We start from the raw sequence: 56906 nt of genomic DNA, 5'->3' as shown, positions 1-56906 counted from the left end.
CAATAACACGGACACGTAGGATTCCGCCAGGATGGTGGAGTGAAAAGGATGTCAGGGAAACAGTCTGCAAAGCCCCGCTTCGGCGGGGTTTTCTTTTGCCCGCGTTTTTTATCTGCGCTGCTTCAACCCAGCCCTTCCAGCGTCACCGGGCCTGTCATCCGTCCTTCCGGACCGCTCATCTCTTCTTCCAGCAAGGTTCGCAGCAATTCCAGGGTTGCCTGCTGACGCTGCACATCACGACATACCAGCCCCACTTTCAACGGCACCCTCGGTTCGCTCAGCGGTTTCCATAACAGGTCCGTATGGCTGTGGGTCTGCCGCGAGCGCCCCGGCAGGACCGTCGCCAGGCGGGTGTTGGGCAAGCTGTCGAGAATCCCCGCCATATTGTTCAGCTCCGCCTGTACCTGCGGCCGGCGTCCGAGGTTGGCCAGTTGCGCCTGCCAGATCTGGCGTATCTGGAACTCCTCGCCCAACAACAGCATGGGCAGCTCCGCGGCCTGGCTCATGGAGACCTTCTTGAATTCGCGCAGGGGATGTTCGGCAGGAATCACCAGGGTCAACTCGTCTTCGTAGAGCTGTACGCCATGCAACCCTGGCTGGCGCGGCGGCAGATAACTGATGCCGATATCCAATGAGCCATTGAGCAGGCGCCGTTCGATTTCCAGGCCGGTCAGTTCGTAGATCTGCACCACCAGATGTGGCTGGGCCTTGCGCACCCGCTCAAGCATTTGCGGCACCAGGCTGCTGTGCACGGTTTGCAGTACGCCGATCGCCAGCGTGCGCAGGGCCTGGCCCTTGAAGTTGCCCAGGGCTTCACGAGCCCGTTGCATGCCGTCGAGCAAGGGCAGGGCATGGTTGTACAGGGTATGGGCCGCCAGGGTCGGCAACAGGCGCTTGCTGCTGCGCTCGAACAGGCTGACATCGAGGTTCTGTTCCAGCTGACGGATCTGTTGCGAGAGGGCGGGTTGGGAGATCGACAGGCGCTCGGCGGCTCGTCCCACGTGACCTTCTTCATACACCGCGACGAAATAACGCAGTTGTTTAAAATCCATAAGTTCTGCTTATCGAAAAAGCTGGAAAATCGAAATGGCCCGATAGGCCGCAGAAGCCTAGTCTAACCCCTATTCACAGGGCTTACAGGGCCAGAAGGCGAGATGAATACCGTTTACGTGGATGGTGTTTACATAGGCAAGGCAAAAAACCTCGGACAGGGTTTGATCAGTGATACGGACAAACGTCCGGTTGCAAGCCGACTCTGGTTATGGCCGCAGGGCCTGGGCAGCGACGAACACGGCGACCCGCGCTTTCATACCGGCCCGGAGCGGGCGCTGCACCATTACCCCGCCGAACACTACAGCTACTGGCGCAAGCGTTATCCACAGATCGACTGGTGTGCCCCGGCCTTTGGCGAAAACCTGTCTACCCACGGCCTGACCGAGGAACAGGTCTGCCTCGGCGATATGTTCCGCTGGGGCGGCGCGCTGCTGCAGGTCAGCCAGCCGCGTTCGCCCTGTTATCGCCTGAGCCACCGCTGGGGCATCCCCGACCTGCCGCAACAGGCGCAAAGCAATGGTCGCTGCGGCTGGTTCTACCGGGTGCTCAAACCCGGTTTCGTCAGTGCCGATCAGCCCTTCGAGCTGATCCAGCGCAGTTACCCGGGGTTGACCGTGGCCTGGGCCCTGCGTTGTTTTTATCGAGAACCTCTGGAGCATGCGGGCTTGAAGAAACTGGTGGACTGTCCGGCACTGGCGTCGCGTTGGCGCGACATCGCGATCAAGCGCATGCGCACCGGCCTGATCGAGGATTGGTCCGCGCGCCTGCTGGGCCTGCCGCTGGAGGGGTTGAGCGCATGAACCTGTTCAGCCTGCGCCGCCCTCAGCCGAGCCTTGATGATCTGGCGGTCGAGCCCTGCCTGTCGCCGATGAGCCACAACCTTTCCAGTGAGTGCCTGATGCCCAGCGTCCAGCGACCCCACCCAGTGTTTGTACGTGGCCAGGGCTCATGGCTGTGGGACAGCGATGACCGCGCCTACCTCGACTTCGTCCAGGGCAACGCCGCCAACAGCCTTGGCCATAGTCCCTCGGCGCTGGTCAAGGCACTGACGGCCCAAGCCCAGTCACTGATCAACCCCGGCTCGGGCTTTTACAACCGCGGCATGCTCAACCTCAGCGAGCGCTTGTGCCGCAGCACCGGCAGCGACCAGGCCTATCTGCTGAGCAGTGGCAGCGAAGCCTGCGAAGCGGCGATCAAGCTGGCCCGCAAATGGGGCCAGCTGCACCGCGGTGGGGCCGCGAAGATCATCACTGCCAGCGGCAGCTGTCATGGTCGCAGCTTCGCGGCAATGTCGGCGTCGGCAAGCACCCATATCGCCAATCGCTTCGAGCCACAGCTGTCGGGTTTCAGTCATGTTCCCTTCAATGACCTGCCAGCCTTGCATGCCGCGGTGGATGCGCAGACCGTGGCGATCATGCTCGAGCCGATCCAGGGCGAGGCCGGGGTGATTCCGGCGACCGAGCATTACCTCAAGGGGGTCGAACGCCTGTGCCGCGAGCTGGGCATCCTGCTGATCCTGGATGAAGTGCAAACCGGCATCGGCCGCTGCGGCACCTTGCTGGCCGAACAAGTCTATGGCGTGCGCGCCGACATCGTGGCCCTGGGCAAAGGCCTCGGTGGTGGCGTGCCCTTGGCGGCCTTGCTGGCGCGTGGCAAGGCCTGTTGCTTCGAGGTGGGTGAGCTGAACGGCACCCATCACGGTAATGCGCTGATGACCGCCGCGGGCCTGACGGTGCTCGATAGCGTACTGGACAACAGCTTTCTCGAGCATGTGCGGGACAACGGTCAGTACTTGCGCGAAGGGCTGGCCCGCCTGGCGAATCGTTATGCCCAGGGAGAACTGCGTGGGCAGGGATTGTTCTGGGGGCTGAGCCTGGCCGACGACTCGGCCGAGGCCGTGGTCAAGGCGGCCCGTTACGAAGGTCTGTTGCTGGCCGCAACCCAACCGGACTGCCTGCGCTTTACCCCGGCGTTGACGGTGAGCAAGGCCAACATCGACGAAATGCTGCTGCGCCTGGCGCGGGCCTTTTCGCGAGTACGCACCGCGCAGCTGCAATGCCGCAAGGGGCTGGTGGTTTGAGGCCTGGCTTGGTCCCGCCACACCCGATCTTGCACTGACAGAAATTCCCGAACCGTCTCGCGGTATAACGCATCGCCCCGTGTCCGATCTTTCGCACGGGGCGTTTTTTTGTCTCGGGCTTTTGCAAAACCGCCATCAGGCCTTGAAGGCCATCATCCAGGCAAGGTTCCTTAGGCTCATCCACCAGGACGGTGGGGCTGCTGGGGCGCAAGACCACCGGGCAGCTTGGGTTGAATACATATACCACTGGGTGGTATGTTTTTGGGAAGGGAAGCCATGACACTCAGGTTGTTCAAAACCAAAGGTTTTGCTGTTGCGGCTAAAAAAGCCTTGATCCATGACGACCAGTTGCTGGCCGCATTCAGTGAGTTATACAAAGGCCAGGCTGATGACTTGGGTGGCGGGGTCTGGAAAAAACGCCTGAACGCCAACCGCCATCGTTCGATCGTCCTGGCCAGGGGCCGGCGTTACTGGGTGTTCCAGTTCCTGTTCGCCAAGCAGGACCAGAGCAATATCAGCCACCAGGAACTGCAGGCATTCCGCGCGCTGGCCAAGGCCTACGAAGGGCTGGATGGCTGGCAGGTCCAACAGCTACTCGAGATGAAAGCGTTTGTGGAGATCAGACATGAGCAAGCCATTCAAGACTGAAGCCCTTGAATCGATACACGAGTCGGCCAGTGCCCTGCACGCCATCGGTGCCATTGGCAAAACCACCATGCGCCAGTTCGATGAGGCGTGTATCGCGCCAGTACCGGCGAATATTCCCGCGGAGCAGATCAAGCTGCTGCGCGAGCGTAGTAACGTCAGCCAGCCGGTCTTTGCCCGCTACCTGAACACCAGCGCGTCCACGGTGAAGCAGTGGGAATCTGGCGAGAAGCACCCGAGCGGCATGGCGTTGAAACTGCTGAGCATCGTGCAGAAGCACGGCCTTGAAATACTGGCGTGAGCCGGCACTGAAACACCGCCCGGCCTGGGGATAAAAACTGGCCCTTGGCCAGAATCGATTGAACCCTGCCGAACGCCATGGGTCGATTAGCGGTGAGGCTCGTACGAGTCGATTACTATCTGGAGCTGCCCCATGGACTTTATCCGCATCATCATCGCCATTCTGTTGCCGCCATTGGGCGTGTTCCTGCAAGTGGGGTTCGGCGGCGCGTTCTGGCTGAATATCCTGCTGACCCTGTGCGGCTACATCCCGGGCATCGTGCATGCGGTGTACATCATCGCCAAGCGCTGAGCCTGGCGCCCGCTCCGCAGAGGAGCGGGCTGGTTCCCCTTGGACGGCGATTATTCCGGTGCGTCCGTCTGTTCCATTACCTGCCGATAAAACAGCCATTCCTGTTCCAGGGCGTGAGCCTGATTGGCGGCCTTGCGAAAACCGTGGCGCTCGTCCGGGTAATAGTGCGCTTCGGCCGCAATGCCGTTGTCTTGTAACGCCTTGAGCATGTCCCGGGTCTGCTGGGGCACTACCACGGCATCGAGTTCACCCTGGAAGAAAACCACCGGCACGCGGATATTGCCGGCATGCAACAGCGGGGTGCGGGCCTTATAGCGTTCGGCATCCTGTTCGGGGTCGCCGATCAGCCAGTCCAGGTAGTCGCCTTCGAACTTGTGGGTATCTCGCGCCAGGGCCACGGGGTCACTGACGCCATACAGGCTGGCGCCGGCACGGAACACATCGGCGAAGGCCAGGGCGCAAAGGGTGGTGTAGCCGCCGGCGCTGCCACCGCGGATGAACGCCCGGCCGCCATCGATCAGGCCTTGTCGGGCCAGATACGCGACCACCGCACAGGCGTCCTCCACATCCACTTCGCCCCAGCTCAGGTGCAGGGCTTGCCGGTACTCGCGACCATAGCCGGTGCTGCCGCGATAGTTCAGGTCGGCCACGGCGAACCCCCGTTGCGCCCAGTACTGGATACGCGGGTCGAGTATCGGATAACAGGCCGACGTGGGGCCGCCGTGGATGAACACCACCAGCGGCGGCCGGTCGTCATCGCTCATGGCCGGGTAGAAAAAGCCGTGGGCCTCGCCCTGGCCGCTGGGGTAACGCAGGGTTTGCGGACGGCTGATCTGCTCGGGCAGCAAGGGCGCCACGCCGCCAGCCAGGACCTTGACCTGCTGCGATTGGCGGTCAATGGCGATCACCGCGGACGGACTCACAGGTGACGCCGTGATGCAGTAGATAAACCGTTCATCCAGCGCCAGGTTGCGGAAGCGGCTGTAGTCGCCGCTGAAGTCCTGTTGTTCACCCTCGGCCAGGCGCAGCCCCAAACGGCCAAAACCGGCTTGCGTCCAGGTACCCAGCCAGCTGTCGCCGCCCAGCGGCAGCCAGGTGCAGCAGCCCAATTGCCAGGGCGCCGGGGCGTGATCGGCGGCGGCGCAGGGCAGCGCCTGCAGGCCGTTAGGGGTTTCACCCCAGGGTTGCCAGAAGCTGGCGCGGTCGGTCAGGCAATACAGGCGGCCGCTGTCATCGAAGCGCGGCTGTTGCAGTGACTCTTCCGCGCGATCACCAGCCAGGCACCGAGGGTCATCCCAGCGGCCGTTGGCCAGGCGCTCGGCGACCATCAGGCGGGTCGAGGTCCAGGGCTGATGCGGTCGATCCCATTCGATCCATGCCAGGCGCTGGCCGTCCGGGCTCAAGGTGGGAGCCGCGTAGAAGTCCGCCCCTTCGGCCAGCAGCTGGCGTTTTCCGCTACCGGAGTCGATGGTCACCAGGCAATGCCGGTTGTTGTGCTCTTCCACTGCCAGCACCTGGCCGGCGGCGAACTGCAGGTCGCCATAACGGCACTCGCCGCAGGTCAGGGCTACCGGCGCTTCGCCTTGCAGGGATTGTCGGTAGAGCTGCTGGTCCGCCTCGTTGACGAACACCAGCCCGTCATCGCTCAGGCAAAAGGCGCCACCGCCGTATTCATAGACCCGGCTGCGCACGCTGAAGCCTTGTGGCGTCAGGCAGCGGGCCTGGTTGTCGCGCCAGTGCCAGATCCGGCAGGCGGCGTCTTCGGGACGGTATTCGTTCCAGAACAGGCCGTTGGCGCCGAGCCGCAGCTCGGCGAAATCGATGCCGGCGGCGACGGCTTGGGCGGCGCTGAAGGATTCAGCCTTTGGCGATGAGGCGTGAGTTTCGTTCATTACGGAAGGCCAGTTGTTCGATGGTCTGAGTGGCGTGCTCGGCTTCTTCGCGGGCCTTGAGGATCACGCCGTGATGGGGCGACTTGCTGCACACCGGGTCGGCATTGCTGGCATCGCCCGTGAGCATGAAGGCCTGGCAGCGGCAGCCACCGAAGTCCTTTTCCTTTTCATCGCAGGAGCGGCAGGGCTCGGGCATCCAGTCATAACCACGGAAGCGGTTGAAGCCGAAGGAGTCATACCAGATGTGCTGCATGCTGTGGTCGCACACATTGGGGAATTGCACGGGCAGTTGCCGGGCGCCGTGGCAGGGCAGGGCGGTGCCGTCCGGCGTGACCGTGAGGAAGATGCTGCCCCAGCCGTTCATACAGGCTTTCGGGCGTTCCTCGTAGTAGTCCGGGGTGACGAAAATCAGTTTGCACGGATGCCCTTCGGCTTCCAGCCTGGCGCGGTATTCGTTGGTGATGCGTTCGGCGCGCACCAGTTGTTCCTTGGTCGGCAGCAGGCCGACGCGGTTGAGCTGGGCCCAGCCGTAGAACTGGCAGGTGGCGAGCTCGACGAAGTCGGCTTCCAGGGCGATGCACAGTTCGATGATGCGGTCGATTCGATCGATGTTGTGCCGATGGGTGACGAAGTTCAGCACCATCGGGTAGCCGTGGGCTTTCACCGCCCGGGCCATTTCCAGCTTCTGGGCGAAGGCTTTTTTCGAGCCGGCCAGGAGGTTGTTCACCTGCTCGTCGCTGGCCTGGAAACTGATCTGGATATGGTCGAGCCCGGCCTTCTTGAAGTCGCTGATCTTCTGCTCGGTCAGGCCGATGCCGGAGGTGATCAGGTTGGTGTAGAAACCCAGCTTGCGCGCCTCGCCGATCAGCTCGGCAAGGTCTTGGCGCACCAGCGGTTCGCCACCGGAAAAGCCCAGCTGCGCGGCGCCCATCTCCCGGGCTTCGCGAAATACCTTGAGCCACTGCTCGGTGCTCAGCTCCTTGCCCTGCTCGGCGAAATCCAGCGGGTTGGAGCAGTACGGGCATTGCAGCGGGCAGCGGTAGGTCAGCTCGGCCAGCAGCCACAGCGGCAGGCCGACTTCCGGCTTGGGCGGTATCGGCGCTGGCGAATCAGCCAAGTTCGATCCAGTGCTGTGCACGGGCGACCTCCATGAATTGCTCGATGTCGTCACCGAGTTCGGGCACGTCGGGGAACTGGACTTGCAGCGTCTGGATGATCGCCGCGACATCCCGTTCGCCGTCGATCAACCCGCCGATCAGCGCGGCGCTCTCGTTGAGCTTGATCATGCCTTCAGGGTAGAGCAGTACATGGCCCTTCTGCGCCGGTTCGTACTGGAAGCGGTAGCCGGGACGCCAGGTCGGGGTCTTGCTGCGATCGAAGCTCATAGGGTGATTCCTTTATGCCAGACCCGTTCTGTGGTGACGCTGTGATACGGCGGACGATTGAGTTCATAGGCCATGCTCATGGCGTCGAGCATGCTCCAAAGGATGTCCAGTTTGAACTGGAGAATTTCCAGCATGCGCTCCTGGCCGGCGCGGGTAGTGTAGTGCTGCAGAGTGATTGCCAGCCCGTGCTCGACATCGCGCCGCGCCTGGCCCAGGCGGGTGCGGAAGTATTCATAGCCGGCCGGGTCGATCCACGGGTAATGCTGGGGCCAGCTGTCGAGACGCGACTGGTGGATCTGCGGTGCGAACAGCTCGGTCAGCGAGCTGCTGGCGGCCTCCTGCCAGCTGGCGCGGCGGGCAAAGTTGACGTAGGCATCGACGGCGAAACGCACGCCCGGCAGCACCAGCTCTTGCGAGCGCAGCTGGTCCGGGTCGAGACCGACCGCTTGCCCCAGGCGCAACCAGGCCTCGATGCCACCGTCTTCGCCGGGGGCGCCGTCGTGGTCCAGCAGGCGCTGAATCCACTCGCGACGAATTTCCCGATCCGGGCAGTTGGCGAGAATCGCCGCGTCCTTGAGCGGGATGTTCACCTGGTAGTAGAAGCGGTTGGCGACCCAGCCCTGGATCTGCTCGCGGGTCGCCCGGCCCTGGTACATCGCCACATGATATGGGTGGTGGATGTGGTAATAGGCGCCCTTGGCCCGCAGGGCTTGCTCGAATTCGGCGGGGGACATTGCTGTGTCAGTCATTGCGGTTCTCCGGGGAACAACCGTGGATAGTGTTGCCTCATCGGGCCTCATCGCGGGCAAGCCTCGCTCCTACAGGTAGCGCTGTCCGTAGGGGCGAGGCTTGCCCGCGATAGCTCCTGTGGTTACAGCTCGATACTCATGCCGTCGTAAGCCACTTCAACGTTACGCCGCGCCAGCTCCGCGCGTTCGGCGGAATCCTCGTCGAGGATCGGGTTGGTGTTGTTGATGTGGATAAGAATCTTGCGCTGCTCTGGCAACTGTTCCAGCACTTCCAGCATGCCGCCGGGGCCGTTCTGCGCCAGGTGGCCCATTTCCCGCCCGGTCCGGGTGCCGACGCCGCGACGCTGCATCTCGTCGTCTTCCCACAGGGTGCCATCCACCAGCAGGCAGTCGCTGCCGCTCATGATTTCCAGCAGCGCCGCGTCGACCTTGCCCAGTCCAGGGGCGTAGAACAGCTTGCCGCCGGTGCGCAGGTCTTCGACGATCAGGCCGATGTTATCGCCCGGGTGCGGATCGAAGCGATGGGGCGAATAGGGCGGCGCGGCGCTGCGCAGCGGCAGCGGGCTGAAGCGCAGGTTCGGGCAGGCCGGGATGGTGAAGCTCCGGTCGAGTTCGATGCGGTTCCAGTCCAGCCCACCGTTCCAGTGGGTGAGCATGGTGAACAGCGGGAAACCGCTGCTGAGGTCTTCATGGACCATGTCGGTGCACCAGACCTGATGCGGGCAGCCTTCGCGCAGGCTGAGCAGGCCGGTGGTGTGGTCGATCTGGCTGTCCATCAGGATGATTGCGCTGATCCCGGTGTCGCGCAGGGCGCGGCCCGGTTGCATCGGGGCGAAGCCCTGGAGCTGGGCGCGGATGTCCGGCGAGGCGTTGCACAGGACCCAGTTCACGCCGTCATCGGAAATGGCGATCGACGATTGGGTGCGAGCCTTTGCCCGCAGGCTGCCGTCGCGAAAGCCCGCGCAGTTCGCGCAGTTGCAGTTCCACTGCGGAAAACCGCCACCGGCGGCGGAACCTAGAATCTGGACAAACATGGCCGCTCCATCAGGTTAAGGCTGAAAATAAAAACGCCCCGGCGAGCCGAGGCGTTGCACTGCGCGAGCAATCAACGGCTGGCGAAGTACATGGTGACTTCAAAGCCGATACGCAGGTCGGTGTAAGTTGGTTTGGACCAGGACATAGAGGTGCTCCTTCAGGTGGGTGGGACGGTTGAGATCTATACATATAGTCCACCTCCAACCGGAGATGTTCAGATGCTTAGGGGGCTATCTTACTAAATTCCCCCCGGGGAATGACTGCAATTGTTGAAGAAAGCTCGTTGCAGCCAGGGTAACGATCATTTTCCCGCTTGCCAGGGTTCGCCCGGGCAGGCACCGCTGGCCAGGCAGCGCCAGCCGCCTTGCGCCTGCTGCAACTGTTCGGCCGCGAGCAACAGCTGTGACCGGGGCGCCGCCATGATTTCCTGTTGCAATTGCTCCAGGTAATCCGACGGATGGCCGGCCAGTCGGCCCTGCCAGAGCAGCTCGGCCAGTTGTGCCACGGGCAATGCACGGGCATCGAACTGGGCGGCCAGGTTAGCTTTCAAGTCGTCCAGGGAGGCGTCATCCAGTGCCGCGATCAACTCGGGCAACTGCGCCAGAAACGCCCGGATATGCTCGAGGATCTCGCTCAGTGGGGCACTGGGCGACTGCACGCCGAACAGCAGGCCGGTCTGGCCATTGATCTGTCGCACACCGCTGAACACCGCATAGCCCAGTTGCAACTCGACCCGCAGGCGCTGATAGAACGGCATCTGGCCAAGCTGCCCCAGCAGCCGCCAGCTGGCTTCCTGCTGAAGGGTGGTGTCCGCTGCCGGGCAAAACAGCAGCAGGGCCTGCTCGCCGGAGCCGGTTGCGAGCTCATGCCAGTGCTGCTGCGCGGCTATCGAGGGTGGCGCAGAAAGCTGGCTGTCGGCGGTGCCTGGGGCTTTGCTCAATGCTGCGCCGATTGCGCTTTGGGCATGGGCCAGGCCGATGGCCAGGCCATCCCAGTGGGCGCCTTCCCACAGCGTTTGCCAGCCTTGTTCATCCAGTGGATGCGGTTCCTCGCAGGCGGGTATGTCCAGGCAGCGCTCGGGCAGTTCCTGGAGCAATTGGCGGATCGGCAACAGCGGCGTGGGAGTCGCCGGGGGCATCTGCCAGAATGCCGCGCCGGGTTCGCTCAGTTCCAGCAGAGCCTGCTGGAGCATGGCCGGAATCGGTTCGGGAAGACCCTTCAGCGTCAGCAAACACTGGTTACCCGAGACACCGAGGGACAGCTCGACGCCCGCCTGAAGTCCGTCGTCCCGCAGGTTGCGCAGGTGGTTTTGCAAGCGGCTGCGCAGTTCCTGCGGCAACACGCTTTGCAGACGCCAGCGCAAGTACAGGGCCGCCTCGCCAGCGTCGTCGGCGATGGCTTGGCTGAAGGTCACCGCCGAGGATTCGCGACGCTGCTGCAAGCGGTCCTGGGCGAAGGTGCGCAAGCCGCGGTGGGCGCTGGTTTGCCCGCGAATCAGGCCGGCCCGGGCGGTTGGCGCCGAGCTGCGCAGGAACGGATTGGGCGCAGGCAGTTGCCAGCCGATGCCGCTGGCTGCCGACGGGGCTTGAAGTTGCGACAGCAGGGCCTTGAGGGCCGTGGCGCCGCGGTCGGACAGCTGCGGTTCCAACTGCTCGTTATTCAGTCTTGCCAACGCCAGTGCGCTGGCGACCTGGCGTTGGCGCTGTTGCAGCAGGGCGTATTCATCACGCAATGCCGGCCAATCGTCCTGGCTGCTGAAAAACGCCAGCCAATCGAAGAACAACTCACTCACTTGCTTCGGCTGTTGGGCGCCTTGCTCGGTCAAGTCGAACTGGATATGCAGCAGCGCCTGGCCGGCAAACTGATACAGCGGCGCGGCCTTCAACCCTTCGACCAGCTTGCGCTCCTTGAGCATGGCCAGCAGCCCGCCGGATTTGCCGCAGGCCAGCCAGGTGCAGAGAAAATCCAGCGCTTCACGGGCGGCCGTGGGCAGTTGCTCGCAGGCGAACAGCAGGTTCAGGTGGCGCCCGTCGAGCTGCTGATAATGCTGCTGTGCAGATGTCAGCAAGGGCACCGGGGCTGCTTGCAGTTGCGCTTTACCGACGGCGAGGACGGCGCCAAAACCCTGGGCCAGGGCTTTCAGTTCTTCCAGGGATTGGGGGCCGGCCAGGCTCAGGGACATTTGTCCGCTGTGGTAGTGAGCCTGATAGAAGGCCTGCAACGCCTGTTGAAACGCCGGGCGCGGCACGTTGAGGCTGTAGCGATTGCCGGCGTGGAACGCCCGCAGGGGATGCTCCGCGGACAGGCCGTCGAGCAAGGCCAATTGCCGTTGCGCCGCGGCATCCCGCGACCAGGCGATGAACTCCGCGTGCAGCACCTCGCGCTCGCGCAACTGGTCTTCCTGGCTCATGCGCGGGTGGGTGAGCATGTCGGCCAGGCGCTCCAGCCCGCCGACGAAATCCGCGGGGGGCAGTTCGAAGAAGAAGTCGGTGTGGCGTTCGCCGGTGCTGGCGTTCACCTGGCCGCCGTGGCGTTGCACATAGGCCATCAGGCCCTGTTGCGCGGGAAAACGCTCGGTGCCGAGAAACAGCAGGTGTTCGAGAAAGTGCGCCAGCCCGGGCCAGGCCAGCGGTACGTCGTGACTGCCGGCCGAGACCCGCAGGGTCGCCGCGCAGCGTTTCAATCGAGGGACGTGGTGCAGTGAAACCCGCAGGCCGTTGGCCAGGGTTTCCCGATGAGGCAGAGGGTGGTTCAGCGCGGGCATGAGCACTTCCAGAACAGTGAAGCGCCCATGCTAGCGGATAACCCCGGATCAGCGCTTGTTCAGGTCGTCGTAAAGCTCCGGGCGACGGTCATGGAAGTAGCGGTTGGCGGCGCGGGAATCGAGCATCAACTGACGGTCCAGCGTGCCGGTTATCAGGGCTTCGTCCAGCCCGGCGAGGGCAATCCGCTGGCCGTCTGGGGCGGCGATGCTGCTCTGGCCACAGTAGTGGATCTCGTCTTCGTGGCCGCAGTAGTTGGCGTAGGCCACATAACATTGGTTTTCGAAGGCGCGCGAACGCACGGTGACATCGGCGATGAAGTCGTAAGGCAGCATGTTGGCGGTGGGCACCAGAATCAGCTCGGCCCCGGCCAGCGCCAGGCGCCTGGCGTTCTCCGGGAACTCGATGTCGTAGCAGATCAGGAAACCGAGCTTCCAGCCGTTGAGTTCCACCAGGGGGAAATCGTCTGGACCTGCGCTGAACATCGAGCGGTCGAGATCGCCGAACAGGTGGGTCTTGCGGTAATTGCACAGGCGTTGGCCGTTGCGGTCGATCAGTTGCACGGCGTTGTAGATCTGGCCATCGTCGGCGCGCTCCGGGTAGCCATACAGAATCGCGATGCCCGCCGACTGGGCGACATTGGCGATGTATTGCGCCGACGGACCATCCTGGGCCTCGGCCAGGGCGCCCACCGCCTCGACACCGATGTTGTAGCCGCTCAAGAACATCTCCGGCAGCACCAGCAGGTCGGCGCCGGAAGCTTCCATGGCGACTTTCTGCAGGCGTTGCAGGTTGCCGGCGACATCCAGCGGTTGTGGGGCACATTGATAAAGCGCTACACGCATGGCGATGACTCCTCTGTGCGCTGGACTGTCACTGTAGCCGTTGCCGCGGGCTGCTCAAAGACCACGAGCGTTGCGCTCGATCGCAGCCTGCGGCAGCGGCTACAGGTTCAGTCGGCCAGGGCGATGGGGCCGATTTCGTGGAACACGTCGCCCGGTCCCGGGTTCTCGGCGTGGGTCTGCCCGCCGAAGTGCTTCATGATGCCCCAGACCGCGTTGAGCGAGGTCTGTACCGCGCCCTCGACCCAGGCCGGAGTCCAGGACACATCGTCGCCGGCAATGAAGATCCCGCGCTGCTCGGCGGGCAGGTCGTCCTGCATGAAGTGCGCGTACATGCGCTGGTTATAGCGGTAGTGGCCGGGCAGCGCGCCCTTGAACGCGCCGAGGAAGTGCGGATCGGCCTCCCAGGACACAGTGATCGGATCGCCGATGATGCGCCCGGCGATATCGACTTTCGGGTAGATCTTCTTCAGGGCGTCGAGGGCCAGCTTGACCCGTTTTTCCACCGGGTGCGGCAGCATCTTCAGGGCGTCGCTCATCCACGAATAGGACAGGCAGATGACCCCCGGCTTGTCGTCGCCGTTATCGAACAGGTAGGTGCCGCGAGTCAGGCGATCGGTGAGGGTCATGCTCATCAGGTCGCGACCGGTTTCCGGATCCTTGTCCTTCCAGAACGGCCGGTCGACCATGACGAAGGTCTTCGACGATTGCATGTAGCGGGTGCGGTCCAGGGCCATCCACATCTTCTGCGAGAACAGCGATTCTTCGCATTCGATCTGGGTGGTCAGCAGCCAGCTCTGGCAGGTGGTCAGCACTGCTGCGTATTCGCGGGTATCGCCCCAGTTGTCGGTGACGCTGAAGCGGCCATCGGCGGCCCGGGCGATACGTTTCACCCCGGGACGCGGCGCGCCATGGTGCAGCGAGCTGAGGCTGGTGCCTTGCGGCCAGTGGGCGCAGCGCTCCGGCACATGGCGCCAGATGCCCAGCGGCACCTGCTCGACACCGCCGACCACCAGGTGCTGGTGATCGTCGCAGTTGGTCATCACCACACGGAAGATTTCCAGCATCGAATTGGGGAAGTCCGAATCCCAGCCGCCGGTGCCGAAACCGACCTGGCCGAACACTTCGCGGTGATGGAACGACAGCTTGGCGAAGGCCTTCGAGGTGGCGACGAAGTCATAGAAGGTGCGGTCGTCCCACAGCGGCACCAGGGTGTTCCACAGTTCCTTGAGGCGCGGCACATCGCGGTCGCGAATGGCCTGCTGGATTTCGCCGAAGCGCGAACCGTCTTCCAGGGCATCGGCCCAGGCGTCGGCCACTTCCTGGAACAGCGCCGGCAGGTCGGCGAGCTTCTGCGCGTAGTGAGTCTGGCCTTCGAGGTCGATCACCGTGCTGCCGGAAGCCGGGGTCAGCGGGTTGGGAAAGGGCTTGGTCTCCAGACCCAGCTTGTCGACGTAGTGATAGAAGGCCGTGGAGGACACCGGAAAGCGCATGCCACCCAGTTCGGCAATGATCCCTTCGGCGCCTTCGAATGCCTGGGAGCGCAGCCGGCCGCCCATTTTCGAGGCTTCGTACACCACGGGCTTGAGGCCCAGCTTCATCAGCTCGTAGGCCGCCACCAGCCCGGCGATACCGGCACCGACAATCGCCACTTCGGCGCCATGGTTGGCTTCGGGAATGCTGCCCAGGCCGGCGGGGTGCTCGATCCAGTCGTCGAAGGCGAACGGGAAGTCCGGGCCGAAAATGGTGATGGGTTTCTTACCGTCTGCAGGATGGCGATTGTTCTTGTTCATGGCTGACCTTGCTGGCGACTCGAGCAGAGCGCTGAGTATAGGAAAAGATGGCAGCCATTCTAGGGAGCGTTGCGCACGTTAATAAGACGCAAAGTGTCGTCGTTTTGGATGATCTTATTTCAATCTGACGATATTTTTTAACTAACTGACGAAAGATTCTCTGTAGCCGCTGCCGAAGGCTGCAATCGAGCGCGAAGCGCTCGCAAAACAGTGGGTTACCGTGCCTGGAAAAACCTTCAGACGGGCTGCCCACGGTCGATCTTGCTGCTGAGAATGATCGAGGTGGTGGTCTTTTCCACACCGTCGACGCTGCCGATCTGGTCGAGCAACTGGTCCAGCTGTTCCGGCGAATCGGTGCGCAGCCAGGCGACATAGTCGAATTCCCCACTGACCGCGCAGAGCTGCTGGACCTGGGTCATGGCGCTCAGGCGCCGCAGGACCTCCTTGCCGGAGCGCGGCTGCACCTTGATCCCGACGTAGGCCTGCAAGCCGCCATCGATGACCCGCTGACCCAGGCGCACGCCATAACCGGTAATCACCCGCGCCTTTTCCAGCCGCGCCAGGCGCGAGGTCACGGTGGTACGGGCGATCCCCAGTTGCCTGGCGAGCATGGCCACGCTTTCGCGGGCATTGATCTGCAGGGCCGCGATCAGTTGGCGGTCGATTTCGTCGAGGACGGGAGGGCGGCTGTCAGACAAGGTGAACTCCGGCGCGGGCAACGGTGGCCGAGCATGTTACAGGCTCGCTCCAGGCGATGCTTGCGGCATGGCGTCAGTTGTATTGGCTGCCGGCCCTGTTGTGACGGCCAGGCTCAACAGCGCGGATGACATTTTTTGCCACGAATTGCCTGCGACAAGTTGTCATAAGTAACTGGTTAGTACATTCTTGCGCCACGTAAAGAATGGGAGAAATTTCCGACATGAATAATTCTGGGGCTGCCACCGGCAGCAAATGGCTGCTGGGGGCGCTGGGTTTGCTGATCGCATTGATCGGCCTGGGGCTGGCCGGCGGGGGCGGGTACCTGGTCAGTCTGGGCGGCAGCTGGTTCTTCCTGCTGATGGGCCTGGCGATGATCGTTTCCGGGCTGCTGATCGCCCGGCGTAACCCGCGTGGTGCCTGGCTGTATGGGGTGGCGCTGGTGCTGACGGCGATCTGGGCGGTCTGGGATGCCGGGCTGGAGTACTGGCCGCTGGTTTCGCGGGTGCTGACCTTCGCCGTTATCGGCCTGGTGGTGGCGCTGATCTACCCGACCCTGGTGCGGGCTTCGGGCGCGACCGCCGGGCGTGGCGCTTATGGCCTGGCCGGCGTGCTGGGCATTGGTGTCGTGGCGACCCTGGCCTACATGTTTGTGCCGACCCACGTGGTCAAGGCCAGCAGCGAGCCGGCGATCAAGCCTGTGGCTCCAGGTACCGAGCAGAAAGACTGGGCCCATTGGGGCAACACCACCGCCGGCAATCGTTTTGCCGCGCTGGACCAGATCAACAAGGGCAACATCGACCAGTTGCAGGTGGCCTGGACTTTCCGCACTGGCGACATTCCGCAAAGCACCGGCGCGGGCGCCGAAGACCAGAACACACCGCTGCAGATCGGTGACACGGTCTATACCTGCACCGCCTACGGCAAGGTGTTCGCCCTGGACGCCGACACCGGCGCCGAACGCTGGAAGTTCGATCCGCAAGGCTCGGCGCCTAACTGGCAGCGGTGCCGCGGCCTGGGTTACTTCGATGCTTCCGCCGAGCCTGGCGCCGAGGCAGCGGCCGCTCCGGCCGCCTGCACCAAGCGTTTGTTCCTGCCGACCGGCGATGCGCGCCTGATCGCGATCAACGCGCAAACCGGCAAGCCGTGCGAAGACTTCGGCGACAAAGGCACGGTCGACCTGAAAACCGACATGGGCGAAGTGAAGCCTGGCTACTACCAGCAGACCTCGACCCCGCTGGTGGCCGGCAATGTGGTCATAGTCGGCGGCCGGGTGGCGGACAACTATTCCATCGGCGAGCCGCCGGGCGTGGTCCGCGCCTTCGACGTGCGCAGCGGCGAACTGGTCTGGGCCTGGGATCCGGGCAACCCGAACACCACCAAGCGTCCACCGGCGGGCGAGACCTACACCCGCGGTACGCCGAACGTCTGGTCGGCCATGTCCTATGACGCCAAGCTCGGCCTGGTCTACCTGCCGACCGGCAACGCCACGCCAGACTTCTTCGCTGGCCAGCGCACGGAGTTCGACGACAAGTGGAGTTCGTCCATCGTCGCCCTGGATGTGAAGACCGGTCAGGTACGCTGGCACTTCCAGACCACTCACCACGACCTGTGGGACTTCGACCTGCCGGCGCAGCCGCTGCTGTACGACGTGCCGGACGACAAGGGCGGGGTGCAGCCGGCGCTGGCGCAGGTCACCAAGCAGGGTGAGATCTTCCTGCTCAACCGCGAAACCGGCGTGCCTATCGCCCGGGTGGAAGAGCGTCCGGTGCCACAGGGCAATATGCCGGGCGAACGCTACTCGCCAACCCAGCCGTTCTCGGTGGAGATGCCGTCGATCGGCAACCAGACCCTGACCGAGTCGGACATGTGGGGCGCCACGCCATTTGACCAGTTGATGTGCCGTATCCAGTTCAAGGGCATGCGCCATGAAGGTGTCTACACCCCGCCGGGCCTGGATCATGCCTTGCAGTTCCCGGGCTCCCTGGGCGGCATGAACTGGGGCAGCGTGTCGGTGGACCCGAACAGCAACTATATGTTCGTCAACGACATGCGCCTGGGCCTGGCCAACTACATGATCCCGCGGGCGCAGATCGCGGCCGGGGCCAGCGGTATCGAAATGGGCGTAGTACCCCAGGACGGCACGCCGTTTGGGGCGATGCGCCAGCGTTACCTCTCGCCTGCCGGTATTCCGTGCCAGAAGCCACCGTTCGGCACCCTGTCGGCCATCGACCTGAAAACCAGGAAGCTGGTGTGGCAGGTGCCGGTCGGTACCGTGCAGGACACCGGTCCCCTGGGTATTCGCATGCACATGCCAATCCCGATCGGCATGCCGACCCTGGGGGCGTCCCTGGCAACCCAGTCCGGCCTGTTGTTCTTCGCTGGCACCCAGGATTTCTACCTGCGCGCCTTCGATACCGGCAACGGCAACGAAATCTGGAAAGCCCGCCTGCCGGTGGGCAGCCAGTCGGGGCCGATGACCTACGTTTCGCCCAAGACCGGCCGGCAGTACATCCTGCTGACCGCAGGCGGCGCGCGTCAGTCGCCGGACCGTGGGGACTATGTGATCGCTTATGCATTGCCCGAATAACGGCTGATCCTGACCTTACAGAAAAACCGCGCAAGGCGCGGTTTTTTTGTGGGCGAACACAATCCGTCCGAGCATGGAGTGCTCAGCGATTAACCAGCTTGTCGAGTTCGTCGAGACTGATTTTGGGAATGATCGAAGTAGGGATGCTCGACGTGGGGGACAGGTTGTAGACCGAAAAATCCTTGCCCATGACCTTGTCCGACATCAGCTTCAAGGATGGCAGGATCCGCGATTGCAGGTGCTGGTCCAAGCCGCAGGGTGACTTGAAGGTATCTGGCGTTTCATAAAAACGCCCCTGGGCAGGATTCAGGTCGACGCCCACCAGGATCGCCGTATTGAAGCCGGCGTGATAGGCGAGTTGCAGCGCCAGATAAGCCACCGTGCGGGCGTCGAAGAAACCCAGTTCAAGGTTCTTGCTGAAACCGATGGTCCGGCTCCTGTTGCCCCAGAGCAGGGGAGGGCGAACCAGGTCGCGGTTGCTCCTGAGCAATCGCTGCGTCCAGGTCTGTCGTGGCGCCTTCTTCAGCAGAAACAGCTCGCCGCGAGGCTGGATTGGAATCGTGCGGGCATGTTCTTCCCAGAGCGCCACACGCTGACTGACAGCCATTGCCTGGGTGAAGAGCTCGGGTTGCTGGAGGGAGAAGCTGGTGTCGGTGCAGGCATAAAAAAAGGGCTGTATGCCGGTGCCGCGGAACATCGAGATGGCCCCGTTCATGGTGATCATCGGGATGTTCGAGAAGGCTTCGATAGGGAAGTCCTTTGCCGAACTACCGGATGCAATGATGAAAACAGGGCCTTGCTGAATATTTCGGCAACGTGCAAAACCCGTTGCCCGGCCAGGCGAAGGCGCCGTAGATACTACTTCCATGTGTTGTGTCCGAATCATCAGGCCACTCTGATTATTATGGGGTGGCTTAAGTGGTGCATCACGCCGGGGAAAGGACAGGCTCTCCCCCATTGATAGAAGTGCAGTCTAGGACCAAACAAAGGCCATGCACGACTTCCGAACGGTTATGACCGTCGCGGTTTTTAATAGTTGTGCGGTAGGGCTGATTTCTTGGAAAAAACGATCGGGCGTTTTGCCGGCCTGGCGGCCGAATGGAGGGATTTGCAGCGCGTTGAATACGCGAAAGCCGCGCAATGCGCGGCTTTCAAAGATGGTGGGCCCACACGGACTCGAACCGTGGACCAAAGGATTATGAGTCCTCTGCTCTAACCGACTGAGCTATAGGCCCTCAGTAGGCCGCGGATTATAGCGACGGTTTCTCGGCTGTGCTATCCGAAAAATCCGAAACGGGAAGGCGTAGAAAGGTCGCAGCGAATTCGTCGGCGCTCAGCGGCAGGCTGATGACGTAGCCCTGGATCTGTTCGCAGCCTTCGTTCCCGAGGAATACCTGCTGGTCATGGGTTTCCACGCCTTCGGCGATCACGGTGAATTGCATGCTGCGGCCCAGGGCGATGATGGCCCGCACGATCGCCACATCGTGGGGGTCGTCGGGCAGGCCGCGGACGAAGGATTGATCGATTTTCAGGAAATCCAGCGGCAGGCGCTTGAGGTAGCTCAGGGACGAGTAGCCGGTACCGAAATCGTCGATGGCCAGCTGGACGCCCAGGCGCTTGAGCTGGTGCAGGACCGCCAGGGCTTCCTCGGCCTGGCTCATGATGAAGTTCTCGGTGATTTCCAGTTGCAGGAAGCCGGGTTTGAGGCGGTTGTCTTTCAGCAGTTGTTCAATCCGCCCCAGCAGGTTCGGCTGGCGCAACTGGGCGCCGGCGAGGTTGACCGAGAGCGGGCCGAAGCTGTCGTAGCACTCGTTCCACTTGCGCAGCTGTTGGCAGGCGTGTTCCAGCACCCAGTCGCCGATCTGCAGGATCATGCCGTTCTCTTCGGCCAGGGGGATGAAGTGTTCGGGCGGGACATCGCCGAAGGTCGGGTGATGCCAGCGAATCAGGGCTTCGGCGCCCACCAGCTCCTGGTCGCCCAGCCTGATCTTGGGTTGGTAGTAGAGATACAGCTCGTTGCGTTCGATGGCCCGCCGCAATTCATGTTCCAGGGCCACGCGCTCGCTGGCCTGGGCGGTCAGGTCGCGGGTATAGCTTTCGACCCGGTTGCGGCCCTTGGCCTTGGAGCGGTACATGGCGGCGTCGGCATTCTTGACCAGGGTGGCCACGTCGCAACCGTCCTTGGGGTAGAGGCTGGTACCGATGCTGGCACTGATGAAAAACTCGTGCTCGCCGGCCTGGAACGGCGCGGTGAAGCAGTTCAGCAGCTTGTTGGCGATGTGGTCGGCATCGCTGGGCTGCTGCAGCCCAGGTAGCAGGATGATGAACTCGTCGCCACCCAGGCGGGCCACGGTGTCGATATCCCGCAGTTGTTCTTTCAGGCGCACGGCAATGCCCCTGAGCAGCAGGTCGCCGACCGGGTGACCGAGGCTGTCGTTGATGTGCTTGAAGCGATCCAGGTCGAGAAACAGCACGGCGCCCTGGCCACCATTCTCCTGCTGGTTGTTGAGGGCAGTCAGCAGGCGGCTTTCGAACAGGGTACGGTTCGGCAGGCCGGTCAGCGGATCATGGTGCGCCTGGTAATCGAGCTTGGCCTGGGCGTGCTTGAGGCTGGAGATATCGGCGAATACCGCGACGAAATGGGTGATGAACCGGTCTTTGTTACGCACCGCGCTGATGGTCAGCCAGCTGGGGTACAGCTCGCCATTTTTGCGCCGATTGCAGATTTCCCCTTGCCAATGACCTTCGGCGGTCAGTTGGTGCCACATGGCGGCGTAAAAGGCGCTGTCATGCAGGCCGGAAGCCAGCAGGCGCGGAGTGTGGCCCAGGGCCTCGGTTTCGCTGTAGCCGGTGATTTCGGTGAATGCCCGATTGACCGCGCTGATGTGCTGCTGGGTATCGGTGATCAGTACGCCTTCAGCGGTGCTCTCGAACACGGTGGCGGCCTGTTGCAGCTTCTCCTGCATCAGGTGGCGCTCGGTGATGTCGCGGGCGATGGTCAGCATGCAGTCTTCGTCGCCGATCGGCAGCGGCCGGCTCGAGAGCTCGCAGAGGCGGATCTGACCGTCATTGCGGCGAATATGGCAGCTGAAATCGCGCACGAAGCCATCCCGCTGCATCAGGTCGAGCATCTGCCGGCGCTCGTTGAGGTTGACCCAGATGCCCAGCTCCAGCGTGGAACGGTCGACGGACATGGCGCTATTGAAGCCGGTGATACGACTGAAACCTTCGTTGACCTCTATCAGCAAGCCGTCGCGCTGGCGGCTTAGCAGCAGGCCGTCCGGCGAGGCGTGAAAAGCCTTGGCGAACTTCTCTTCTGAGGTTTGCAGCTGCTGTTGGGTTTCCTTCAACTGGCTGATGTCGCGAACCACCACGACCAGGGCGGGCGTAGTGTCGAGGTCGAAGGGTTCGGCGGAGATCAGCCCGGTGAACAGCTGGCCGTTGCTGCGCCGAAAGGGCATTTCCAGGTTACGGATACTGCCGGCCTGCAAGCGTTGCAGCAGCCCCGGGCCGACGCCCTGAATACCCCAGATATTCAGCTCGGTGGCCGTCTGGCCCACGACTTGCGAGGCACTCAGGCCGATCTGTTCTTCGAACGCCTCGTTGACCTCCAGCAGGCAGCCATCCGACAGGCGGGCAATGACCAGGATGTCCGGGCACTGTTGGAAGACCGAGGCGAATTTCTGTTCCGAGAGCTGCAGGGCCTCTTCGGTGCGTTTTGTCTCGCTGATGTCGATCATCAGGCCGCGCATGATCGGTTCATGCCCATGCTCGATCAGGCTGACGATGTCGCGAACCCACAGGCAGCGGCCATCGGCGGTGATCACTCGGTAATCCAGGCTGTGATCGCGCCCGGCCAGGACTTCGTGATCGCAGAAGTGCTGGGCGCGCGTCAGGTCGGCGGGGTGGATGATGTTTCTCCAGAACCCGGGAATCAGCCAGTGCGAAAGGGGATAGCCCAGCAATTGTTCGGCATGGGGCGACACGTAGCTGTAGGTGAAGTCGCTGATGCGCGCTTCCCAGGCGATTGCCGACAGGCTTTCGACCAGGCCGCGGTAATGGTATTCGCTGCTGCGCAGCTCCTGTTCCAGGGCCACGCGCCTTGCGATCTCGGAGCTCAGCCGGCGATTGATGCGGATCACTGCCGCCAGAATGGCAAACAGCAGGAGCAGCCCTGGCAGGCCATAAAACAGCAGGTCCGACCAGAACGAACGGTGGTCGAGCACATTGCCCACCCAGCGCTGCTGGATCTCGTTGACCTCCGCCGGGCTTATGTCAGCCAGCACCTTGTCGAGAATGCCTACCAGTATCTTGCTGTCGCGGGGGACGCCCATGGCCAGCTGATAGCGGTAGGGCGTCTCGCCGCTGACATAGAGCCCGTCGAGCTTCAACTGCCGCAGGCTCCAGACACTGGAAGCCAGGTCGCCGACCACGGCATCGACCTGATTGAGGGCCAGCGCCTGCAAGGCCGAACTCACATTGGGCAGGGCGACCAGGTTCAGGTCGGGATGGTGGGTGCGCAGCAGTTCATGGGGGGCGTAATTCTCCACGACGGCGATCTTCAGGCCGTACAGGTCCTGGAGCTTGCGAGGTTGCGCGCCGCCTTTATGGGCCAGGATCACGATGGGGAAATCGAGGTACGGGCGGGTGAAAGCCAGATAGTTTTGCCGTTCCGGGGTCGACATGATGCCCGGCAGCAGGTCCAGCTTGCCCTTTTTCGCGGCTTCGAGCACTTCGCTCCAGCTGGCGGGTTCTATCGGCTTGAGCGTGATCGCCAGGCGATCCTGGATCAGATGGATATAGTCCGCCGCAAGGCCCTGGTAGCGCCCTTCCTCATCGCGATATTCGAAGGGCGGCCACGAAGCGTCGACGCCCAGGCGCAATTCCGGATGGGCGGAAAGCCAGCCACGTTCTTCATCGGTGAGCGTCAGTGCGCCAGCCGTTGCGGTCCAGGCGAGCAGCGACAGCACCAGCACGGTCGGCAGTCTGGGCATAACGGTCTCGTTATGACACGGGGAATGTTTCGAGTGTAGACGGGCAATCCGGAGGGAGTGAGGCGCGGGGAGTTTTAAACTGCACAAAACAAGACCCCCAGCAGGGCTGGGGGTCTTGGTATTACTCGTCGAGGAAGGAGCGCAGGTGCTCGCTTCTCGTCGGGTGGCGCAGCTTGCGTAGCGCCTTGGCTTCGATCTGGCGAATCCGCTCACGGGTAACGTCGAACTGCTTACCGACTTCCTCGAGGGTGTGGTCGGTATTCATGTCGATGCCGAAGCGCATGCGCAGTACCTTGGCTTCACGGGCAGTGAGGCCGGAGAGTACTTCGCGAGTCGCTTCCTTGAGGCTCTCAACGGTGGCGACATCGATTGGCGACTGCATGGTCGAGTCTTCGATGAAGTCACCCAGATGGGAGTCTTCGTCATCACCGATCGGGGTTTCCATGGAGATCGGCTCTTTAGCGATCTTCAATACCTTGCGGATCTTGTCCTCAGGCATTTCCATGCGTTCGCCCAGCTCTTCCGGGGTCGGTTCGCGACCCATTTCCTGCAGCATCTGCCGGGAAATACGGTTGAGCTTGTTGATCGTCTCGATCATGTGCACCGGAATACGGATGGTGCGGGCCTGGTCGGCGATCGAGCGAGTGATCGCCTGACGGATCCACCAGGTGGCATAAGTCGAGAACTTGTAGCCGCGACGGTATTCGAACTTGTCTACCGCTTTCATCAAGCCGATGTTGCCTTCCTGGATCAGGTCGAGGAACTGCAGGCCACGGTTGGTGTACTTCTTGGCGATGGAGATCACCAGACGCAAGTTGGCTTCGACCATCTCTTTCTTCGCGCGACGGGCCTTGGCCTCGCCGATCGACATGCGACGGTTGATGTCCTTGATCTCGGCGATCGTCAGGCCGGTCTCGGTCTCGAGCGCGGTCAGCTTCTGCTGGCAACGGATGATGTCCGGTTGCAGGCGACCGATGGCTTCGGCGTACTTGGCCTTGCCTTTGGCCAGTGCGTCGGACCAGCTTTCGTCCACTTCATTGCCAGGGAACTGGCGCAGGAAGTCGGCGCGTGGCATGCGAGCATCACGAACACAGAGTTGCATGATCGCGCGCTCTTGCTGACGCAGGCGATCCAGGGCGCTACGAACGCGTTCAACCAGGCCTTCGAATTGCTTCGGAACCAGTTTGATCGGCATGAACAGTTCAGCCAGGGCCAGCATTTCAGCCAGGGCTTGCTTGTGTTCACGACCGTGCTTTTTCAGCGCCTTGCGGGTGATTTCCATCTGGTCGGCAACGGCGCCAAAGCGCTGGGCTGCGATGACCGGATCCGGACCGCTTTCGGCTTCTTCTTCGTCGTCACTGGCTTCGGTGTCATCGTCGTCGGTGTCGTCGTCCGCTTTCGCGGCCTTGGCATCGACAGGCGGTGGTACTTCGGCGGCAGGCGGCGCGATGCCGTCGTCCGGGTCGATGTAACCGCTCAGGACGTCGGACAGGCGACCACCTTCGGTGGTGACGCGAGTGTATTCGGAGAGGATGTGCTCAACCGTGCCAGGGAAGTGCGCGATCGCGCCCATCACTTCACGGATGCCCTCTTCGATACGCTTGGCGATTTCGATTTCGCCTTCACGTGTGAGCAGCTCTACCGTACCCATTTCGCGCATGTACATACGCACTGGGTCGGTAGTGCGACCAATGTCGGTTTCCACAGCCGCCAACGCTGCGGCGGCTTCTTCAGCTGCTGCTTCGTCGGTATCGGCTTCGGCCAACAAAAGGGCATCCGCATCCGGAGCACTCTCGAATACGTTGATCCCCATGTCGTTGATCATGCGGATGATGTCTTCCACCTGTTCCGGATCTGAAATATCCTCCGGCAGGTGGTCGTTGACCTCCGCGTAAGTCAGGTAACCCTGCTCACGACCACGGCTGATCAACTCTTTGAGGCGAGACTGCTGTTGCGCTTTTCCGGACATAACACCCTATCCACTGAAGGTCTTGGCGGGCAAAAAACAAGCCGAGGATTATACCCGAGCTATGACCTCACGCGCCAGTTGAGGTCGGGTTTGATGCGGGAACATTGCGTTTTAAAAGCTCAAGTAGCTGAATTTTTTCTTCGCCACTCAATTCGCTTTGACGCGATTTCCTGAGAAGTTGTTCCAAAGCACGCTCACTTTGGCGAGCGGACAAGCTTTTAATGGTGTCGAAAAACTGTTGTTCAAGGTTATCGCCCTCAATCAACCATTCCTTTTCTGCCAACGCCTTGATCAGGCGGCCCTGCTCCGTGCCGTGCCAACGCGCCATCAGTTGATGAATAGAGCGTAGCTTAGGATTTTTCTGCACGGCTTCGATCAGGGCGACCAGCAACTGGGTATTGGTGTTGTCGTCGGCGGCGAAATGCCCGGCGTCTTCAACTTTCTCGGCCAGTTGCGGGTGATGCAGCAATGTTCGAAGGGCTGACAGTGTAGGAGGTTCGACGGCGGCCGGAACGCGCGGGGCACGTGGTTGATCACGATCGCCATTACGCTTGCCCTTTTTGTCCCAAGGCTTGTTCTCCCACTTCTTGCCGCCGGCACCGCTTTTCTTCGGCGTCCACTCCTGCTGCGGCACATAGGCCTCTTGCGGCTCGTGGTAGTCGGCATAGTCCGGCATGGCGTCGTAATCGATGCCGGCGTCGTACGCCGGCGGCGCTTCTTGTGGGGCGCTGTGCACCAACTGGTTGACGGTCTCGTTGTTGAGCCCGGTAATTTCACTGAGGCGCTGGCGCATCAGGGTCCGCAGGTTGGCTCCTGGGACCTTGTCGATCAACGGTGCAGCCAGAGTGGCCAGGTGGGCCTTGCCCTCGAGCGAACGTGGATCGGCTTCGTCCGTCAGTTGCTGGAAGAAGTAATCGGCCAGCGGTTGAGCGTGTTGATTGATGCGTGCGCGAAAGGCGTCGGTGCCTTCGGAGCGGACCAGGGTATCCGGATCTTCCCCTTCGGGAAGAAACAGAAAACGCGCCCGGCGACCGTCCTGCAGGCTGGACAGGGTTGCCTCCAGCGCGCGCCAGGCGGCCTTGCGCCCGGCCTGGTCGCCGTCGAAACAGAACAGGACGCTGGGCACGATGCGGAACAGGCGCTTGAGGTGTTCTTCGCTGGTGGCGGTACCCAGGGTCGCAACGGCGTTACGCAGGCCTTGTTGGGCGAGGGCAATCACGTCCATGTAGCCTTCGACGACGATGATTTCGTCGAGGTTGCGGTTGTTCTTGCGGGCTTCAAACAGGCCGTAAAGCTCCTGTCCCTTGTGAAAAACCGGCGTTTCCGGCGAGTTCAGGTACTTCGGTTTGTCGTCGCCCAGTACCCGGCCACCAAAGGCGATGATCCGGCCGCGGCTGTCGCGGATCGGAAACATCACCCGGTCGCGAAAGCGATCGTAGCGTTTGCCGGTTTCGGCATTTTCGATCAGCAGGCCGGCGTCGATCATGGCTTTCTGCTGCAGGGTGTCGCTGCTCAGGTGCTTGAACAGGTTGTCCCAGCCGGGCGGTGCAAAGCCGAGGCCGAAGTCGCGGGCGATTTCGCCGGTCAGGCCGCGCCCCTTGAGGTAGTCGACCGCGGCCTTGCGGGCCGGATGGCTTTTCAGGGCTTGGCGATAGTAATCGGCGGCGGCGGTCAGCAGCGGATAGAGCGGCGAGTCGGTTGGCTGCCGGGGCTTGTGCGGGCGGCCGCTTTCCTCGCGCGGGATCTCCATGCCGGCGGCTTTGGCCAGTTCCTCGACTGCCTGGGGGAAGTCCAGGTTGTCGTGGTCCATGATGAAGCCGAGGGCGTTGCCGCCCGCGCCACAGCCGAAGCAGTAGTAGAACTGCTTGTCAGGGCTGACGCTGAAGGAGGGGGTCTTTTCCTTGTGGAACGGGCAGCAGGCGGTGTAGTTCTTGCCGGCCTTTTTCATCTGCAGGCGCGAGCTGACAACATCGACGATGTCGGTGCGGTTCAGAAGGTCGTCAATAAAGCTCTGGGGAATCAGCCCGGCCATGGCGTTCTCGTCATCACTGCGCGAAAGAATTGGACCAATGCGAAGGCTTCGAAAGTGGGCTGCTCGAGACGCAACGGCTGCGCGTTCGACCATCTGTCGTCGGCTTGATCGCTATCGGGAAGTGTATCTGCCAAAAGTCCACTGACGTTAGTTTCAATCAGTCTTCGACTATTTGAAGATATTGCTCTGAGTCCGACAGGTCTCGGATGGCTCATAAGCGGGCGCTGGAGAAGGGCGCCTTGGGCTGAGTCTGTTGAGGAATCAGAATAAAAATGTGCTCGTCAGTAGCCTTGGAAGGCTCGTCAGAAGAGACGTGCACCGCTGGCAGGAAGCCAGGTCTGACGTGGTGAAGCGGATTGTCTCGGTCGCATGCGCGGCGTTGACGGTGAAGCATCAAGCGTTGTCCGCAAATGCCATTAGCCCGGCTGAGGGCCGGGCTTGGCAGAAGCTTGCAGCGAACGTCTGTGTATTAGTACAGACGTACGGCGCGGCGCTGTTCGCGCTGAACTTTCTTGGCGTGACGCTTAACAGCAGCAGCTGCTTTGCGCTTACGCTCGGAAGTCGGCTTCTCGTAAAATTCGCGGCTACGAACTTCAGCCAGAACACCGGCTTTTTCGCAGGAGCGCTTGAAACGACGCAGAGCTACGTCGAAGGGTTCGTTCTCTTTAACTTTGACGGCTGGCATCCAGAGCTACCTTCATTCATTACCGGGGTCAACGTTCTCGTCGCAAAAATCGCGGCTGAGGTCGTCGGTTTTTAAGGGTTGCGGATGTTAACCCCTCATCGCTCGGAATGCAAAGCCTCTGATCGAAAACCGCTGGTCGGCTGAGGGAGTGGCGACTATTATGCGCGCCTTCGAATTTAGCCTCTACAAGGCGCAAACCCATGCTAGTACTGGGATTAGAAACTTCCTGCGACGAAACCGGCGTCGCGCTTTACGACAGCGAGCGGGGCCTGCTGGCCGATGCGCTGTTCAGTCAGATCGACCTGCATCGGGCCTATGGTGGCGTGGTGCCGGAGCTGGCCTCTCGCGACCATGTCAAGCGCATGCTGCCGCTGATTCGCCAAGTTCTGGCCGAGGCGGACTGTGTGCCGACCGAAATCGACGCCATTGCCTATACCGCTGGCCCGGGCCTGGTCGGAGCCCTTCTGGTGGGCGCTTCCTGTGCCCAGGCGCTGGCCTTCGCCTGGGGTATCCCGGCGCTGGGTGTGCACCATATGGAAGGCCACCTGCTGGCCCCGATGCTGGAAGAACAACCGCCGGAATTTCCGTTCGTCGCTTTGTTGGTTTCCGGTGGACATACGCAGCTGGTGCGGGTCGATGGCATCGGCCAATACGAGCTGATGGGCGAAACCCTGGATGATGCTGCCGGTGAAGCCTTCGACAAGACGGCGAAGATGATCGGCCTGAATTATCCGGGCGGTCCGGAAATCGCTCGCCTGGCCGCACAAGGCGTGGCCGGGCGCTTTGTTTTCCCGCGGCCGATGACCGATCGTCCAGGGCTGGATTTCAGTTTCAGTGGCTTGAAAACCTTTGCCCTGAATACCTGGCAGCAATGTGTCAGCGCTGGGGACGACGGCGAACAAACCCGTTGCGACATCTCGCTCGCCTTCCAGCAGGCGGTGGTGGAAACTCTGACCATCAAATGCAAGCGAGCCTTGAAGCAGGCCGGACTCAAGCGTCTGGTAATTGCTGGTGGCGTGAGCGCCAACAAGGCGCTGCGCGCGTCGCTGGAAAAAATGCTCGGCGAGATGAAGGGGAATGTGTTTTACGCCCGTCCTGAGTTCTGCACCGATAACGGCGCGATGATCGCGTTTGCCGGTTGCCAGCGTTTGCAGGCCGGTCAGCAGGAGAGCCTGGCGATCAGTGTGCAGGCGCGTTGGCCAATGGAGCAGTTGTCGCCGTTGTGAGTCGGTAATTTCCCGACCTGAGCCCGGTTCATCTTCAGGATTCAGAAATGCCGTTCGCGCCCGGCAAACAGGTCGCGTAGATTGCCACGGTGGCGCCAGACGATGAGCAGTGTGAGGACGCTCATCGGCAGTAGCGCCGCCGGCGCCTGCCAGGCCAGCAATGGCAGGGTCAGGGGCGTGGCGATCAAGGCCGCCAGCGAGCTGGTGCGGGTCAGGTAGAAGGTCAGGAGCCAGGCGGCAATGGCCAGGAGCGCCGCTGGCGGATAAAGCCCCAGCAGCATCCCGGCGGCGGTGGCGACACCCTTGCCGCCGCGAAAGCGAAAGTACACGGGGAACAGATGGCCCAGTACGGCGTAGAGCCCGATCCAGGCCTGTTGTTGGAGCGAAAGGCCTGCGAGACTGGCGATCAGCACAGGCAACAGCCCTTTGAGCAGATCGCCGAGCAAGGTCAGTACCGCAAGTTTCTTGCCGGCCAGGCGCAACATGTTGGTGGCGCCGGCATTGCCCGAGCCACTCATTCGCGGATCGGGTTTACCGGTCAGGCGGCTGAGCAAGATGGCGAAGGACAGCGAGCCGAGCAGGTAGGCGAAGATCGCCAGTAACCAAAACATGCTAACTATTCCGGGCGAGGACGCCCTGATTCTAACGGCGCATTGCGCCCTTGTCGTGCTGCGGAGAAGAGTGCTTGGACAGAGTGTTTATCGAGGGTCTGGAAGTCGACACGGTGATCGGTGCCTACGACTGGGAGCGAGGCATCCGACAGTGCCTGCGCCTTGACCTGAGCTTCGCCTGGGACAACCGCCCGGCCGCGGCTGGTGACGACCTGACCCTGGCGCTCGACTACGCCAGCGTGTCTTCGCGGATCCAGGCGTTTGCCGAGCAAGCACAATTCCAGTTGGTGGAAACCTTTGCCGAGCGTCTGGCTGAAGTCCTGATGAGTGAGTTTCATATTCCCTGGTTGCACCTCAAGCTGACCAAACCCGGTGCTGTTGCGGCCGCCAAAGGTGTGGGCGTGGAGATCGAGCGCGGATGTCGCTAACTCAGGTATTTCTTGGGCTCGGCAGCAATATCGAGCGCGAAACCCATCTGCTGGCCGGGCTCGATGCCCTGGCGGGCTTCCTGCAGGACATGCGCTGCTCGGCAGTGTTCGAAAGCCAGCCGGTCGGGATCAAGAGCGGGCCTTTCTTCAATCTGGTGGTTTCGGCCTTTACCGATCTGCCGCTGATGGAACTGGACCGCCGGTTGAAGTTCATCGAAGCGGATAACGGTCGTTATGCCCCGGACCGCAAGGGCCTGCCGCTGGATATCGATGTGCTGCTGTTCGGCGATCTGGTGGGCAATTTCGACGGCTTGATCCTGCCGCGCGCCGAGATTCTGAAGAATGCCTTTGTGCTCTGGCCCTTGTCGCTGATGGCACCGGAAAGGGTTCATCCGCTGGCCGGACAGGACTTCGCCACCCTCTGGCGCGAAGCCCAAATCGACCAGGTGCTGGCGCCCGTGGCCTTTGAGTGGCGGGGCAGGCAGCTGACGCCACCGGAGCTGGGATAGCTTTGGCTGATTGCTATCGGCTTGCGAGCAAGCTAGCTCGTGATGTTTCTTACTGCGGGTGCTGTTCCTTGTAGGCCTTCAGCGCCTTCAGTCGCTCCCGTTTCAGCGCCTCTCCCAACTCCGGCCCCTTGAATCCCTGCTCCAGCAGCGGCTGTACCGCTACCGTTCGTGCTGCGGTGGCCGCGCCGCGCAAATAGTCCGCCTGGGGATAGGCGCGCTCTTCCAGTCCGAGACGACCGCGAGCATCCATTTCACAGGCGGCGATAAACTCCTCGAACCGCTGCGGCCGACGGTACACGTCAAAGCTTTGCAGCAGCTGCGCCAATGTCGAAGGTTTCAGTTCGAGGGCGCGATGGCCATGGGTGTGGTACTGACCCACCAGCAGCGCCAGTTCCTGGCAGTCGCGTGGCGCCTTGAAGCGTTCGTTGACGCACTTGATCAGCTTCAGGCCCTTGTGCTCGTGTGCGATGTGCTGTGGCCATTCACTTTGCGGTGTCAGGCCCTTGCCCAGGTCGTGCAACAGGCACGCCCAGCGCACGCTCAATGGCTGCTTGTGCTGTGCCGCCTGCTCGAGAACGCTTAGGGTGTGCACGCCGCTGTCGATCTCCGGGTGATGGGCGGCGGGTTGCGGAACGCCAAACAGCGCCTCCACTTCGGGCAGCAGGACCTTGAGCGCTCCACAGTCGCGCAGCACCCGGATGAACACTTGGGGGTGATCTTCCATCAGTGCGCGGGAAATTTCCTTCCAACTGCGCTCCGGCGTCAGGGCTTCCAGTTCGCCTGATTCGCTGAGCTGGCGCATCAATTCGAGGGTGTCAGGCGCCACCCGGAAACCGAGCCCAGCGTAGCGAGCAGCAAAGCGGGCAACGCGCAGGACACGCAGCGGATCTTCGGCGAATGCGGGGGAAACGTGGCGAAGCAGGCGGTTCTCCAGGTCCTGCTGGCCGTGATATGGATCCGTCAGCACGCCATGGTCGTCTTCCGCCATGGCGTTGATTGTCAGGTCGCGGCGGATCAGGTCTTCTTCGAGGGTGACCTCGGGGCTGGCGTGAAAGGTGAAGCCGCCATAACCACGACCGCTTTTGCGTTCGGTGCGGGCCAGGGCATATTCCTCGCCGCTCTTGGGGTGAAGAAAGACCGGAAAGTCCGAGCCTACCGGCCGAAAGCCGTTGGCGAGCATTTCTTCGGCCGTGGCACCGACTACCACCCAGTCGATGTCGGTTACCGGTTTGCCCAGCAGGCGATCGCGTACCGCACCGCCGACCTTGTAAATCTGCATAAAAAACCTCCGTTAGCCCGACAGAATAACCCTTGCGCCGAGCTTTCGGAGGTTTGTCATGCGCTCAGAGGTGGATGACAGCCAGGTCCAGGCGACCATAGTCCCCTTCGTTGTGATCGCTTCTTGGTGGTACGTGATGGGTTTTCATCACCTGGTCGCCCTGCAGGGTTTCCAGATGGATGTCGAACCCCCATAGCCGGTGCAGGTGCTTGAGGACTTCGTCGGTGGAGTCACCCAATGGTTTGCGGTCATGCTGTTGGTGGCGCAGGGTCAGCGAGCGGTCGCCCCGTCTATCGATGCTCCAGATCTGCACGTTGGGCTCGCGGTTACCCAGGTTGTACTGGGCCGCAAGGGTTTCGCGGATGACTCGATAGCCGCTTTCGTCATGAATGGCCGGTACCAGCAAGTCGTCTTTCTGGTCGTCGTCCAGGATGCTGAACAGCTTGAGATCGCGGATCACCTTGGGCGACAGGTACTGCAGGATGAAACTCTCGTCCTTGAAGCTGCTCATGGCGAACTTGATGCTGGAAAGCCAGTCGGTCCCGGCCAGTTCCGGGAACCAGCGACGGTCTTCCTCGGTCGGCTCTTCGCAGATGCGCCGGATATCGCGGTACATGGCGAAACCCAGGGTGTAGGGGTTGATGCCGTTGTAGTAAGGGCTGTCGAAGCCAGGCTGGAAGACCACGCTGGTGTGGGAGGCGAGGAATTCCATCATGAAGCCGTCGGTCACCAGGCCTTCGTCATACAGGTCGTTCATCAGGGTGTAGTGCCAGAATGTTGCCCAGCCTTCGTTCATCACCTGGGTCTGGCGTTGCGGGTAGAAATACTGGGCGATCTTGCGCACGATCCGCACGATTTCCCGCTGCCACGGTTCCAGCAGCGGCGCGTGTTTCTCGATGAAGTACAGGATGTTTTCCTGCGGCTCGGCGGGGAAGCGCGCGTTGTCCTTGTCGCTGAACTTGTCCGTGCCTTTGGGAATGGTGCGCCACAGGTCGTTGATCTGTTTCTGCAGGTGTTCTTCCCGGTCCTTTTGCCGGCGTCGTTCTTCTTCCGCGGAAATCGGATAAGGACGTTTGTAGCGGTCCACCCCGTAGTTCATCAGGGCATGGCAGGAGTCCAGCAGGTCCTCCACGGCATCGATGCCGTGGCGCTCTTCGCACTGCATGATGTACTGCTTGGCGAATACCAGGTAATCGATGATCGAACTGGCATCCGTCCAGGTGCGGAACAGATAGTTGCCCTTGAAGAAGCTGTTATGGCCATAGCAGGCATGGGCCACCACCAGTGCCTGCATGCAGATGGTGTTTTCTTCCATCAGGTAGGCAATGCACGGGTCCGAGTTGATCACGATCTCGTAGGCCAGCCCCATCTGGCCACGGCTGTAGGACTTTTCGGTGCTAAGGAAGTGCTTGCCATAGGACCAATGGTGATAACCCAGGGGCATACCGACAGAGGCGTAGGCGTCCATCATCTGTTCGGCGGTGATCACTTCGATCTGGTTGGGATAGGTATCCAGGGCGTAACGCGCCGCGATACGGCTGATTTCGCGGTCGTAGGCCTGGATCAGCTCGAACGTCCATTCCGAACCGGTGGAAATAGGCTGGCGTTTCTGCTCTCTGGCGGTCATGTCACTAACCTGCGCTGGAAGAGTTCACGGAAGACCGGATAGATATCTCCGGCCGAGACCAGTTGCTGCTGGGCGAAAGTATCGGAAAAGGCTTCGGCGATGCGCTCGTATTCGAACCACAGGGCCTGATGTTCGCGCGGGGTAATCTCCACGTAAGTGTAGTACTGCACGAAGGGCATGATCTGGTTGATCAGGATGTCGCGGCAGATCGGCGAGTCGTCGTTCCAGTTGTCGCCGTCGGAAGCCTGGGCGGCGTAGATGTTCCACTCGTTGCTCGGATAACGCTCGGCCATGATCTCCTGCATCAGTTTCAAGGCGCTGGAGACGATGGTGCCGCCGGTTTCCCGGGAGTAGAAGAACTCCTCCTCATCCACTTCACGCGCACTGGTGTGGTGGCGGATGAACACTACGTCGATCTTGTCGTAGTTACGCTTGAGAAACAGGTACAGGAGGATGAAGAAGCGCTTGGCGATATCCTTGGTGGCCTGGGTCATGGAGCCGGAAACGTCCATCAGGCAAAACATCACGGCCTTGGAACTGGGGTTGGGCTGTTTGACCAGCAGGTTGTACTTGAGGTCGAAGGTGTCGAGGAATGGCACCCGATGAATACGGGCGCTGAGACGCTCGATTTCCGCTTCCATTTCCTGAATATCGCCGAAGTTATCCGGTTCTTCACGTTTCAGGCGTTCAAGTTCCTCTTTGACTTCGCGCAGTTTTGCCCGGCTGCTGCCGGACAGGGCGATGCGCCGGGCATGGGCTGAGCGCAGGGTCCGAATGATGTTGATGCGCGAGGGATTGCCTTCGTTGCTGATCCCGGCCCGGACGGTCTTGAAGGTGTCGGTCCCGCTCAGGTTGCGTTTGACCAGGTTCGGCAACTCCAGGTCTTCGAACATGAACTCGAGGAATTCTTCCTGGGTAATCTGGAAAACGAACTCGTCCATGCCTTCGCCGGAATTGCCAGCCTTGCCCCGGCCACCTCCGCCACCACCGCCTTGAGGGCGTGCGATGTGCTCGCCAGCCGTGAACTCCTTGTTTCCCGGGTGCACCACGGTCTGTTTGCCGCCGCGCCCATGATGGAGCACCGGTTCATCGATATCCCGGCCTGGAATGCTGATTTGTTCGCCATGCTCCATGTCAGTGATGGAACGGCGGCTGACCGCCTCTTCGACGGCCTTCTTGATGTGGTCACGATAACGCCGCAGAAACCGCTGACGGTTTACCGTGCTCTTGTTCTTGCCATTGAGACGTCGGTCGATCACATAACTCATGACTGCTCCTTAGAAGCGGTCTTGAAGCTCGCAAGCGGGCCCGGGCGGGGGGAGGGGGCGGTAAGGTGTCTTGCCGCCGGTCCTCTGCCCGAGCCTCGCTGCGAACGTTCAAACGCGCTTCCTGAAGCCTGTGTAGCAGAAATCGCTAAGACAGGCTCCTGGCTAACGACAACCGGTGCAACCGGCGGGTTACTGCGATTTTCTGACCCGCAGATACCACTCGGACAGCAGTCGTACCTGTTTGTCGGTGTAGCCGCGCTCGACCATTCGGGTAACAAAGTCGTTGTGTTTCTGTTGATCCTCTTTGCTGGCCTTGGCATTGAAGCTGATGACCGGGAGCAGGTCCTCGGTGTTGGAGAACATTTTCTTCTCGATGACCACCCGCAGTTTTTCGTAGCTGAGCCAGGTCGGGTTCTTGCCGTTGTTGTTGGCTCGGGCCCGCAATACGAAATTGACTATTTCGTTGCGGAAGTCCTTCGGATTGCTGATGCCGGCCGGTTTCTCGATTTTCTCCAGCTCTTCGTTGAGCGCGACCCGATTGAGGATCTCGCCGGTTTCCGGATCGCGGTATTCCTGGTCCTGAATCCAGAAGTCCGCATACAGCACATAGCGGTCGAAGATGTTCTGGCCGTATTCGCTGTAGGACTCCAGGTACGCCGTCTGGATTTCCTTGCCAATGAACTCGATGTACCGCGGAGCCAGGTATTCCTTCAGGAAGCGCAGGTAGCGTTCGCGGGTTTCCGCCTGGAATTGCTCCTGTTCGATCTGTTGTTCGAGCACATAAAGCAGGTGCACCGGGTTCGCCGCGATCTCGTGGGGATCGAAGTTGAAGACTTTCGACAGGATCTTGAAGGCGAAGCGGGTCGACAGACCGTTCATGCCTTCATCCACGCCGGCGGCGTCGCGGTATTCCTGGATCGACTTGGCTTTCGGATCGGTGTCCTTGAGGTTCTCGCCGTCGTAGACGCGCATTTTCGAGTAGATGTTCGAGTTCTCCGGCTCCTTGAGGCGCGAGAGAACGGTGAACTGAGCGAGCATTTTCAGGGTGTCGGGAGCGCAATGCGCCTTGGACAGGGAGCTGTTGAACAGCAGCTTGTCGTAGATTTTGACTTCGTCGCTGACCCGCAGGCAGTACGGGACTTTGACGATATAGATCCGGTCGATGAAGGCTTCGTTGTTCTTGTTGTTACGGAAGGTGTGCCATTCCGATTCGTTGGAGTGAGCCAGCAGGATGCCGGTGAAGGGGATCGCGCCCAGACCCTCGGTACTGTTGTAGTTGCCTTCCTGGGTGGCCGTCAGCAATGGGTGCAGCACCTTGATCGGTGCCTTGAACATTTCGACGAACTCCATCAGGCCCTGGTTGGCCCGGCACAGTGCGCCCGAATAGCTATAGGCATCGGCGTCGTTCTGCGGGAACTCTTCCAGCTTGCGAATATCGACCTTGCCCACCAGTGCGGAAATGTCCTGGTTGTTCTCGTCTCCAGGTTCAGTTTTGGCGACGGCGATCTGATTGAGGATCGAAGGATAGAGCTTGACCACCCGGAACTGGCTGATGTCGCCACCGAACTCGGACAGGCGCTTGGTGGCCCAGGGCGACATGATGGTGTTCAGGTAGCGCCGTGGGATACCGAAGTCTTCTTCGAGGATCGCGCCATCTTCCGTGGCGTTGAACAACCCAAGAGGCGACTCGAATACCGGAGAGCCCTTGATGGCGTAGAAGGGCACCTTCTCGATCAGTTGTTTGAGTTTCTCGGCCAGGGATGATTTGCCGCCACCGACGGGGCCGAGGAGGTAGAGGATCTGTTTCTTCTCTTCCAGGCCCTGAGCGGCATGGCGGAAGTAGGAGACGATCTGGTCGATGCATTCTTCCATTCCATGGAAGTCTTCAAAGGCCGGATAGCGACGGATCACTTTGTTGGAGAAGATCCGTGACAGTCTCGAATTGGTCGACGTGTCCAGCAGCTCCGGTTCGCCGATAGCCAGAAGCAGGCGTTCAGCGGCCGATGCGTAGGCGCTACGGTCCTTTTTGCAGAGCTCCAGGTACTCCTGTAGCGAGAACTCTTCCTGGCGTGTGGATTCGAAGCGTTGTTGGAAGTGGCTAAAAATACTCATGACGTCACCTCGCTCGATACGTGGAGCCGACGCCGGATCAGTCAGTCAAGTGCTGGCATGCAGCCGGGAATCCGGCTGATGTTTACCCCCCAGAACACTTTCAAAGCTATCGACCTTGAAAGCTAGTACCGATGACCCGCACGCCGGTGTACCGGCTCTCCCCTGATTGGATGGCCTGAGGCTAAGGATAGTTCGGAATCGGGGAGATAAAGGTGGAATACGTAATTTGTTCAAGTGACCGTTCGTCGGTCGCGGCGCCAGCCCGCGAATGACGCGGGCTGGAGCACAGAAAAAATTATTCGGCGTTGCCTTGGGCAATTTCCGCAGGGTAGGTAGTCCGCCACAGTTCGAAACCACCGTCCAGGCTGTAGACGTCGAAGAAGCCCTGGCTGATCAGGTAGGCCGCCGCGCTTTGGCTGGAGTTGCCGTGATAGCAGACGACCACCAGTGGGGCGTCGAGATCGGCGTTGCGGATGAAGTCGGAGATGGAGTGGTTATCCAGGTGCAGGGAGCCGCTGATGTGGTTCAGGGCAAAGGTCTGCGGGTCGCGGATATCGACCACCACGGCGCCTTGCTCGCGCAGTGCCTGGGCCTGTTCTGGGGGGATGCGTTTGAATTCGCTCATGGCGGGCTCCTGGGCCTGGTGGCAAGCGCCGTCTAGCGCTTGGCGGTGATTGGTGTGGGTTCAGGGGAGGGTTGATTGGCCTGGGGCTTGATGTGACCGTAGGCGTCGCACTCACACTTGAGGCGTTGGCCGGTGTCGACGTTCAGCAAGGTCAGGGCGCCGCCCCAGACGCAGCCAGTGTCCAGGGCGACGACGCCGGGCTGGTTGCAGTTGCCTTCGAGGGCGGCCCAGTGACCGAAGATGATTTTCACGTCCCGGGTCTTGCGTTCCTTGTGCTCGAACCATGGGGCGTACCCCGGTGGGGCGGTGTCTGGCCCTTCCTTACCCTTGAGGTCGAGCTTGCCATCGCTGGTGCAGAAACGCATGCGAGTGAAATAGTTGGTGATCACCCGCAGACGGGTCACGCCTTTGAGTTCGCTGTCCCATTTTGTCGGGTCGTTGCCGTACATACCGTCCAGATAGGGCTCGAAGCGGTTGTCGTCCCGCAGTGCTTCTTCGACTTCGGTGGCGCACTTGAGGGCTTTTTTCAGCGACCACTGTGGCGGTATCCCCGCGTGCACCAGGGCGACGTTGCGCTGTTCGTCATAGTGCATCAGTTTTTGCTGGCGCAGCCACTGGAGCAACTCCTCGCAATCCGGCGCGTTGAGGATCTCGCGCAGGGTGTCGGCTTTCTTCAGGCGCTCGATATTGCGCCAGACGGCCAGCAGGTGCAGGTCGTGATTGCCCAGCACGCACACTAGGGAGTCGCGCATGGCATAAAGAAAGCGCAGGGTTTCCAGCGACTGCGGGCCGCGGTTGACCAGGTCGCCGACCAGCCACAGGCGATCCTTGGTCGGGTCGAAAGCGACCTTTTCAAGCAGGCGCTGCAAAGGTCCCAGGCAGCCTTGCAGGTCACCGACGGCGTAAGTCGTCATCAGTGCAGGGCTCCGGGCACGGCCAGACGGAAGGGGGCGATGATGGCGTCGAAGTGTTTGCCGTCTTCGGCGAGCATCTGATAGCTGCCCTGCATATTGCCGACCCGTGTGGTCATGACCGTGCCGCTGCTGTAGGTGTGGCTTTTGCCCACGGCGATCAGCGGCTGCTGGCCGACGACGCCGGCACCGCGAACTTCCTCGACGTGCCCGTCGCCATCGGTGATCACCCAGTGCCGGGAGAGCAGTTTGGCGGGCAGCAGACCATTGTTCTGTACGGTGATGGTGTAGGCGAAGGCAAAGCGGTTCTGCTCGGGTTGTGACTGTTCTGCGAGAAAGCGGGTGACGACGCTGACGTCGATCTGATAACGGGGATCGGACATGCAAGGGGCCTTAAAACGAAGCGGGACGCGGGACAAAGCTGATGGAGGTCAGTCTAGGCCAAGTATCGGGTAGTAAACCAGACATGGAGCCTGGCGTCTTACCCGATAACGCTGGTGGCGTGTCAGCTGGCGCTGGCGGTGTCCGCGGCTTGTTCGCTGAGCTTGTCGGCCAGGCGAACGAAGGCTGCCAGGTCCAGTTGCTCCGGACGCAGGCTGCCATCGACACCGGCGGCTTCGATCTCGGCGCTGGAAAGCAGGGCTTTGAGGGTATTGCGCAGGGTCTTGCGACGTTGGTTAAAGGCTTCGCGGACGATGCGCTCCAACAGGCGATGATCCTTGGCCGGATGCGGCAGCACGGCGTGTGGCACCAGGCGGACGATTGCCGAGTCGACTTTCGGTGGCGGATTGAATGCGCCAGGGCCAACGTTGAACAGATGCTCCACGCGGCAGTGGTACTGGACCATGATCGACAGACGGCCCCAGTCACCACCGCCCGGGCCTGCGGCGAGGCGCTCGACCACTTCTTTCTGCAACATGAAGTGCATGTCGCGGATCAGGCTGGCGTTTTGCAGCAGGTGAAAGATCAGCGGGGTGGAGATGTTGTAGGGCAGGTTGCCAACCACCCGCAGGCTGCCGGGCGCGGCATTCAGGCTGTTGAAGTCGAACTTCAGGGCATCGCCCTGGTGCAGGCTGAAATTGTCCCGGCCAGCAAACTGCTGGTTGAGGATCGGCACCAGGTCCTTGTCCAGCTCGACCACATCCAGCTGGGCGCCGCTGTTGAGCAGGCCCTCGGTCAGGGCGCCCTGGCCCGGGCCGATTTCCAGCATGCGGTCGCCGGATTTGGCATTGATGGAGCGCAGGATGCGGTCGATCACGCCGGCGTCATGCAGGAAGTTCTGGCCGAAGCGCTTGCGCGCCCGGTGTTGGTATTGCTCGGTCATAAACGGGTCTCGGCCATCTGGTAGGCGGTTTCCAGGGCGACTTTCAGGCTGCCGGTATCGATCTTGCCGCTGCCGGCCAGATCCAGGGCGGTGCCGTGGTCGACCGAGGTGCGGATGATCGGCAAGCCCAGCGTCACGTTGACCGCGGCGCCGAAGCCTTTGTACTTCAGCACGGGCAGCCCCTGGTCATGGTACATCGCCAGCACTGCGTCGCAGTGCTCCAGATATTTGGGGGTAAACAGAGTGTCGGCGGGCAGGGGGCCGCGCAGGTCCATGCCTTCGTTGCGCAGACGCTCCAGGGTGGGTTCGATGATATCGATTTCTTCATGGCCCAGATGTCCGCCTTCGCCGGCATGCGGGTTGAGCCCGCAGACCAGGATGCGTGGCTGGGCGATGCCGAATTTGTTGCGCAGGTCCGCATGCAGAATGCGCGTAACCCGCTCCAGGCGCTCCGGGGTAATGGCGTCGGCGACGTCCCGCAGGGGCAGGTGAGTGGTCACCAGTGCCACGCGCAGGCCATGGGTGGCCAGCATCATCACCACTTGTTCGGTGTGCGTCAGGTCGGCGAGAAACTCGGTATGGCCGGAAAAGGCGATGCCGGATTCGTTGATCACACCCTTGTGCACCGGGGCGGTAATCATTCCGTCGAAATGCCCGTCCAGGCAGCCTTGGCCGGCCCGGGTCAGGGTTTCCAGAACGAACGCGGCGTTGGCCTTGTCCAGCTGACCAGTAACGACCTTGGCCGACAGCGGGGTATCCCAGACATAGAGGCTACCAGCGGCGGCCGGCTGGCTTGGCCAATTGTCGGGGCCGACCGCAATCAGGCTGACGGCCACACCCAACTGCGCGGCCCGCTCGATAAGCAGGTCGCGGCTGGTGATGGCAATCAGGGGATGTGGCTGTTGTTGCGAGGCGAGCAGCAGGCACAGGTCGGGACCTATGCCGGCTGGCTCGCCGGGGGTGAGCGCGAAACGCTTGGGTTTCACTGTGCCGCCTGGTCAGCGCCAGGAAGTTTGATCTCGACGTAGGCTTCGTCGCGAATCTGGCGCAGCCAGGTTTGCAGCTCTTCGTCGTATTTACGGTTGCGCAGCACGGTCATCGCTTGCTGTTCGCGGGCCTGGCTGGTGCTGTCAGTGGCGCGGCGGCCAAGGACTTCCAGTACGTGCCAGCCATATGGGCTCTGGAACGGCTTGGACAGCTGGCCTTGCGGGGTCTTGGCCATCACCTCGCGGAACTCGGGAACCAGGGCGTTCGGGTCGATCCAGCTGAGGTCGCCACCGTTGAGGGCGGAACCCGGATCTTCCGAGTAGCTTTTCGCCAGTTCGGCAAAGTCTTCGCCGGCTTCGATGCGCTCGTAGAGCTTCTGGGCCAGGCGTTTGGTTTCTTCTTCGCTGCGAATTTCACTTGGCTTGATCAGGATATGACGGACATGCACTTCGTCACGCATCTGATTGCCGCCGCCGCGTTTTTCCAACAGCTTCAGGATGATGAAGCCGCCTGGAGTGCGAGCTGGCTGGGTGATATCGCCCACTGCCATGGCACTCAGTTCGCGGTCGAACGGAGGGGGCAGTTGAGCGGCTTTACGCCAGCCCATGTCACCACCTTCCAGGGCGTTGTCGCTGCCTGAGCGGGCGATGGCCAGCTGAGCGAAGTCGGCGCCTTGCTTGAGCTGCTGATAGATGTCCATGGCCTGGCGCGCGGCACTCTGAATCGCTTCGGAGTTGGCGCTTTCCGGGGTTGGAATCAGGATATTGGCCAGGTGCAGCTCTTCGGACAGTTGCATCTTGCCCAGGTCGGAGGCGAGGAAGTTCTTCACTTCCTGCTCGGAGACCTGAATGCGTTCGGCAACACGGCGCTGACGCACGCGACTGATGACCATCTCGCGGCGAATCTGCTCACGGGCGTCCTGATAGGACAGGCCATCACGAGCCAGGGCGGCGCGGAATTGATCAGGCGTCATGTTGTTGCGCTGGGCGATGGTGCCGACGGCCTGGTTCAGCTCTTCATCGGTGATGCGGATGCCGGAGCGTTCGCCGATCTGCAGTTGCAGGTTTTCGACGATCAGGCGTTCCAGTACCTGCTGGTTCAGGACCTCGGCGGGAGGCATGCCGCCGCCGCGCTTGGCGATGGTTTGCTGGACTTCGTGAACCCGTTGGTCCAGCTGGCTCTGCATGACCACGTCGTTATCGACGATGGCCACCACTTTGTCGATGGGTTGTACCGCGGCGCTCGCCGCGGTACCCAGGAACAACGCGCCCAGCATCAGCGGGCGCAGACAATCAGAAAGCTTGGTCTTCACGTTCACGGTAACCTTGAATGCCTTTGTCGAGGAAGCTCTCTACCTTGGCGCCGGTAAGGCCGCCGAGTCCTTTCAGGACGATTTGGAGGAAGATGCCATGGTCGCCTTTCTCGTTCTGCGGGGCGTCTTGACTGGTTTCGTCATACTTGACCCAGTAACGGTTGATCAGGCGCAGTTTCCAGCAGCAGTTGTCGTATTCGAAACCACCGAAGGCATCGAGGGTACGGTTGCGGTTGTAGTCGTACTGCCAGCGGCTGATCAGGTTCCATTGCGGCACGATCGGCCAGATCACCGAGAAGTCATGCTGCTTGATCTTGTAGTAGTCCTTCACATAGCCAGGTTGTCCTGGAGTGCCGTAGTCACCGCCACCCACCGACCATTTACCCGTGGACTGGTCGTAACGAACTAGGTCGTTGCGATAACGATAACCGGCGTTGATGACCTTGTTCGGGTTGTCTTCCGGTTGGTAGTGGAACATCGCGCTACCGGAGCGAGGGCTGCGGGTATCTGGATCCCAGTTGTAGTCGGCAGTGGTGCGCCAGTCGCGGTTCCAGCGGTATTCATATTCCAGGGCATAAGGAGATACGTTGGAATGTGCATCGTCACGAGTTTTAGCGTCGATACCTGGCAGCTGGACTTCACGGTCCTTGAAGTACAAGGCTTGGCCGACACTGATGCGCTGGCGTTCAAAGCCGTTTTCTTCAATCCAACGATTGGTGACGCCCAGGGACAGCTTGTTCTCATCACCTACGCGATCCGAGCCGGAGAAGCGGTTGTCACGGAACAGCGACGAGTAGTTGAAGGTGGACTCGCTGGTGTCGAACACCGGGATGTCGCTCTGGTCTTTCTCCGGTACATAGAGATAGTACAGGCGTGGTTCCAGGGTCTGGCGATAGTTTTTGCCGAACCATTGGGTGTTGCGGTCGAAGTACAGGCCGCTGTCGATACTGGCGATTGGCACGCCGCGGTTCTGATTGCTGCTGTAAGTACCGTTCAGGCGATCTTGTTCCGCGGTTTGTGCCGCGACCTGACTCTTCCCGATGCTGTCCAGATCCAGATCGTACTGGGTGTACTGATACTTGAGGGACGGCTTCAGGAAACCGTAGGTCCAATTGAGTGGGAGACTTACAGTTGGCGCGAGGTTGAGGCGATTGCCATTGGCGCGAGCCAAACCTGTGATATTGCGGTCGAGTCGTGGCGAGCCAATACCATTTTCATCAAAGTACGTACCGTTTTGCAGGTCGCGATCAAATCGAACGATTTCTGCGTCGTACCTGAAGTCCACTCCACCAGGATGTTGCGGCAAGAAGCCATTCAAGGTGATTTGCGGCAGGCGGTTGTAAGGCGTGATGTTGGAAACCGTGGCCAGCTCATAAGCCTGGGCATTGAGGCGCGCGGTGTAGGTATCGCCGCGGTAGGTCACAGCACCCTGCTGGTTAATGTAGTCACGGCTTTCCACGCCGATCTGGTCGCTCTGCAGATCCTGGAAGTAGTACGGATCGCTGATCTTGGTGTAGTCGACCTCGGTCATTACCCGCGAATCGAGCCCGCCCTTGTGCTGCCAGTTGTACATGTAGCGGGTTTTTTCGTAGTCCGACTGCAGTTTGCGATCATCGTTGTCGTCGTTGAGGTACGCCGCGCCGAACTGACCTTCGCTGGACTTGGTCAGGTAGCGGAACTCGCCTTCCATCAACAGGCCGCGCTTGCTCATGTAGCGCGGGTACAACGTGGCGTCGTAGTTCGGCGCCAAGTTGAAGTAGTACGGGGTCACCAGCATGAAGCCGGTATCGCTGCCGCTGCCGATGGTGGGCGGCAGGAAGCCGGACTGGCGACGGTCGTCGATCGGGAAATAGATGTATGGCGTGTACAGGACCGGAATGTCCTTGACGCGCAAGGTCACGTTGGTCGCTGTGCCGAAGCCGGTCGCCGGGTTCAGGGTGATGTTGTTGCCCTTGAGCTGCCAGGCGTTGCTGCTCGGTTCGCACGTAGTGTACGTACCGTCCTTGAGGCGGATGATCGCGTTCTCGGCACGCTTGGCGTACAGCGCGTTACCGCGGATGCGCGACTTGTGCATCACGTATTCGGCGTTGTCGACCTTGGCTTCGCCGGTATCCAGCTGCACGTCGGCGTGATCGCCGACCATCAGGGTGCCGTTGTCGCGCAGGCGGACGTTGCCGCTCAGCTCGCCACGGTTCTCGGCCTGGTACAGGTTGGCCTCGTCGGCCTCGACCTGCATGCTGCCCTGGCGCATGACCACATCACCGGCCAGGGTAGCGATCTGCTGCTCCTGCTGGTAACGCGAAGCCTTGGCGCCAATAAAGGTCGGGGCGTCACTTTTATTCGTCTTGTCATTCATGCCAGGACGAATCGGTTCGATATAAGCACCAGCACAGTAAGGACCGGTCTCGGCCAACTGGGCGGCGGTGAGCTTCTCGCGCGGAACCCAGTCGAGGTGACTGTAGTCTTCGCTGCGGGACTTCAGACCGCGGCCCTTGGACTCGGTAACCAGCATCGGCTTGGCGCCGGTGTCTTCGCTGGTTTCGCTGCCTTCGGCCGATGTCGCGGTGCTCGAGCTGACCGCACTCGCGTCATGCACGGGGCGCGGAGGCAGTTGAGCGGCGCTGGTTTTCGGCGCGCAGTCCCAGCCACCCGAAGCAGAGACTGAGCAGTCATACTGTTCTGCGGCGACCACGAACGAAGTGGCCAGGGGTTGCAGGGCCAGCAGACTGCCAGTAACCAACAACGGAAATTTTTTACGAAACGCGGGGGATTTCAATGCCATCTTATTAGTCCGGGCTTCCTGCGTGCCATCTGCCCGCGGTGTGGGCCGCACGCCTCTCGATGGTCTGAAAAAGATGCTGGATAATAAAGCATGACCCGCTTGACGGCTAGCGCCGTCGGAGACCCTTGCAATGCCTGACCAAGATGTACGCTTGCAACACCTGAAAGTTTGGCTCGATGAGCAGTTGTCGATTGTTTATGCCTCCAACGGATGGGGCCTCGTGCCCCCGGCCACATTGACCGCGGCCAGCAGCGACGCGAGTTTCCGGCGGTATTTCCGCTGGGAAGGCGAAGGCCGCAGCTTTGTCGTGATGGATGCTCCGCCGCCCCAGGAAAACTGCAAACCCTTCGTGGATATCGCCCATCTGTTGGCAAAATCCGCAACCAATGTGCCGAAAATTTATGCAGAAGATTTGCCGCGCGGCTTTCTTTTGCTCAATGACCTGGGCAACAAGACCTATCTGGACGTGATCGACGGCGAAAATGCCGACGCCCTGTTCAAGGATGCGCTGCAAACCTTGCTGGCTTTCCAGCAGTTGCCGATGGATGCGCCGTTGCCCAGTTATGACGTCGCTTTGCTGCGCCGTGAGCTGGAACTGTTCCCCGAGTGGTACGTGGGGCGCGAGCTGGGCGTCGAGCTGAATGAGCGCCAGCGCGGCCAATGGCAGCGGGTCAGCGAGCTGCTGATCGAAAGCGCCCTGGCCCAGCCCAAGGTGCTGGTGCATCGTGACTATATGCCGCGCAACCTGATGCTCAGCGAACCCAATCCGGGCGTGCTGGATTTCCAGGACGCGGTCTACGGCCCGGTAACCTATGACGTCACCTGCCTGTTCAAGGATGCTTTTCTCAGCTGGCCCGAAGCGCGGGTGCGCGGCTGGCTGGAGGACTACTGGCAGCAAGCGTCCCGGCTCGGTATCGCGGTACAACCCGATTTCGAGGATTTCCTGCGCGCCAGCGACCTGATGGGCGTGCAACGCCATCTCAAGGTGATCGGGATCTTCGCGCGGATCTGCCACCGCGACGGCAAGCCCCGTTACCTGGGCGACGTGCCGCGTTTCTTCGCTTATATAGAGGCCGTCCTGGCCCGTCGGCCGGAGCTGGCGGAGTTGGGTGAACTGTTGGCCAGCCTGCGTCAACCGGTCGGAGCCTGTGTATGAAGGCAATGATTCTGGCCGCGGGCAAGGGCGAACGGATGCGCCCCTTGACCCTGACCACGCCCAAGCCATTGATCCGCGCCGCCGGTGTGCCGCTGATCGAGTACCACCTGCGGGCACTGGCCCGGGCGGGCTTTACCGAAATCGTCATCAACCACGCCTGGCTGGGGCAGCAGATCGAAGATCATCTGGGCGATGGCGCGCGCTTTGGCTTGAGCATCCGCTATTCGCCGGAGGGCGAGCCGCTGGAAACCGGCGGCGGTATTTTCCGCGCCTTGCCATTGCTGGGCGACGAACCCTTTGTGGTGGTCAATGGCGATGTCTGGACCGATTATGATTTCCGCTCGTTGAACCGTCCGCTGGATGCGTTGGCGCACCTGGTGCTGGTGGATAACCCGGCTCACCACACCGCCGGGGATTTCATCCTCAGCGATGCCCGGGTGCGGGACGCCGAGCCGGGCGCGCAGACCCTGACCTACAGCGGCATCGCGGTGTTGCACCCGGACCTGTTCCAGGGCTGCACACCGGGCGCGTTCAAGCTGGCGCCCCTGCTACGCAAGGCCATGGCCGATGGACAGGTCAGTGGCGAGCGTTTGCAGGGACACTGGGTCGATGTTGGCACCCATGAGCGTCTGGCGGAAGTCGAAACCTTGTTAGAAGCGAGTCGTTGATATGTTGTGGCCAGGGACTCTGATCGGAGCCGGGGCTGGCTTTGCCATAGCCAGTATCCCGGGGGCCATGCTGGGAGCGTTGCTGGGACAGGCGCTGGACCGGCGTTTGCAATTGCATAGCTGGGCCCAGGTGCGTGAGCGGCTGGGCGGTCGACCGGCGTTGCGCAACGATGAACTGCTGTTCGTGCTCTTGGGGCGGCTGGCGAAAAGCGATGGCCGGGTGGTCGATGGGCATATCCAGCAGGCGCGTCTGGAAATGCGTTCGCTGGACATGAACGAAGCCGCGCAGCGTCGCGCGATTGCCGCGTTCAATCGGGGCAAATCGGGTAACGATCGGCTACGGGGCTACCTGCGACGCCTGGCGACGCAGCCTCATGCTGCCGAGGGTGTGTTGCGCGCTTGCTGGCGGATGGTCTGGGCCGATGGCCGGGCCGGCCCCTCCGAGCGCGAGCTGATCCAGCTCTGGGGCAAGTGGCTGGGCTGGACTGTGCAGCAGGTGCAGGCGTTGGCGGCGGACTACGAGCCGAGCAAAAAGCCGTTGGCCAACAGCAGTGGCACTTATCAGGACGCGTTGCGCCTGCTGGGTGTCTCGGCGACCAGCGAGCCTTCGCAGATCAAGCGCGCCTACCGGCGCCTGCTCAGTCGCCATCACCCGGACAAGATTGCCGGCAGCGGCGCAAGCCCCTTGCAGGTGCGGGAAGCCACGGAGAAAACCCGCGAGCTGCACAGCGCTTACGCACTGATCCGCGAGCGTCGGGATTTTCGTTAGAGAGGCTCGTTAGAGGGATGCGTTAGAGATATTCGCTAGAGGGAAATGCCCCACGCCCGGCCCCGCACCTTGCCAAAAACAGGAGCGGGACCGGGCACGGCGGGATTCAGTCTTGCGCGGGTTGCGGGCTCAGCCAGCCGCGTACGCGTCTGAACAGTTGCTCGTTTTCAGCCGTGCTGTTGCCCGGCAGGGCGTTGAGCGAGACCTGGGTGAAGTTGGCGTTCTTCTGACGCTTGCTCGCCTGCAGGCGTTCCAGGGCGTTCTTGCGAGCCTGCGCGTTGTCCTTGTAGAAAAAATCGGCGGTCGCCAGCTTCAGGGTCGGCGTCAGTTCCGCCAGTCCGGGTTTGCCGATGGACGGGGTCTGGGCAGCCACCAGCACCAGCTTTTGAATCTCCGGCGGCTGTTTTTCGCTCAGGTAGCGCGTGGCCCAGTAGGCGCCGCTGCCATGACCCAGCAACACAATGCTGCGGGCGTTCTGCTGCTGGGCGTAGGTCACCGCGGCGTCGATACGGGCAAAAATCCGTTCGGCGTCGGCCTTGGCCTGTTCTTCGCTACTCTCCACCACCGCGCGATCGGCTATCTCGGCTTCGCCACCGGCGGCCTGTTCGATTGGCTTGGGCGCTGCCGTGGCGGCATCTTTGCTGCTAGTGTCGGCGGTCGCGGGCGCAGGTTCGGCCTCGACGATGCGCGGTTGCGCCGCATCGCTCTGCAGGTCGGGCAAGGTCAGGCTCAGGCTGCTCCAGTCGGCATCCGGCAATCTGTTGCGCAAAGGGCCGATTGCCTGAGGCCAGTCGGCGGTTTCGCCAGCGCCCGGGATGATAATCACCGCGCCTTTGGGATCGCTGGTGTTGGCGGGTTTCCACAGGGCCAGAAAGCTCTCGCTGCCGGCTTGCAGTGACTGTTGCTCACTGGATGGCATGACTCGTTCGAGGGCCGCGGCATCTTCCTGGCTACGCTCAAGGAGCGGCTGGCGTTCGGCCGGTTTTTCCGCGGCAGGCTGTTCTGCCGGGGCGGCTTGCGGATCGGCGGCCTCGACCGAAAAGGCACAAGGAAGGATCAGCGACAGGCACAATGCGGGCAGTGCCGTGCGGTGGACAAGGGACATCGGTTATTCCAGGCCAGAAGTAATCCCGGCAGCCTAATGGGTTGGTCAGTATTTGTCAGTGTGTGAGACTTCAGATGATGCGTTTTCGCTGCCTGTTGGTTATCGGCTGTATCTGCCTTCCCTTGATGGCCCGGGCGGTGCCTGCGCCACATATCGCCCAGGCGCAGTGGAGCCCCGCACAACAGCAGTGGCTGGAGCAGCACCGGGAATTGCGGGTCGGCGTGGTGCTCCAGGCTCCCTATGCCCAGTACGACCGACGGCTGCAACGCTTGTCCGGCGCCAATATCGAACTGATGCAGTGGCTGGCCCAGGCGATGAAGGTCGAGCTGAGCTGGCGCAACTTTGCCGATCAGGCGCAACTGGAGGCGGCGGTGCGTGCCGGTGAAGTGGATATGGCCCCGGGCCTGAGCCAGACCCCGGCCGGCCTGCGGCTCTGGCAGTTTTCCGATCCCTATATGCGCGTGCCGCAACTGGTGGTCGGCGAGCAGAAGGGTGCCGGCGCGGTGGAGCTGGAAAAGCTCGACAGCCAGACCCGCGTGGCGGTGCGCATGCCCAGTGCGGTGGCGGACTACCTGCGGGCGACCTATTCCAACCTCAATCTGCAGGGCGTGCCCCTGGAGCGCCAGGCCCTGCAATTACTGCTCAGCCAGCAGGCGCGTTATGCGGTGATCGATGAAGCGCAGCTCAGTCGTTTGTCGGCGGAGCCGGAGTTCGCCGGCCTGGCGGTGGTGGGCGATATCGGCCTGCCGCAACTGTTGCGGGTGGCGACCCGGCGCGATTGGCCCGAGCTGGCGGACATCGTGCAGCGCGCCTTGCACGGTATCGCCGCCAAGGACCTGGAGCAGTTGCATAATCGCTGGCTGCAGCCCAAGTATCCGCGGTTGAGCGAGTCCCGCGGTTTCTGGCAGAACCTCAGCCTGCTGCTGGCCGTGCTGCTGTTGGCGAGCATGGCCATCGTTATCTGGCAGCGCCGCCAGCAACAGACGCTCGAGCAGCGGCTGCTGACCACCCGCGAGGACCTGGCCCGGCGCGAGGCCAGTGAAGAAGCCTTGCGCCTGACCCAGTTTTCCATCGACCAGAGCACGGTGGGCATTCTGTGGGTCAACTGGGACAGCCATGTGCGCTACGCCAATCGCGCGGCCGAAAGCATGCTGGGCTATGCGCCGGGGGCGGTGGTCGACCGGCCGTTGAGCGACTTCGAACCCAACCTGCACATGGACCGCTGGCTTGGTCTGTGGAAGCGCGCCCGGGCCAGCGAGGATGCGCCGCCCAGCTTCGAGACCCAGTGTGTCCGCGCCGACGGCAGTATCCTGCCGGCCGATGTGTCGCTGAGTTTTCTGCGTTTTCGCGATGGCGAGTACCTGGTGGTTTACCTCACTGACGTCACCGAGCGTCGTCGCGCCCTGGCCGCCCTGCAGGAAAGCGAAGCGCGGTTGCAGGGGATCGCCGCCAATGTGCCGGGGCTGGTGTTCCGCCTGGAACGGGCGCCGGTGACCGGGCAGATCGATTTCGCCTATATCAGCGAAGGCAGCGAGAGCCTGGTGGGTTACTCCCCGGCGACCCTCAGCCATCGTGACATAGGGCTGCGCAGCCTGGTGCACCCTGGGGACCGGGCCAGTTATCACCAGACCCAGGACCATGCCCTGGACACCGACAGCGACTGGTCCTGGCAGGGGCGGATCCTGACCCGGCAGGGCGAACAGCGCTGGGCGGAAATCAAGGCCATCACTCGCCAGCTCGAGGACGGCGCCTATGTCTGGGACGGCATCGTCTGGGACATCAGCGAAAGCAAGCGCATCGAACTGGAGCTGGCCAGTTCGCGCGAACAACTGCGCGAGCTGTCGGCGCACCTGGAAAGCGTGCGCGAAGAGGAAAAGGCCCGCATCGCCCGGGAGGTGCACGACGAGTTGGGGCAGATGCTCACGGTGCTCAAGCTGGAGACCTCGATGTGCGAGCTGGCCTACGCGCAGCTCGATCCGGGGCTGCACGAACGCCTGAACAGCATGAAGCGCCTGATCGCCCAGCTGTTCCAGTTGGTGCGCGATGTGGCCACGGCCTTGCGCCCGCCGATTCTCGATGCCGGGATCGCGTCGGCCATCGAATGGCAGGCGCGGCGTTTCGAGGCGCGCACACAGATTCCTTGCCTGGTGCAGGTGCCCGACAATCTGCCGGTGCTCAGCGACGCCAAGGCCATCGGTCTGTTCCGCATCCTCCAGGAGGCGCTGACCAACGTGATGCGCCATGCACAGGCGCATACTGTCGAACTGACCCTGAGCCTCGAACACGACCAGCTGTGCATGACCATCAGCGACGACGGGCAGGGTTTCGTGGTCGAGACCGGGCGGCCGACGTCCTTCGGCCTGGTGGGCATGCGCGAGCGGGTGCTGATCATGGGCGGTAGCCTGACCCTGGACAGTCAGCTGGGCGAAGGCACCACCCTGAGCGTGACTGTGCCGCTGGACCTGTAGGCGCGAGCAGATTCACTGCTGCAGAGATCATTACCAATAAGAAGAGGTACGAGCTGTGATCCGTGTACTGGTAGCCGAAGACCACACCATCGTTCGCGAAGGCATCAAGCAGTTGATCGGCCTGGCCAAGGACCTGACGGTGGTGGGGGAGGCGAGCAATGGCGAGCAGCTATTGGAAACCCTGCGCCATGTGCCTTGTGAGGTGGTGCTGTTGGATATTTCCATGCCTGGCGTCAACGGCCTGGAGGCGATCCCGCGGATCCGCGCGCTGAACAATCCGCCGGCGATCCTGGTGCTGTCGATGCATGACGAGGCGCAGATGGCGGCCCGGGCGCTGAAGGTGGGGGCGGCTGGTTATGCCACCAAGGACAGCGACCCGGCGCTGCTGCTGACGGCGATCCGCAAGGTGGCGGCGGGCGGGCGTTATATCGACCCGGAGCTGGCCGACCGGATGGTCTTCGAAGTCGGCCTGACGGACACCCGGCCCCTGCATTCCCTGCTGTCGGAGCGCGAGTTTTCCGTGTTCGAACGTCTGGCCCAGGGTGCCAACGTCAACGATATCGCCCAACAGCTGGCCTTGAGCAGCAAGACCATCAGCACCCACAAGGCGCGGCTGATGCAGAAACTCAACATCACCTCCCTGGCCGAGCTGGTGAAGTACGCGATGGAGCACAAGCTGCTCTGAATGGATCTGTAGCCGCTGCCGCAGGCTGCGATCGACAGCGCAGCTGTCGCTAAACTTGGCCCTGAGGATTTTCAGCTCAATCGCGCTGCCTGGATCACGAGTGCTTCGCCCTCGATCGCAGCCTGCGGCAGCGGCTACACGTACCTATTTGCGACACGAAAACCGGCTTATGGCCATGATCCTCGCCGGGCTTGTGCCGGGACTTGTCCAATCGCGCCATCCTTGTAGGGGGATTCCTACAAGGAACCTTCCATCCGGCTGAGGCCAATCTCTCATACCCCCCGATTTGCGCGGCTTGTGGCCTCCACTAGGCTTAGTCCACAGCCGTCAAAAAACAAAAGGTGTGGGTATGAGCGAGGTCGATTCAAGCGCTGGGACGAGTGATGTACTGGTCAGTTTCCGTGGTGTGCAAAAGAGCTACGACGGCGAAAACCTGATCGTCAAAGACCTCAACCTGGACATTCGCAAAGGCGAGTTCCTTACCCTGCTCGGGCCATCCGGCTCCGGCAAGACCACCAGCCTGATGATGCTGGCTGGCTTCGAGACCCCGACCGCCGGGGAGATCCAGCTGGCCGGGCGGGCGATCAACAACGTGCCGCCGCACAAGCGCGATATCGGCATGGTGTTCCAGAACTATGCGTTGTTCCCGCACATGACCGTGGCCGAGAACCTGGCGTTCCCGCTGTCGGTGCGCGGCCTGAGCAAGACCGATATCAGCGAGCGGGTCAAACGCGTGCTGAGCATGGTCCAGCTTGAATCCTTCGCCCAGCGTTATCCGGCGCAGCTGTCCGGTGGCCAGCAGCAGCGGGTGGCCCTGGCCCGGGCGCTGGTGTTCGAGCCGCAGCTGGTGCTGATGGACGAACCTCTCGGCGCGCTGGACAAACAGCTGCGCGAACACATGCAGATGGAAATCAAGCACCTGCACCAACGCCTCGGCGTGACCGTGGTCTACGTGACCCACGACCAGGGCGAAGCCCTGACCATGTCCGACCGGGTCGCGGTGTTCCACCAGGGCGAGATCCAGCAGATCGCCCCGCCTCGGACCCTTTACGAAGAGCCGAAGAACACCTTTGTCGCCAACTTCATCGGCGAGAACAACCGCCTCAACGGCCGCCTGCACAGCCACAGCGGTGACCGCTGCGTGGTCGAGCTGGGACGCGGCGAGAAGGTCGAGGCGCTGGCGGTCAATGTCGGCAAGACCGGCGAGCCGGTGACCCTGTCGATTCGTCCGGAGCGTGTGAGCCTCAATGGCTCCAGCGAAAGTTGTGTCAACCGCTTCTCAGGGAGGGTGGCGGAATTCATCTATCTGGGCGACCACGTCCGGGTTCGCCTGGAAGTCTGTGGCAAGACCGACTTCTTCGTGAAACAGCCGATTGCCGAGCTCGATCCGGAGCTGGCGGTAGGCGATGTGGTTCCGCTTGGCTGGCAGGTCGAGCACGTTCGCGCGCTCGACCCACTTCTAGAGGCGCATTGATCGCCCCCTTGCTTCACCAACCCTGCACGTGGAGAGAACAATAAATGTTGAGATCCCTGAAATTCACCGCTTTGACATTGGGCCTGATGGGCGCATCGCACGCGATGGCGGCGGGTCCGGACCTGACCGTGGTGTCCTTTGGCGGGGCGAACAAGGCGGCTCAGGTCAAGGCCTTCTATGCCCCGTGGGAAGCCGCGGGCAACGGCAAGATCGTCGCTGGCGAATACAACGGCGAGATGGCCAAGGTCAAAGCCATGGTCGATACCAAGAGCGTGTCCTGGGACCTGGTGGAAGTCGAGTCGCCGGAGCTGTCCCGCGGTTGCGACGAAGACATGTTCGAGCAGCTCGACCCCGAGCTGTTCGGCAAGCCCGAGGATTACGTCAAGGGCGCGATCCAGCCTTGTGGCGTGGGGTTCTTCGTCTGGTCGACCGTCCTGGCCTATAACGCCGACAAGCTGAAGACCGCGCCGACCAGCTGGGCGGATTTCTGGGACACCAAGAAATTCCCGGGCAAGCGCGGCCTGCGCAAGGGCGCCAAGTACACCCTGGAATTCGCCCTGATGGCCGACGGCGTCGCGCCCAAGGATGTGTACAAGGTGCTGGCCGGCAAGGACGGCCAGGATCGTGCCTTCAAGAAGCTCGATGAACTCAAGCCGAGCATCCAGTGGTGGGAAGCCGGCGCCCAGCCGCCGCAGTACCTGGCTTCCGGTGACGTGGTCATGAGTTCGGCCTACAACGGCCGGATCGCCGCGGTACAGAAGGAAAGCAACCTGAAAGTCGTGTGGAATGGCGGTATCTACGACTTCGACGCCTGGGCCATTCCGAAGGGTCTGGACAAGACCCGCGCCGAAGCGGCGAAGAAATTCATCGCCTTCTCGGTGCAGCCGCAGCAGCAGAAGACCTACTCGGAAAACATCGCCTACGGTCCGGCCAACACCCAGGCAGTCCCGCTGCTGGCCAAGGACATCCTGAAAGACATGCCGACCACCCCGGAAAACATCGCCAACCAGGTGCAGATCGACGTCAGCTTCTGGGCTGACAACGGCGAGCAGCTGGAGCAGCGCTTCAACTCGTGGGCGGCCAAGTAAGGCGTCATGCATGGGCGGCGTCACCCGCGGGTGACGCCGTTACCGTTTAAAGATTTGCGGAGTTCGTCATGGCCATTAGCGTTCCCCTGAACGAGGTCACCAGCCCCAGCCTCAAGCAGCGCCTGGCGTGTGCCGAGCGGGTCAACCGCTGGAAAGCGCAAGCGTTGATCGCGCCGCTGGTGCTGTTCCTGCTGCTGGTGTTTCTCGTGCCTATCGCCGCGCTGCTGTACAAGAGCGTCGGTAACCCGGAAGTGGTCGAAGGCATGCCGCGCACTGTGGTCGCCGTGGCCGGTTGGGACGGACGCGGCCTGCCGGCCGAGCCGGTGTACAAGGCGCTGAGTGAAGACCTGGCCGAAGCGCGCAAGCAGCAAACCTTGGGCGATCTGTCCAAGCGACTGAACATGGAGTTGGCCGGCTATCGCAGCCTGCTGACCAAAACCGCCCGGGCCCTGCCGTTCAAGGAGGAACCGGCTTCCTATAAAGAAGCGCTGGAGGCCATCGACGAGCGTTGGGGCGACCCGGCCTACTGGCAGGCGGTACGCCGCAACACCAGCAACCTGACGCCGTTCTACCTGTTGGCCGCCGTCGACCATCGGATCGACGACCTGGGGGAGATCGCCCCGGCGACCCCTGACCAGGCCATCTACCTGGATATCTTCGCCCGGACTTTCTGGATGGGCCTGGTGATTACCGGTATCTGCCTGGTGCTGGCCTATCCCCTGGCTTACCTGCTGGCCAACCTGCCGGCGCGCCAGAGTAACCTGCTGATGATTCTGGTACTGCTGCCGTTCTGGACTTCGATCCTGGTGCGCGTGGCGGCGTGGATCGTGCTGCTGCAATCGGGCGGCCTGATCAACAGCGCGCTGATGGCCATGGGCGTGATCGACAAGCCGCTGGAACTGGTGTTCAACCGCACCGGGGTCTACATCTCCATGGTGCACATCCTGCTGCCGTTCATGATCCTGCCGATCTACAGCGTGATGAAAGGCATCTCGCCGACCTATATGCGTGCGGCGATTTCCCTCGGCTGCCACCCGTTCGCCAGCTTCTGGCGGGTGTATTTCCCGCAGACCTATGCCGGCGTCGGCGCCGGTTGCCTGCTGGTGTTCATCCTCGCCATCGGCTACTACATCACCCCGGCGTTGCTGGGCAGCCCGAACGACCAGATGGTCAGCTACTTCGTCGCCTTCTACACCAACACCAGCATCAACTGGGGCATGGCGACCGCGCTGGGCGGCCTGCTGCTGTTGGCGACCATCGTGCTGTATCTGATTTACAGCTGGCTGGTGGGCGCCAGTCGCCTGCGCCTGAGCTAAGGAGAGAATCGAAATGCTGAGCCCTTACATGTCGCCCGTCGAGCGGGTCTGGTTCTACAGCTTGCGGATTCTCTGCGGCGTGATCCTGTTGTTCCTGATCCTGCCGGTGCTGGTGATCATTCCGCTGTCGTTCAACTCGGGCAGCTTCCTGGTGTACCCGCTGCAAGGCTTCTCGCTGCAGTGGTATCACGACTTCTTCGGCTCGGCGGAATGGATGCGCGCCCTGAAGAACAGCATCATCGTCGCCCCAGCGGCCACGGTGCTGGCGATGGTTTTCGGCACGCTGGCGGCCATCGGCCTGACCCGCGGCGACTTCCCCGGCAAGGCGTTGGTGATGGCGCTGGTGATTTCGCCGATGGTGGTGCCGGTGGTGATCATCGGCGTGGCCAGCTACCTGTTCTTCGCGCCCCTGGGCATGGGCAACAGCTTCTTCTCGCTGATCATCGTCCACGCGGTACTAGGCGTGCCGTTCGTGATCATCACGGTCTCGGCCACCTTGCAGGGCTTCAACCAGAACCTGGTGCGGGCCGCGGCCAGCCTTGGCGCTTCGCCGCTGACGGCGTTCCGCCGGGTGACCCTGCCGTTGATCGCGCCGGGGGTGATCAGCGGCGCGCTGTTCGCCTTTGCCACCTCGTTCGATGAAGTGGTGGTCACGCTGTTTCTCGCCGGTCCCGAGCAAGCCACCTTGCCCCGGCAGATGTTCAGCGGTATCCGCGAAAACCTCAGCCCGACCATCGCTGCCGCGGCGACACTACTGATCGCATTCTCGGTGATTCTGCTGCTGACCCTGGAATGGCTGCGTGGCCGCAGCGAAAAACTGCGTACCGCTCCGGTCTGATCGCCACTGACAGATCGCTCCCGCGCCGGCCGTGGGGGCGATCTGCTCCGGCATTCATCGCTGAAATAGCAGACAACCCTCAATCCCCAGCTACTCTTGTGCCAGCTCCCACCTATATAAGAGGCCGCGCACATGAGTCTTTCCTCTTTTAAAATCGCCCACAAACTGCTCACCGGTTCTGCCGCGATCGAGCAACTGTCCACCGAACTGAGCCGCCTGGATGTCGATAACCCGCTGATTGTCACTGATGCCGCGCTGGTCAAGTCCGGTACCGTGGAGCTGGCACTGGCGCAACTGGGGGGGCGGGACTACGAGATTTTCGACCGGGTGCTGCCCGACCCGGAAATCGCCATCGTCGAAGACTGCATGCAGGTTTACCGCGAGGGTGGGCACGACGGGCTGATCGGCCTGGGCGGCGGCAGCGCCATCGATATCGCCAAAAGCGTCGCGGCCTACGCCGGTTATCACGGGGCACTGGAGGATCTGTTCGGGATCGAGCAGGTGCCGCGCAAGGGGCCGCCGCTGATTGCCATTCCCACCACGG

General features: G+C 61.8%; 48 protein-coding genes and 1 tRNA gene (1 of these 49 running past the window's edge). 19 read left to right on the top strand and 30 right to left on the bottom strand.

Features of this window, described 5'->3' with window-relative positions; all coding sequences use genetic code 11:
- Positions 1-122: 122 nt before the first annotated feature.
- Positions 123-1052: a LysR family transcriptional regulator gene (locus AC3RCP_RS29265; RefSeq protein ID WP_492570664.1), complete on the bottom strand. Its 930-nt coding sequence runs from the start codon at positions 1050-1052 to the stop codon at positions 123-125.
- Between the two features lie 102 nt (positions 1053-1154).
- On the opposite strand from AC3RCP_RS29265, the gene AC3RCP_RS29260 reads away from it, so the two are divergent.
- The 5 genes from AC3RCP_RS29260 to AC3RCP_RS29240 all read left to right on the top strand — a co-directional run bounded on the left by AC3RCP_RS29260 (position 1155) and on the right by AC3RCP_RS29240 (position 4370).
- Entirely contained in the window at positions 1155-1853 is a 699-nt protein-coding gene (locus tag AC3RCP_RS29260) for an MOSC domain-containing protein (protein WP_492570665.1), read from the top strand.
- A complete protein-coding gene (locus AC3RCP_RS29255) occupies positions 1850-3133 on the top strand; it encodes an aspartate aminotransferase family protein (protein WP_101339292.1) in 1284 nt (427 codons plus the stop codon). The genes AC3RCP_RS29260 and AC3RCP_RS29255 overlap by 4 nt, the downstream gene beginning before the upstream one ends.
- Before the next feature lie 276 nt (positions 3134-3409).
- Complete coding sequence (locus AC3RCP_RS29250) at positions 3410-3781, top strand: type II toxin-antitoxin system RelE/ParE family toxin (RefSeq protein ID WP_492570666.1); 372 nt, start codon at positions 3410-3412, stop codon at positions 3779-3781.
- Complete coding sequence (locus tag AC3RCP_RS29245; protein ID WP_007926083.1) at positions 3759-4079, top strand: helix-turn-helix domain-containing protein; 321 nt, start codon at positions 3759-3761, stop codon at positions 4077-4079. The genes AC3RCP_RS29250 and AC3RCP_RS29245 overlap by 23 nt, the downstream gene beginning before the upstream one ends.
- 132 nt (positions 4080-4211) lie before the next feature.
- Entirely contained in the window at positions 4212-4370 is a 159-nt protein-coding gene (locus AC3RCP_RS29240; protein WP_003228885.1) for a YqaE/Pmp3 family membrane protein, read from the top strand.
- Positions 4371-4420: 50 nt separating this feature from the next.
- On the opposite strand, the gene AC3RCP_RS29235 is transcribed toward AC3RCP_RS29240, so the two are convergent.
- From AC3RCP_RS29235 to AC3RCP_RS29190, 10 genes are all read right to left on the bottom strand, one after another.
- Positions 4421-6262 (bottom strand): S9 family peptidase, encoded by a 1842-nt coding sequence (locus AC3RCP_RS29235; protein WP_492570667.1) that lies wholly within the window; start codon positions 6260-6262, stop codon positions 4421-4423.
- Complete coding sequence (gene pqqE, locus AC3RCP_RS29230; RefSeq protein WP_007926087.1) at positions 6228-7400, bottom strand: pyrroloquinoline quinone biosynthesis protein PqqE; 1173 nt, start codon at positions 7398-7400, stop codon at positions 6228-6230. The genes AC3RCP_RS29235 and pqqE overlap by 35 nt, the downstream gene beginning before the upstream one ends.
- Complete coding sequence (gene pqqD, locus AC3RCP_RS29225; protein ID WP_007926090.1) at positions 7372-7647, bottom strand: pyrroloquinoline quinone biosynthesis peptide chaperone PqqD; 276 nt, start codon at positions 7645-7647, stop codon at positions 7372-7374. The genes pqqE and pqqD overlap by 29 nt, the downstream gene beginning before the upstream one ends.
- Positions 7644-8396 (bottom strand): pyrroloquinoline-quinone synthase PqqC, encoded by a 753-nt coding sequence (pqqC, locus tag AC3RCP_RS29220; protein WP_007926092.1) that lies wholly within the window; start codon positions 8394-8396, stop codon positions 7644-7646. Before pqqC ends, pqqD begins: the two co-directional genes overlap by 4 nt.
- A 122-nt stretch (positions 8397-8518) precedes the next feature.
- The gene (gene pqqB / locus AC3RCP_RS29215) at positions 8519-9430 is read right to left on the bottom strand and encodes a pyrroloquinoline quinone biosynthesis protein PqqB (RefSeq protein ID WP_053262888.1); all 912 of its coding nucleotides are present in this window, start codon (positions 9428-9430) and stop codon (positions 8519-8521) included.
- 71 nt (positions 9431-9501) lie between these two features.
- Complete coding sequence (gene pqqA / locus AC3RCP_RS29210) at positions 9502-9576, bottom strand: pyrroloquinoline quinone precursor peptide PqqA (RefSeq protein WP_101339494.1); 75 nt, start codon at positions 9574-9576, stop codon at positions 9502-9504.
- A 156-nt stretch (positions 9577-9732) separates the two neighbouring features.
- The gene (gene pqqF / locus AC3RCP_RS29205; RefSeq protein WP_492570668.1) at positions 9733-12195 is read right to left on the bottom strand and encodes a pyrroloquinoline quinone biosynthesis protein PqqF; all 2463 of its coding nucleotides are present in this window, start codon (positions 12193-12195) and stop codon (positions 9733-9735) included.
- A 48-nt stretch (positions 12196-12243) separates the two neighbouring features.
- Positions 12244-13038: a carbon-nitrogen hydrolase family protein gene (locus AC3RCP_RS29200; RefSeq protein WP_492570669.1), complete on the bottom strand. Its 795-nt coding sequence runs from the start codon at positions 13036-13038 to the stop codon at positions 12244-12246.
- Between the two features lie 107 nt (positions 13039-13145).
- A complete protein-coding gene (locus AC3RCP_RS29195) occupies positions 13146-14828 on the bottom strand; it encodes a flavin monoamine oxidase family protein (protein ID WP_063433212.1) in 1683 nt (560 codons plus the stop codon).
- A gap of 236 nt (positions 14829-15064) precedes the next feature.
- A complete protein-coding gene (locus tag AC3RCP_RS29190; RefSeq protein ID WP_492570670.1) occupies positions 15065-15526 on the bottom strand; it encodes an Lrp/AsnC family transcriptional regulator in 462 nt (153 codons plus the stop codon).
- Positions 15527-15747: 221 nt separating this feature from the next.
- Between AC3RCP_RS29190 and AC3RCP_RS29185 the strand changes: the two genes are divergently transcribed.
- Positions 15748-18114, top strand: coding sequence for a glucose/quinate/shikimate family membrane-bound PQQ-dependent dehydrogenase (locus tag AC3RCP_RS29185; protein WP_101339286.1), 2367 nt, complete (start codon positions 15748-15750; stop codon positions 18112-18114).
- A gap of 82 nt (positions 18115-18196) precedes the next feature.
- Here the strand turns inward: AC3RCP_RS29185 and AC3RCP_RS29180 are convergent, their stop codons facing one another.
- From AC3RCP_RS29180 to rpsU, 6 genes are all read right to left on the bottom strand, one after another.
- Positions 18197-18982, bottom strand: coding sequence for a WaaZ-like lipopolysaccharide core biosynthesis protein (locus AC3RCP_RS29180; RefSeq protein WP_256593444.1), 786 nt, complete (start codon positions 18980-18982; stop codon positions 18197-18199).
- Between the two features lie 290 nt (positions 18983-19272).
- Positions 19273-19349 (bottom strand) — tRNA-Ile (locus AC3RCP_RS29175).
- A 15-nt stretch (positions 19350-19364) separates the two neighbouring features.
- On the bottom strand, positions 19365-23108 hold the full coding sequence (locus AC3RCP_RS29170; protein ID WP_492570671.1) for a bifunctional diguanylate cyclase/phosphodiesterase: 3744 nt from the start codon (positions 23106-23108) through the stop codon (positions 19365-19367).
- A gap of 121 nt (positions 23109-23229) precedes the next feature.
- On the bottom strand, positions 23230-25077 hold the full coding sequence (gene rpoD, locus AC3RCP_RS29165) for an RNA polymerase sigma factor RpoD (RefSeq protein WP_101339283.1): 1848 nt from the start codon (positions 25075-25077) through the stop codon (positions 23230-23232).
- Between the two features lie 67 nt (positions 25078-25144).
- The gene (gene dnaG / locus AC3RCP_RS29160) at positions 25145-27109 is read right to left on the bottom strand and encodes a DNA primase (RefSeq protein ID WP_062824425.1); all 1965 of its coding nucleotides are present in this window, start codon (positions 27107-27109) and stop codon (positions 25145-25147) included.
- Between the two features lie 469 nt (positions 27110-27578).
- Positions 27579-27794, bottom strand: a complete 216-nt coding sequence (rpsU, locus tag AC3RCP_RS29155) for a 30S ribosomal protein S21 (RefSeq protein ID WP_002551877.1) — start codon at positions 27792-27794, stop codon at positions 27579-27581.
- 200 nt (positions 27795-27994) lie between these two features.
- On the opposite strand from rpsU, the gene tsaD reads away from it, so the two are divergent.
- Positions 27995-29020 (top strand): tRNA (adenosine(37)-N6)-threonylcarbamoyltransferase complex transferase subunit TsaD, encoded by a 1026-nt coding sequence (gene tsaD, locus AC3RCP_RS29150; RefSeq protein ID WP_009045890.1) that lies wholly within the window; start codon positions 27995-27997, stop codon positions 29018-29020.
- 41 nt (positions 29021-29061) lie between these two features.
- Here tsaD and plsY read toward each other — a convergent pair whose 3' ends face one another.
- A complete protein-coding gene (gene plsY, locus AC3RCP_RS29145) occupies positions 29062-29631 on the bottom strand; it encodes a glycerol-3-phosphate 1-O-acyltransferase PlsY (protein WP_007926112.1) in 570 nt (189 codons plus the stop codon).
- A 74-nt stretch (positions 29632-29705) separates the two neighbouring features.
- Between plsY and folB the strand changes: the two genes are divergently transcribed.
- The gene (gene folB, locus AC3RCP_RS29140; protein WP_007926118.1) at positions 29706-30059 is read left to right on the top strand and encodes a dihydroneopterin aldolase; all 354 of its coding nucleotides are present in this window, start codon (positions 29706-29708) and stop codon (positions 30057-30059) included.
- A complete protein-coding gene (folK, locus tag AC3RCP_RS29135) occupies positions 30050-30568 on the top strand; it encodes a 2-amino-4-hydroxy-6-hydroxymethyldihydropteridine diphosphokinase (RefSeq protein ID WP_101339282.1) in 519 nt (172 codons plus the stop codon). Before folB ends, folK begins: the two co-directional genes overlap by 10 nt.
- A gap of 49 nt (positions 30569-30617) precedes the next feature.
- On the opposite strand, the gene AC3RCP_RS29130 is transcribed toward folK, so the two are convergent.
- The 11 genes from AC3RCP_RS29130 to AC3RCP_RS29080 form a co-directional block, all read right to left on the bottom strand.
- Positions 30618-31847, bottom strand: coding sequence for a multifunctional CCA addition/repair protein (locus AC3RCP_RS29130; protein WP_492570672.1), 1230 nt, complete (start codon positions 31845-31847; stop codon positions 30618-30620).
- A 64-nt stretch (positions 31848-31911) separates the two neighbouring features.
- Positions 31912-33474, bottom strand: coding sequence for a SpoVR family protein (locus AC3RCP_RS29125; protein WP_007926122.1), 1563 nt, complete (start codon positions 33472-33474; stop codon positions 31912-31914).
- The gene (locus AC3RCP_RS29120) at positions 33471-34742 is read right to left on the bottom strand and encodes a YeaH/YhbH family protein (protein ID WP_007926123.1); all 1272 of its coding nucleotides are present in this window, start codon (positions 34740-34742) and stop codon (positions 33471-33473) included. Before AC3RCP_RS29120 ends, AC3RCP_RS29125 begins: the two co-directional genes overlap by 4 nt.
- A gap of 189 nt (positions 34743-34931) precedes the next feature.
- A complete protein-coding gene (locus AC3RCP_RS29115; RefSeq protein WP_007926124.1) occupies positions 34932-36854 on the bottom strand; it encodes a PrkA family serine protein kinase in 1923 nt (640 codons plus the stop codon).
- Positions 36855-37149: 295 nt separating this feature from the next.
- Positions 37150-37479: a thiosulfate sulfurtransferase GlpE gene (gene glpE, locus AC3RCP_RS29110; RefSeq protein ID WP_492570673.1), complete on the bottom strand. Its 330-nt coding sequence runs from the start codon at positions 37477-37479 to the stop codon at positions 37150-37152.
- A 32-nt stretch (positions 37480-37511) separates the two neighbouring features.
- Complete coding sequence (locus AC3RCP_RS29105) at positions 37512-38393, bottom strand: symmetrical bis(5'-nucleosyl)-tetraphosphatase (RefSeq protein WP_492570674.1); 882 nt, start codon at positions 38391-38393, stop codon at positions 37512-37514.
- Complete coding sequence (apaG, locus tag AC3RCP_RS29100) at positions 38393-38773, bottom strand: Co2+/Mg2+ efflux protein ApaG (protein WP_007926128.1); 381 nt, start codon at positions 38771-38773, stop codon at positions 38393-38395. Before apaG ends, AC3RCP_RS29105 begins: the two co-directional genes overlap by 1 nt.
- Before the next feature lie 122 nt (positions 38774-38895).
- Positions 38896-39714 (bottom strand): 16S rRNA (adenine(1518)-N(6)/adenine(1519)-N(6))-dimethyltransferase RsmA, encoded by an 819-nt coding sequence (gene rsmA, locus AC3RCP_RS29095; RefSeq protein ID WP_101339279.1) that lies wholly within the window; start codon positions 39712-39714, stop codon positions 38896-38898.
- Positions 39711-40700 carry a 4-hydroxythreonine-4-phosphate dehydrogenase PdxA gene (pdxA, locus tag AC3RCP_RS29090; protein WP_492570675.1) on the bottom strand — a complete coding sequence of 330 codons (990 nt, stop codon included), beginning with the start codon at positions 40698-40700 and terminating at the stop codon, positions 39711-39713. The genes rsmA and pdxA overlap by 4 nt, the downstream gene beginning before the upstream one ends.
- Entirely contained in the window at positions 40697-42013 is a 1317-nt protein-coding gene (gene surA, locus AC3RCP_RS29085) for a peptidylprolyl isomerase SurA (protein ID WP_492570676.1), read from the bottom strand. The genes pdxA and surA overlap by 4 nt, the downstream gene beginning before the upstream one ends.
- Positions 41994-44795, bottom strand: a complete 2802-nt coding sequence (locus AC3RCP_RS29080) for an LPS-assembly protein LptD (RefSeq protein ID WP_492570677.1) — start codon at positions 44793-44795, stop codon at positions 41994-41996. The genes surA and AC3RCP_RS29080 overlap by 20 nt, the downstream gene beginning before the upstream one ends.
- 130 nt (positions 44796-44925) lie before the next feature.
- Here AC3RCP_RS29080 and AC3RCP_RS29075 point away from each other — a divergent pair, with 130 nt between their 5' ends.
- From AC3RCP_RS29075 to AC3RCP_RS29065, 3 genes are read left to right on the top strand one after another with little or no spacing between them, the layout of a single operon-like run.
- Entirely contained in the window at positions 44926-45951 is a 1026-nt protein-coding gene (locus AC3RCP_RS29075) for an aminoglycoside phosphotransferase family protein (protein ID WP_101339275.1), read from the top strand.
- Positions 45948-46619 carry an N-acetylmuramate alpha-1-phosphate uridylyltransferase MurU gene (gene murU / locus AC3RCP_RS29070; protein ID WP_101339274.1) on the top strand — a complete coding sequence of 224 codons (672 nt, stop codon included), beginning with the start codon at positions 45948-45950 and terminating at the stop codon, positions 46617-46619. The genes AC3RCP_RS29075 and murU overlap by 4 nt, the downstream gene beginning before the upstream one ends.
- 1 nt (position 46620) lies before the next feature.
- Positions 46621-47388, top strand: a complete 768-nt coding sequence (locus AC3RCP_RS29065) for a TerB family tellurite resistance protein (protein WP_101339273.1) — start codon at positions 46621-46623, stop codon at positions 47386-47388.
- Positions 47389-47494: 106 nt separating this feature from the next.
- Here the strand turns inward: AC3RCP_RS29065 and AC3RCP_RS29060 are convergent, their stop codons facing one another.
- A complete protein-coding gene (locus tag AC3RCP_RS29060; protein WP_101339272.1) occupies positions 47495-48493 on the bottom strand; it encodes an alpha/beta hydrolase family protein in 999 nt (332 codons plus the stop codon).
- A gap of 74 nt (positions 48494-48567) precedes the next feature.
- On the opposite strand from AC3RCP_RS29060, the gene AC3RCP_RS29055 reads away from it, so the two are divergent.
- The 7 genes from AC3RCP_RS29055 to AC3RCP_RS29025 all read left to right on the top strand — a co-directional run.
- Positions 48568-50961, top strand: a complete 2394-nt coding sequence (locus tag AC3RCP_RS29055) for a PAS domain-containing sensor histidine kinase (RefSeq protein ID WP_492570678.1) — start codon at positions 48568-48570, stop codon at positions 50959-50961.
- Between the two features lie 55 nt (positions 50962-51016).
- Positions 51017-51646, top strand: a complete 630-nt coding sequence (locus tag AC3RCP_RS29050) for a response regulator (RefSeq protein WP_007926150.1) — start codon at positions 51017-51019, stop codon at positions 51644-51646.
- Between the two features lie 349 nt (positions 51647-51995).
- A complete protein-coding gene (locus tag AC3RCP_RS29045; protein ID WP_007926151.1) occupies positions 51996-53120 on the top strand; it encodes an ABC transporter ATP-binding protein in 1125 nt (374 codons plus the stop codon).
- Between the two features lie 44 nt (positions 53121-53164).
- Positions 53165-54208 (top strand): ABC transporter substrate-binding protein, encoded by a 1044-nt coding sequence (locus AC3RCP_RS29040; protein WP_009045873.1) that lies wholly within the window; start codon positions 53165-53167, stop codon positions 54206-54208.
- A gap of 68 nt (positions 54209-54276) precedes the next feature.
- Positions 54277-55524 carry an ABC transporter permease gene (locus tag AC3RCP_RS29035; protein ID WP_492570679.1) on the top strand — a complete coding sequence of 416 codons (1248 nt, stop codon included), beginning with the start codon at positions 54277-54279 and terminating at the stop codon, positions 55522-55524.
- 13 nt (positions 55525-55537) lie between these two features.
- Positions 55538-56362, top strand: coding sequence for an ABC transporter permease (locus AC3RCP_RS29030; protein ID WP_007926154.1), 825 nt, complete (start codon positions 55538-55540; stop codon positions 56360-56362).
- Positions 56363-56494: 132 nt separating this feature from the next.
- A protein-coding gene (locus AC3RCP_RS29025) for an iron-containing alcohol dehydrogenase (RefSeq protein ID WP_492570680.1) crosses the window boundary here: on the top strand, positions 56495-56906 show its start. 737 nt of this gene lie beyond the right edge of the window; 412 of the gene's 1149 nt are visible here — the first part of the coding sequence; the start codon lies at positions 56495-56497; the stop codon falls past the right edge of the window.

The organism is Pseudomonas sp. GW822-FHT05A08 (assembly GCF_058800485.1).
The sequence above is the reverse complement of the archived record's forward strand: the minus strand, read 5'-3'. Positions and strand labels throughout refer to the sequence as shown.

What these genes read in the sequence shown, in the direction of transcription:
- AC3RCP_RS29265 (WP_492570664.1), bottom strand. Translation starts at nt 1,052, where the DNA reads ATGGATTTTAAACAACTGCGTTATTTCGTCGCGGTGTATGAAGAAGGT.
- AC3RCP_RS29260 (WP_492570665.1), top strand. Translation starts at nt 1,155, where the DNA reads ATGAATACCGTTTACGTGGATGGTGTTTACATAGGCAAGGCAAAAAAC.
- AC3RCP_RS29255 (WP_101339292.1), top strand. Translation starts at nt 1,850, where the DNA reads ATGAACCTGTTCAGCCTGCGCCGCCCTCAGCCGAGCCTTGATGATCTG.
- AC3RCP_RS29250 (WP_492570666.1), top strand. Translation starts at nt 3,410, where the DNA reads ATGACACTCAGGTTGTTCAAAACCAAAGGTTTTGCTGTTGCGGCTAAA.
- AC3RCP_RS29245 (WP_007926083.1), top strand. Translation starts at nt 3,759, where the DNA reads ATGAGCAAGCCATTCAAGACTGAAGCCCTTGAATCGATACACGAGTCG.
- AC3RCP_RS29240 (WP_003228885.1), top strand. Translation starts at nt 4,212, where the DNA reads ATGGACTTTATCCGCATCATCATCGCCATTCTGTTGCCGCCATTGGGC.
- AC3RCP_RS29235 (WP_492570667.1), bottom strand. Translation starts at nt 6,262, where the DNA reads ATGAACGAAACTCACGCCTCATCGCCAAAGGCTGAATCCTTCAGCGCC.
- pqqD (WP_007926090.1), bottom strand. Translation starts at nt 7,647, where the DNA reads ATGAGCTTCGATCGCAGCAAGACCCCGACCTGGCGTCCCGGCTACCGC.
- pqqC (WP_007926092.1), bottom strand. Translation starts at nt 8,396, where the DNA reads ATGACTGACACAGCAATGTCCCCCGCCGAATTCGAGCAAGCCCTGCGG.
- pqqB (WP_053262888.1), bottom strand. Translation starts at nt 9,430, where the DNA reads ATGTTTGTCCAGATTCTAGGTTCCGCCGCCGGTGGCGGTTTTCCGCAG.
- pqqF (WP_492570668.1), bottom strand. Translation starts at nt 12,195, where the DNA reads ATGCCCGCGCTGAACCACCCTCTGCCTCATCGGGAAACCCTGGCCAAC.
- AC3RCP_RS29200 (WP_492570669.1), bottom strand. Translation starts at nt 13,038, where the DNA reads ATGCGTGTAGCGCTTTATCAATGTGCCCCACAACCGCTGGATGTCGCC.
- AC3RCP_RS29195 (WP_063433212.1), bottom strand. Translation starts at nt 14,828, where the DNA reads ATGAACAAGAACAATCGCCATCCTGCAGACGGTAAGAAACCCATCACC.
- AC3RCP_RS29185 (WP_101339286.1), top strand. Translation starts at nt 15,748, where the DNA reads ATGAATAATTCTGGGGCTGCCACCGGCAGCAAATGGCTGCTGGGGGCG.
- AC3RCP_RS29180 (WP_256593444.1), bottom strand. Translation starts at nt 18,982, where the DNA reads ATGGAAGTAGTATCTACGGCGCCTTCGCCTGGCCGGGCAACGGGTTTT.
- AC3RCP_RS29170 (WP_492570671.1), bottom strand. Translation starts at nt 23,108, where the DNA reads ATGCCCAGACTGCCGACCGTGCTGGTGCTGTCGCTGCTCGCCTGGACC.
- rpoD (WP_101339283.1), bottom strand. Translation starts at nt 25,077, where the DNA reads ATGTCCGGAAAAGCGCAACAGCAGTCTCGCCTCAAAGAGTTGATCAGC.
- dnaG (WP_062824425.1), bottom strand. Translation starts at nt 27,109, where the DNA reads ATGGCCGGGCTGATTCCCCAGAGCTTTATTGACGACCTTCTGAACCGC.
- rpsU (WP_002551877.1), bottom strand. Translation starts at nt 27,794, where the DNA reads ATGCCAGCCGTCAAAGTTAAAGAGAACGAACCCTTCGACGTAGCTCTG.
- tsaD (WP_009045890.1), top strand. Translation starts at nt 27,995, where the DNA reads ATGCTAGTACTGGGATTAGAAACTTCCTGCGACGAAACCGGCGTCGCG.
- plsY (WP_007926112.1), bottom strand. Translation starts at nt 29,631, where the DNA reads ATGTTTTGGTTACTGGCGATCTTCGCCTACCTGCTCGGCTCGCTGTCC.
- folK (WP_101339282.1), top strand. Translation starts at nt 30,050, where the DNA reads ATGTCGCTAACTCAGGTATTTCTTGGGCTCGGCAGCAATATCGAGCGC.
- AC3RCP_RS29130 (WP_492570672.1), bottom strand. Translation starts at nt 31,847, where the DNA reads ATGCAGATTTACAAGGTCGGCGGTGCGGTACGCGATCGCCTGCTGGGC.
- AC3RCP_RS29125 (WP_007926122.1), bottom strand. Translation starts at nt 33,474, where the DNA reads ATGACCGCCAGAGAGCAGAAACGCCAGCCTATTTCCACCGGTTCGGAA.
- AC3RCP_RS29120 (WP_007926123.1), bottom strand. Translation starts at nt 34,742, where the DNA reads ATGAGTTATGTGATCGACCGACGTCTCAATGGCAAGAACAAGAGCACG.
- AC3RCP_RS29115 (WP_007926124.1), bottom strand. Translation starts at nt 36,854, where the DNA reads ATGAGTATTTTTAGCCACTTCCAACAACGCTTCGAATCCACACGCCAG.
- glpE (WP_492570673.1), bottom strand. Translation starts at nt 37,479, where the DNA reads ATGAGCGAATTCAAACGCATCCCCCCAGAACAGGCCCAGGCACTGCGC.
- AC3RCP_RS29105 (WP_492570674.1), bottom strand. Translation starts at nt 38,393, where the DNA reads ATGACGACTTACGCCGTCGGTGACCTGCAAGGCTGCCTGGGACCTTTG.
- apaG (WP_007926128.1), bottom strand. Translation starts at nt 38,773, where the DNA reads ATGTCCGATCCCCGTTATCAGATCGACGTCAGCGTCGTCACCCGCTTT.
- rsmA (WP_101339279.1), bottom strand. Translation starts at nt 39,714, where the DNA reads ATGACCGAGCAATACCAACACCGGGCGCGCAAGCGCTTCGGCCAGAAC.
- AC3RCP_RS29080 (WP_492570677.1), bottom strand. Translation starts at nt 44,795, where the DNA reads ATGGCATTGAAATCCCCCGCGTTTCGTAAAAAATTTCCGTTGTTGGTT.
- AC3RCP_RS29075 (WP_101339275.1), top strand. Translation starts at nt 44,926, where the DNA reads ATGCCTGACCAAGATGTACGCTTGCAACACCTGAAAGTTTGGCTCGAT.
- murU (WP_101339274.1), top strand. Translation starts at nt 45,948, where the DNA reads ATGAAGGCAATGATTCTGGCCGCGGGCAAGGGCGAACGGATGCGCCCC.
- AC3RCP_RS29065 (WP_101339273.1), top strand. Translation starts at nt 46,621, where the DNA reads ATGTTGTGGCCAGGGACTCTGATCGGAGCCGGGGCTGGCTTTGCCATA.
- AC3RCP_RS29060 (WP_101339272.1), bottom strand. Translation starts at nt 48,493, where the DNA reads ATGTCCCTTGTCCACCGCACGGCACTGCCCGCATTGTGCCTGTCGCTG.
- AC3RCP_RS29055 (WP_492570678.1), top strand. Translation starts at nt 48,568, where the DNA reads ATGATGCGTTTTCGCTGCCTGTTGGTTATCGGCTGTATCTGCCTTCCC.
- AC3RCP_RS29045 (WP_007926151.1), top strand. Translation starts at nt 51,996, where the DNA reads ATGAGCGAGGTCGATTCAAGCGCTGGGACGAGTGATGTACTGGTCAGT.
- AC3RCP_RS29040 (WP_009045873.1), top strand. Translation starts at nt 53,165, where the DNA reads ATGTTGAGATCCCTGAAATTCACCGCTTTGACATTGGGCCTGATGGGC.
- AC3RCP_RS29035 (WP_492570679.1), top strand. Translation starts at nt 54,277, where the DNA reads ATGGCCATTAGCGTTCCCCTGAACGAGGTCACCAGCCCCAGCCTCAAG.
- AC3RCP_RS29030 (WP_007926154.1), top strand. Translation starts at nt 55,538, where the DNA reads ATGCTGAGCCCTTACATGTCGCCCGTCGAGCGGGTCTGGTTCTACAGC.